Below are 57,671 nucleotides of genomic sequence, written 5' to 3' on the forward strand. Positions count from 1 at the left end.
GCTGGCGCTGATGGGGGGCGAGTGGTCCACGGCGCGCCACCGCGAGCAGCAGACCCTTGCGGCGCGGGCCGCGCTCCGTGCCGAGGTCGAGGGTGGGGCGCGGGACAAGGCGTGCGACTTGGTGGCGCAGGAGCCGCGCGCCTCCGCGGAGGACATGCGCCGCTGCCGCGAGTTCATCGAGTCCCGGCCCGAGGTCGAAGCCCGCTGGGCGGAGTTCTCGAAGTTCCTCGACGACCGGGGAGGCTTCCGGACCTGGAAGATCGCGGAGGTCGGGCTCGTCCCTTCGTGGGAGTGGAGCAAGGAGGTTCCGCTCATCCGGCACGACCAGGAGTGGTTCCTCCGCGCGTTCTATGAAACCTGGCTGGCCCGGCCCCAAGCCCTCGCGTCCATGGAGGAGCTGGGCCGGTTGCAACTGGCGCTCCAGGGCAGCACCCGCTACCTGGGCTGGGATGCACGCGCCGTGGAGACCCTCCGCACCCAGGTGCTTCCCGTGCTGAGTGGACGGCTGGACGCGCAGGAGCCTCGACTGCGCGCCTTGCCGGACATGGACACATGGCTGCTGGGCTCGGTGCGCGAGAAGATCCAGAACCTCCAGGCCCGGCCCGAGGATGGGGTCGAACCCCTGCCTCCGCTGCCGGGCGCGCCGTCACCGGGCGCCGTCGGCGTGGCGAGGATGGGAGACAACGGCACGTTGGACCTGTGGCTGCGCGCCTCGCCCACGTCGGGGGCTTTCGGAGACGTCTACCTCCAACGCGCCTCGTATGATTCGGAGTACGGGGCCTGGCTGAAGCACCTGGGAGGGGCCCCGCGCCCCGGGGAGCTGCGGTTCATTCCCGCGCCCTGAAGCGGGGCACTCGGCGGAGGGCGTCAGTTGCCCACGTAGATGAAGCGCCCCGAGGAGCCCTTGTCGCCAAAGCCCAGGGTGTGGAGGTTCACCGAGCCCCGGCCGCCAAACTGCTTGTAGCCGCCCCCGTAGTTGGAGTGCTCGTAGAGCCGGTATCGCCAGCCGAACGGGATGCAGTAGCGGAGGGCCGAGACCTTGTCCCCGAAGCCCTCGATGGAGGAGAAGTTGGCGTGGTTCTCCTTGCCCGTGTCCGGGTAGTCAATCATCAGTCCGCGGTCGGTGAAGTCCGAGTCGTCATAGAGTTCGACGAAGGCCTTCTGGAGGTCGCTGTCGCAGCCGGGGTTGGGGAAGGTGGGGCGGAACTCCATCATCTTCACCGTGCCGCCGGGCCCGTCGTTGTCGTGCTCGGTACCGTAGACGATGAGCTGGCCGTGGGGGTCCACATAGACGCCGCCGGCTGCGTCCAGGTTGCAATGGCGGTTGGCGCTGGTGTCATGGCCGGGCGAGGGGTAGCCGCAATACAAGTGGCGCCTGGCGGCCTTGGTGAGCACGAGGTTGTCGCCCTCGGCCGTCACGCGGTGCGCGTCCACCCAATCCCTTCCGGTGCCCAAGTCCAGGTGCGTGCCCACCAGGAAGAGTGAGCCGTCGCACTGGGTGACGAGGTTGAGGTTCTGGTAGTTGGCGAACTCGCGGTCGCTGATGGCGGTGCGCAACTCCGACTCGTTCCAGGTGTCCACGAGGGTGAAGGCATTCATGGAGGCGCGCAGGTCCGCCGTCGTCGAGAGGTAGACCTCCAGGTCGTTGGCGTGCTCGCGGCCGATGATGAGCAGGAAGCGCCCATCTGCGAGCCGGGCCACCGAGGCGGTGCCCGCGTCCTCCGTCATGGCGATGCGGCTGGTGGGCAGCAGGACGGGCTGGGCGGGGTCGGCCATGTCATAGAAGATGACGCGGGCCCATCTCCACGACAGAGAAAGCCTTGTCGGTGCCGGACTGTGAGATGGCAAGGTGGCGGCCACTGCCAAAGGGCAGGCGTTGCACGCCCTGCCAGTGGTTGAGTCGCGTTACCGGGTCGCCGAGGGGAAAGAAGCCCATGACATCCCCGTGGTCGCGCAGGCCGTTGATCGCGAAGACCACGTCGGGGACGCATTGGTTGCATGTGGCATCCCCCCACCCACAGACAGCCCCGCGCATGTCGACGGCATGGGCGGGTGTCCCAAGCAGCGCGGCGGTCAGCAATCCAAGACAGCAGGTGGTCCGAAGGAGCCAGGCGCTCATGTACACCTCCCAGTGACATGTCCCGTCGGTCGAGCGCGGTCCCGAAGAACATGAAGCGGGAGCCGAAGCTCGCCCGCTGTGGGGACGGCGGCCTGGAGTCTACCTGCTCTCCGTGACACGCGTCTGTCGATTCTTGACGCAGGCCTTGGCGTTCCAAGTGCCGGAGAGGATGGCCCTTCCTGGCTTTGTCATGGCCGAGAGGAGGGGTGTCACCGATGCGCTGACCGTTCAAGCCCCGGGAGCGGACTGCTCCCGGGGCCACGCAGCGTTCAGACCCGTGTCTTCACGGGTGAATCACGGACCGTCGACGGTGAGGTCGTCGATGGCCAGACCGCAGCTTGAGCCGGTGGACGTGCTCTGCAGCTTGATGAGCGTGCTGGAGGTCGTCGCGGTGAAGACGTACGTGCGCAGGGTCCAACCCGGCAGGGAGTTGGAGACGCTCGCCGTGGACGGGCCGTAGGTGAGCGTCGCGTTGCGCGTTCCCGTGCAACTGGGGGGGAGTGCCACGTAGAAGCGCACCGTGTAGCCATTGCCCGGAACGGTGGCGATGGTCTGCTCGATGCTGCCCGCGCCGTAGCCGTTCAGGTCAACGGACTTGGTCCCGCTGTTCGGCGTCTTGTACGTGCTGTGCATCACCTTGATGCTGCCGCCCACGGTCCAGTTGGTCAGCGTCGTCGCGCTCGAGGTGAGGACCGTGTAGTTGTAGGAGCCTGACGGCGCCGCCTCGAAGCCACTGTTGGTGACCTTGTTGATGCCCTGCTGCACCGCGCCCAGCTCCGGCGCATCGGCCTCCTGCGACTCGGGACCGCCACATCCCGCCAGCACGAGCCCCAGCCCCAGAGCCACGCCCCCTCGAATCCAGTTCATCATGTGCATGTTCACCTTTCGTGTTGAGCCGCGGCGGTCCGGCGTTCCCCAAACGCGCCGGCCCCGCGGTGCCGAGCATCGGCGTTGTGAACATTAACCGCTCGCTGAGTGTGTGAGGAGTCCCGCGCTGAAACAGGCTGGGTTTTTCACGTCGCGAGAAGAAACCGGCCATCCTGGGTTGTGAAACACTCAGGTGGAAGTTCACACCGTCACGGGGTCTTCTCATCGGCGGTCCACGGTCGCCCGCCAGGCAAGCAACTGGCTTGTTTCACCCTGTCGATGAACCGAGCTTCGTCGAGTGGTTCAGTCTCGTGGATGTCGAGGTCGCGCGTTGCAGGCCGTGTGATGGGGGCCGAGGAGTGCGGCTCAAACGACAGCCGCAGGGATGAGGGCGCGCCGTCCTTCCGGCGTTCGCGCGGCGCCGATGGGCAGGTAGCGGCGCGTCCGCTTCGCCCCGGTGACCGCCAACACGTCGTGCTTCGCGCTCCAGGTGCCCTGGTCGTCATCCGACCCGAAGTTCATCGCGCCCGCCTGGCCGGAGGCGCCCGCCGGGGGGGCTTGGTGCAAGCGCCCCCGAACACAGCGGAGTGGGGTGGCCAGGTGATGGCTTCCGACAGGAGGCCTGCCCCGTTCAGCGCCCTGGCGCGCTCAGGGCGATCGTCCCCACGACGCCACTGTCGGACGTGCTGCAGACCAGGGCGTGACGGGTCAGGGCATGGCCACGCGCCCACGACCTTGCCGCGATGCAGACGCCGAGTGCTCCGCTCGCGGCCCCCACATCCCCGAGCGACGTCGCCGGAACCACCTCGCGAACCGACTCCAGGACGGGTGCCAGTCGCACTCGCGCGTGTCCCCACGCGTTGGCTCGCCACGACTCGCCATTCAAATCGACCACCAGGTCGCCAGAGAACGTCCCACCTGTCGTCATGCGTCCGACGGCGGAGCGGACCGTGGCGTCGAGGTGGCCCGCCATCTCCGGGACCGCGCCGGTCCGCCAACGTATTGCATCATCGGGATCAATCACCGTGGAGGGTCTGGCCACTTCGACTCCCACGAGTCGCGCGGCCACGGTCGCGTTCCTTCGCAGGGCGGTCGACTCCTCCTCCACCAGGAGACATGCGGCGGCCTCACCTGGCCGGAGCCCGGTTGGAAGCTCTTCCGAATGCAGCCGGCGTTCATCGGACAGCCATTGGAGGCTGATGGCATCGAGCCAGGAATCCACCGCGATGAGGAGCACGCGGGCGCACCGACGCTCCGACAGGAGTCGCGACGCGCGCTGGAGTCCAAGCGCCGTGGCCGCATGCCCCCCCCAGGATGAACTCGTCGGCCACCGCGCCTCGCGGGAGCCCCGTGAGCTTGCGAAGCAGGTCCCCGCACGAGCGCTGGAGCGCCAAGGCGGTCTCAGGCCCGGGCCAGCCGAAACGCTGCTCTCCGAGCTCCGGAAGGGCCCACACGAGGCCTGTCTCGCCCCAGAATCCGTCTCCGGCTGGCGGAAGCTGGCCAAACCGGATGACGTCCTCCACCGCGACCTGGGCGAGCCGGATCCAGGCGGCGGTCTGGATGAATCCCTCGGTCAAGGGCCACACCGGTGAGCCCATGAGCGGAGCCTCTTCTTCGTCGCCGTAGACACCGGGCCCCTCGATGGGCCGGACCCGGACGATGCCCGCGCGCAACGCCGCGGCTGAGGAGATGACGTCATCCCCGACGGCGGTCACCAGTCCGAGGGAGGAGATCTCCTCCCTGATGGGCGCACCGGTGGCTTCTCGAACGCCCGCGCTGATTCGACGGTCTTCCAGGAGTCAGGGGAGGGGAGTTGCATCCCCTGGAACGGCCTCGCCAGGCGGGGGGGCCAGCGGAGAATCACGCTCCACGGGCAGCCCCACGCGCTCCGCGAGTTCCAGCCAGGCCAGGACCTCCGTGGACACGTGCGCGAACGTCGCCGCGTCGTCGGCGCTCAAGGCGTTCCGGGCCTGCAAGGCCCGGGTGCGAGCCAGGAGTTCCGCGATGGCTGTCGCAAGGGCGCTCTCGAATGCGAGCGGGTCGCGGCGGTCCAGCGCCGTGCAGACCGCGAGGCGGAAGTCATCCGGAGCCAGTGCGGCCCACGCGTCCAGCCACTGCCGGGCCGAACCTTCCGTGGCTGCCACGAAGAACCGGTCCATGAGGAAGCGGATGTAGAAGAAGTCCTCCTCGTACTCCTTGCCCGTCGCGAGCGTCCTCCGAGAGTGCTTCGCCAGCTCCGCTGCGCCAGCGTCATCACGACATGCGATCGCATCAAAGAAGGGCTCGGACCTGGACGTCACCTTCTCCGAGTCAGGTGCGCTCTGGAGGAAGTGCAGGAATGCACGTCCGCTCTTGAAGAGGTTTGGAAAGAAGGTGCTTGGATCCGCCGTACCCAGCAGTCCCGCGATGCCGAGCCGCCGGTACCGGGTCGAAACCCTCAAGGAGTCCTGCTGTCGCGGTGGCGCCAGGAGGACCTGCGGGAGCAGTTCCTCGAGTGCCACTGCGGCGTTCTTTCCAGCGAGCGGTGCGAACGTGGGGCGCATGGGGCCACCTCGGGAGGTCAGGTGGCGGGGACGTCCAGGATGAAGAACGTGATGTTCGTGGGCTTCGGGGTGATCTTCCGCCACGCATCCAGGACGCGCTCGCTCACGACATAGGACTCCGGGGCCTCCTTGATGCGGAAGAGGTCCGGCGCTTGAGCAATCTTCTTCGGATCCAGGACGTACTTCGTGATCCCCACGACCTTCCCGTCCAGGTATTCGATCTTGGAGGCGGAGGTGTCGAGCACATCCACGGTTCCCAGCGGGTTGACGACGAAGTAGTCGGTTGAGGCCAGTCGCTTCTTGTGATTGTAGATGGAGAGCGGCAGGTATTGCACGGGCCCGCGGTTGACCTCCTCCATCCCGTCCTTCAGTCGCTTGCTGACGATGAGCAGGCGTACGGTATTGGGGACGAGGTCCGGGAACTCGATGCCGGGCTCTTCATCCGACATGAAAATCTTCGCGTCTTGGGGATACTCGCCCGCATGGAGCTCGACGCCATCACCCAGCTTCCAGCTCTTGAGGCCCATGTCCTCGGGGAACTTGAGGAGGACGCAGAACTCTGGCCGGGTCTGGGCAAGCGTCTTGAGTAGATAGTATTTCACATCAAGTCCTTGGGCGGACTCTAGAATGAGCTGGACTCATTTTCGATCTGGGAGTGAAGTCTGTTCGCGTGCTTGTCGAGTGACGCGCCTGCTTCAATCTGGCCCCATTCGATGATCTGGTTCATCAGGTGCTCGGAGAGATTTTCGAGTTTCTTCTTGTCCAGCTTCGCGTCCGGAATCTTGTGTCCTTCCGGCTTCGCGCCATCGCAGATCGCCTTGTAGTCCTTGCTGATGCCGGTAAGGGCGTCACGGACAAGGCGGTGCGAGATGTCCGTCGTCTCCCATGAAACCTCCTTGCAGGGCCCTGCAAGGAGACCAGCCCTCTGAGTGTGGGGCGCGAACGGGTGCTCAGTCCATGCTGACGTACAGCTCGCCGTGCTGGGCGACCGAGCCAGGGGCGAGCGACCAGCTGGGGTGCTCGGGCAGCATGTAGAGGGCGCGCCGTCCCTCTGGCGTCCGCGCGGCGCCGATGAGCAGGTAGCGGCGCGTCCGCTTCGCCCCGGTGACCGTCAGCACGTCATGCTTCACGCTCCAGGCGCCCTGGTCGTCATCCGCCCCGAAGTTCATCGCGCCCACCTGGCCGGAAGCGCCCACGAACTTGTACTGGAACGTGTGGTCCTTCCCGAAGGTGAAGTCGATGCCGTAGCTGACCGTGCTCATGGTGGTGGCACCGGTGAAGGTGTTGACGTACTGGGTGGCGCTGTTGCTGGAGTATTGGAAGCGGCCCACCACCTCCGCGTCGTCCACCAGCGGCAGGCCCACGGGGCTTCCGCGCACGCCCTTCAGGGCCTCCTCCACCTTGGCGTACGACGTGTCCCACGAAAACGAGGCGCTCAAGTCCTCGCCGTAGCCGGTGCTCGCGAAGCTCTGGATGAAGACGAGCGGCTCGAAGCGATCATCCGCCTCCACCAGGTACAGGCTGATGAGGAAGGACCGGCCGTTCCCCTTGTGCTTCACCACCTCCGTCGCGAAGAAGGCGCGGGCGCCGTTGGCCATGAAGCGTCGCATCACCCTGGGGTGGGGCGGCACGCCGTTCCAGTCCGCGCCCACGCGCTCGCGCCACAGCCGCACGACCTTGCCCTCACCGTCGTCGAGCCCCGGAACGCTCGGCAGCCGCAGGGCCTCCACACCCAGCGGGTCGCCGTACTTGTTGGGATACGCGATGATGAAGCGCCCGTCCGGCAGGGTCTTCCAGCCCTGGGGCGCGTCGAACGCGAAGCCGCCCGGCTCGCCCTTGCGCCCGGCGTGGGTCCGGGCCTCGGCGCTGGGAGCCGTCCCGGGCACGGTGTCATCCCCCGCGATCAGCCCCAGGGCCAGGAGCCCCAGGGTGCCCGTGCAGCACAGCGCCGAAGCGCCTCCGACCGCGATGAGGATCCAGACGAGGGGGCTCTTGGGACGCGCCATGGGGAAAACCCGGGGTGGAATCGCCGTTCACCCGTAGGTACGCGCACGCGACCGTTTCTTCCCAAGGCTTCCGCCCGGCCCCTGGTGCCGCACTCGGACAGCTGCTCGCGACGCCGCGATGGCTGGACGCAACTCCGTCCTGGACGCTCACCGGTGACTGCCTCGCGGCGGCCCCGCCGGGAGTCTCCCATCCTTGAAAGGGCCCTACTTCTTCGCGGCGGGCTTCGCCTTCGCCTGCTCCGCCTGCTTCTTGAGGGCGAGCAGCGTCCCTCGGGCCCGCTGCGTGGCCTTGCGGCGCAGGCCGGGGTCGTACTCGATGGCCTTGCCCAGGTCCTTCAGCCCTTCCGGCACCTTGCCGCGCCGCAGGAGGATTTCGCCGCGGCCCACCAGCGCGTCCACGTTGGAGCTGTTGAAGCGCAGGGCCTGGTCGTACGCGCCGAAGGCGTCGTCCACCCGGTCCATCGTCATGTAGACGGCGCCCAGCTGCGCGCGGAACACCGTGTCGTGTGGCGCGGCGGCCACCAGGCCTTCGAAGATCTGCAACGCGACCTTCGTGCGGCCGACCTGGAGCATCTGGTGGCCCGTGGCGGCGTACTTGTAGAGCCGCTCGTTCGACAGCCCGAGGAACTGGCCGAGCGTCACCTCTCCCCGGATGAGCTTCTCCGCCAGCGGCGGCGCGTCCTTCGGCCCGTCCGTGGGGGACTCGGCCTTGTTGCTCACGGCCTTGCTGCTTGCGGCCTTGCTGCTCACGGACACCTCACGCCGGGGGCCGGGTGCGAGCGCCCCCCGAACACAGCGGGTTACGGTCAGACGAACAGGTTGCGCTTGACAATATCATTCAAGCGGCCGACGTCGTCGAGCGCGCCGAACATGTTCTTCACGCTGTCGAAGGACTTCTGGATGCCCTCGCGGTGCTCGTCCTTGTTGTACTTGTCCAGGTCGTCGTTGCCCGTGAACGGGTTGAAGCCCAGGGCCTGGGTGTTGCCCAGGGCGTTGAAGGTCTTGGTGACCGCCTCGGTGGCCTTGCTCAGCGCGTTGTCGCGCGTCGTGTCGAAGGTCGCCTTGTTGAACGTGGCCGAGCTCGTCTTGCCGTCCGAGTTGGAGATGGCCTTCTCGCCCAGCGTCATGAAGTCGCCGGTCTTGAACTTGTCCACGGTGCCGTCGTTGCCGGTCACCTCGCGGCCCACGTAGGACCAGGAGGCCGTGGAGTCGCCCATGTTCAGGCGGTCATCAAAGTTCTTGGTGGTGAAGTCCGCGGAGGTCTCCCAGCCGTCCTTCGTGATGGGGCCCACCTTGCCCTTGCCCTTGTCGATGCCGGTGACCTGCACGTGGTCATCGCCGCAGGTGACGTCGAGCTGGCCCGTCACGGTCATGCCGTTGCCGTACGGCACGCAGCCCACGTGGATCTGCGTGCCGTCACCCAGCACGAAGGTGGTGTCGCGCTTGAAGTCGAACTTGCCGCCGTCGCTCTCGTCGACGTGCGGGTCGCCCCAGATGCGGGTGCTCTTGCCGTCCGGGCCGGAGATCTTCCACTCCTGCGTGCCCAGCTGCTCGATCTTGTAGCCGCCCGGCGTGGTGATGACGCCGTTGCTGTCCACCTTGAGCTTGTCCGCGGGGCGCATCTGCGCCTCCCACTTCGGCGCCTCCGAGGGGAAGGCCCCGTTCGTCGCGGCCTGCTGGGCCTCGGACGAAGGCGCCTGGCTGGTCACGAAGGCGCTGCCGTCCGCGGTCTTCGTGGAGGCCGGCTGCGTAGCGGCCTGCTTGAGCTGCGCATCGATGAGCGACAGCGCCTCGTTGGCGGTCGACTCGATGAGCTTGATGTTCTTCGCCAGCTCCGCCTCGCTCAGGCCGGGAGCGTTGGTGGTGCTCTGGAGGACGCGCGGGCTGCTGCCGGTGGAGGTGATGCCAGCCATGTTTTCCCCTCGGGGGATGGGCGCCTGGGGAGGCGCTGGATTTCTCAACCCGGAGTATCCCGCCGTCCCGAGCAGAAGTTGTGCCTGCCCGGTGAATTCCAGCAGGGCGGGACGCGCGGCGCGAGTCCCGGTGGCGGGGCTGGCGCCATCCCCGCGAAACTACTGGTTGTCCAGGGCGATGCGCAGGCCGGTGATGAAGGCGTACTTGATGGCGGTGGCGCTCTGCTTGTCCTTCACCATCTCGTCGGCCTTCTTCAGCCAGGCGTTGATCTCCACGTCGCTGGGGGGGCGGGAGTTGGGCCCCAGGACCTCGCGGTAGGCCTCGATGAGCACGCGGGTCAGCGTGGCGCGGTCCGTCCTGTCCAGGCCGTCACGGGCCTCGCGCATCATGGACGGCAGGGTGTTCTTCACGCCGACGGCGTTCATCTTGTCGTCGTCCACCATCTTCCGGGCCTTCTGGGTCCAGGTCTCCAGTTCGCCGCCGGTGGGGTCGCGGCCGAAGGTGGTCTTGAAGGCGTCCTTCGCCAGGTTGCGCAGGGTGGCGGTGTCCGTCTTGTCCAGGCCGTCGCGCACGTCGCGCATCATGGATGGCAGCGTGGTCATCACGCCGGTGGCGTTCATCTTCTGCCCGTCCACCAGCTTCCTGGCCTCGCCCTCCCAGCGGGACAGCTCGCTGCCGGTGGGGTCGCGACCGAAGGTGGTCTTGAAGGCGTCCTTCGCCAGGCTGCGCAGGGTGGCGGTGTCCGTCTTGTCCAGGCCGTCGCGCACCTCGCGCATCATGGACGGCAGCGTGGTCATCACGCCGGTGGCGTTCATCTTCTGCCCGTCCACCAGCTTCCTGGCCTCGCCCTCCCAGCGGGACAGCTCGCTGGCGTTGGGGTCGCGACCGAAGACGGACTTGAAGGTCTCCTTCGCCAGGCTGCGCAGGGTGGCGGTGTCCGTCTTGTCCAGGCCGTCGCGCACCTCGCGCATCATGGAGGGGAGGTTGAACTTGATGGAGATGGCGTCCATGCCGTTGTCCGCCAGCTTCTGGGCCTCCGCCGCCCACCGGGTGAGCTCGGCTTCACCGGGGGCCCGGCCGAAGATGGTCTTGAAGGTCTCGCCCGCCAGGTTGCGCAGCTCGGATGCGCCAGGCTTCACGGCGGTGCCGGCCTGGATGGCGCGGAGCTTCTCGATGACGGCGTACTTGATCTCCGTCGCGTTCTTGCCCTTGCCGGCCAGCTCCTCCGCGAGCTTGACCATCTCCTTGCGCTCACTGCTCGTGGGAACGCGGCCGATCTGCTTGTAGGCCTCATCCACGTTGGCGGTGAGGGCGGACGGGCTGGGACGGCTGTCAGGCAGCAGCGGGCCCTTGGGTGTGGGGGCCGCCTGCGCCGTGACGTAGCCCGTGCGGGCCACGTCCGTCGCGGGAGCCGCCGCGGTGGGCGCCGCCACCGCCTGCGTGGCGGTCAGCTGCTGGAGGCTTTGTAGGAATTGGAGCTCCGCTTCCTGCCCCGACTTCGCAGTCGTCTGGGTTTGGGAGCTGGAAGGAACAGCGTTGAGCGCGCGCTCGGCAATCTTCACGGAATCTCCTAGGGAACTGCGGGAGTCCTCCCCCGTCTTCGATTATCCAAGGATATCCCGGAAAGTTTCGGTAAATGCCAGCTCCGGAAAAATGCAGGAAGGATGCAATGAAAAGCGATACCGCGCATCCCTCGCGCGGGATTGCCCAACGCAGCGCATCAGCAAGCAGCCCGGGTGTCTGGTTGCTTGTCCAGTGGGCAACCGAATCCGGATGAGAGATTGAACCGGTTCTACGACCGCTGTAGGGGGTTCTTCCTTCGCGAGCCCACCGCTTCGGACATGGCGCCCCGCTCGTGGAGGCAGCGATTGCCGCTGCCCGGTCCGCTCCAGGCGCGCAATCGCTGCCATTCCGGGTCCCCTGATCAAGAGGGGAGCGCCGCAGGTCGCGGCCTGCTTCAGGCGCCACGCGGCGGGAGTCGGTAGGGACGCTCGTCGACGCGACGGCGCTGCTGCCCGGCCCCGTCGTTCATCCAGGCCCGGGTTCGTGCTTGCGCCTTGCGGCATTCCGCCTGACTTCAGGGCGCGGCAGGAGTCTGGGCTGTCGGGCCTGTGGGCTGCGTGGCGGTGCTTCGCCGTCGCGCGAGGAGCCCGCGGACGGAGGCCTGGAGCATCCATCCCAGCGCGACCAGCCCGGAGAGCACACCCACCGCGTCCCCGATGCGCGCGTAGAGCGTGGGCACCCGCCCCACCGGCAGCTCCGCGCGCAGCACCCGCTCCTCCGCCGTGAAGTGGTCCAGCTCGCCATACACGCGCCCGTAGCCGTCCACCGCCACGGAGAGCCCCTGGTTGACCTGCCGCACCATGCTGAAGCCCTGCTCCACCGCGCGGAACACCGCCTGCCGCGTGTGCAGCGGGCTGATGCCCTTCCAATCGCTCGACGGCAGCAGGAGCAGCTCCATCCCTCGCTCCGAGGCGCTGGCGAACACCCCCGGGAAGTCTCCGTCGAAGCAGATGGCGCCTCCCAGGACTCCCACGCCGGAGGCCATGCCCACCGCCGGCTCCGTGCTGCCCGGGACGGAGTGCTCCGCCTCCCAGCCCGGCACCGGCCGGGACTTCACGTAACGCCACGCCACCGCGCCGTCCGGCCCCACGAGGATGAGCTCGTTGCGCAGCATCCGCTGCGCCTCGGGCGTGAGGCTCGCCACCGACATGCCGAGCCACACGCCGTGCTCGCGTGCCAGCGCGCTTCCCTTCGCGATGAGCGCCTCCAGCTCCCTGGCCAGCACCACCGCGTTCCCCTCGGACCAGAGGAGGAGCTTCGCCCCGCTCGCGGCCTCCCGCTCCGACAGGCGCAACAGCTCCTCGTTCACCCCGCGCGAGGCCTCGGCGAAGGCGCGCCAGTCCTCATCGCCAAAGACGTCGCCTTTCATGAGCCGGGACAGCCCCGCCTCGCGGCCCGTGGCCAGCTCCCCCGCCACGGTGATGCCCGCCACCTGGACGGGCCTCCCCACGCTGTCCGCCCCCGCGAGCCGCAGCGCGCCGAAGCCGAGGATGGCCACCACCACCGCCGCGTACACCGCCACCCCGGTCAGGACGCGGCGCCCCGCCTCGCGGTGTTCGAGCGCCCAGTTGGCCACGGTGGCGAACCACACCAGGACGAACGTCAGGCCCCACAACCCCGTCACCGACACGAGCTGCACCAGCACCGGCACCCGGGCCTGGGTGTAGGCCAGCACGCCCCAGGTGCCGAACGGGTTGCCCAGGCTGCTGAAGTACTCCACGCCGGTCATCAACGCCGGCAGGAAGAGCGTCCCCGCGAAGGAGCCCCGGGGCCCCACGATGAGCCGATCCGCCAGGTATCCCCCCGCGACGACCATGGCGCCCCCCAGGGCCATGCCAAAGGCGCTCGCGCCGGAGCCCGGGAACACCCCCAGGTTCGCCACGCCGGCGGCGACGGTGTTGGCCACCAGGAGCCCCACGAAGCCCACCACGGGGCGCTGCCGCCGGGAGAAGAAGAGGAACAGGGCGCCCATCCACCAGCCGGGCAGCACGGCCCACTCCGTGTTCAGCAACAGCAACAATCCGCTCCCCACGCCCAGGGCGAGCCACGGCATGAACATGGGCAGCCGCCGCGCTCCCTCATCCGGATGACCGCTCATCGCGTTCTCCTCTTCTTCGTCGAATCCGTTGTCCGTTCCATCCGCTGGAGGGCCTCACGCGCCTCGTCACACCAGCGCAGGTGCGCCTCCAGCCCGAGCAGCCCCGCGCGAATGGACAGATGCCAGTAGGGCAGCTCCGGGTCGTCTCCCTTGGAATGGCGGACGCTCTCGTCAATGAGGCGCAGCGCCGCCAGCAGTCCCTCCGCTTCGGCGCGGCTGCGCTCCACCTGGGCCAGGGAGTCCGCGGGCCCCACCTGGGCCCCGAAGAAGAGCTTGAGCAGCAGCTCGTTGCGCTCGACGTGGGGGGGCACCGGCCGCCTCAACCACTCCGCGAGCGCCGTCCGTCCCGCCGCCGTCACCCGGTACACCTTCCGGATCCGTCCGCCCCGCGAGGGCTCCTCCGGTTCGAGTTCAACGAGGCGCTCCTCCGCCATCCGCTCCAGCGTCGGGTACAGGTTGCCGTAGCTCTCCTGCCAGAAGTGCCCCACGGAGCGCTCGATGGTGCTTCGCAGGTCGTATCCGCTCATCGGCTCCCGGCACAGCATCCCCAGGATGGCGAACCGACAGGTGCTCTCCCTCGGCATGGCGATCTCCTCCAGGCCGATATATCAGGCTGATATATCGGCGCGCCAGCCCTCCGTGGGCACCACGCCCGGACTGCTGGCGCGCGCATCTGAAGTGAGGGGCGGCCTGGGGGAGAGGACCCAAGGGGCTGCGCGGGCGGGTCCACGGAACCGGGCTCCTCCCAGAATCACCGCGCTGCCGCTTGAGGGCGAAAGCGCGGAACGCTCTGCGGAACCGGGGCAACTTCACTATCGGCTTCGCTACCCGGTGGAGTGCTTCTTCCATGACCTCAAGTGCTTTCGCGCCGCCGCCACCCGGTACGGCAAGACGGCGAGCAGCTACCTCGCCGTCCTGCACGTCGCCTCCATGCTTCTCTGGCTGCGTTAGTCAGGGATAACGCCTAGAACACTTGCAGGCCCACCGCGTAACCGGTGATGGATGCCGGCGAAACCGCGATGTGGTCCTTCGACGCGACCGAGCATCCCGAGTTGACCGGCTTGATCCTCCACAGCAGGCTACCGTCGCCGCTCCAGTTCACGAATGCACCGCAACCGGTGAGCGCATAGGCCGTGCCCAGGGCCGCAGTGTAGCTCGGATGCGAGGCCACCGCCGAAGTGCCGCCGTTGACGACGTTGCCAATCGTGCCGACGCCCGGGATCGAACTGCGAATGCCAATCGCATACGCCTGCGCGGACGCGGGCGAGTGGGTTTCAAGATCCTTCGAGCGCACGCGCCAGGCGCTGTTGCCAGACGGTGCGGAGCCAGTCGCGAGGTTGCCCGCGCCGCTCCAGTTCACCCGGATGCCGCCGCCTGCCAGCACGTAGCCCGCCGGGACGGTCGCGGTGACATCCGGATGGTTGACGGTGGCGCTCGTCGCCGTGGTGACGCTCAGATGGCTGCGCAGTTGCGCCGCGGTCAGACCCGCGACCTTCAGCCCAATGGCCCAGCCGCGCACCCGGACGGGATCGGACTGGACGTGGTCCTTGGTGGAGACCAGCCATGAGGTCAGCCCGGAATCCGGATAGGAGGCCGTCAGCAGGTTGCCCTCCGGGCTCACCTTGCCCTCCGCGCCGCCGCCCACCACCACGAAGTCACCAGGCACGCTCACCGCGAAGTTGGTGTTGTGACTGGCGCTCGTCGGCGAATAGCGCTCGAATACGGCGATGGTGAGCTTGCCGCTGGCATCCGTCCGCCGGAACAACTCCACCACGCCGCCACAGTCGACCCCGACCGCCGCGAAGGCCGAGGACACGTCGGAGACGGTGTATCCGTAGTCCTGTGCCGCCGCCTGCACACCGCACGCGCCCTGGTTGAAGTCCGTGCTCGGGCTCCAGTACAGGTCGTTGGCGCGGGCGAAGACCTGGAACGCCCTCTGCGTGTTCCAGCCCGCCTTGGTGGCCAGCAGGTAGAAGGCCTTGTTGTACACGCCCGACGAGTAGTGCACGTCCAGGCCGTTGTAGTATCCCGAGGCATGGTCAATGGACACTCCGTCCTGCGGCGGATTGGCCATGTAGCGCAGCGCGCCGCTGCTCTTGAAGATGTCGGCGCCGACCAGGAAGTCGTTGCTGCCGCGCATGTAGTACTCCGCCGCTTCGCCCGCGATGTCGGAGTAGGCCTCGTTGATGCCGCCAGACTGGCCGGAATACACCAACCCCGAGTTCTGCTCGGTGAACCCGTGCGACACCTCATGCGAGGCGACGTCCAGACTGACCAGCGGGTAGAACGTCGTGGCCCCATCGCCGAACGTCATCGCCGAGCCGTTCCAGAACGCGTTCTCATAGCGACTGGAGTAGTGCACGCGCATGGTCAACTGGAAGGTCAGCGGAGCCCTGGCGATGTACGCCTGGTACATGTTGAAGATGACGCTGCCAAAGTAGTGCGCGTCGTTGAGCGGCGAGTAGGCGCCGTTGATGTTCCTCACCGTGTTGCGCGGGCACGCGTAGGAGAACGCCGTGGCGCCGGACGTGCCGCCGTTGAGATCCACGGTCTTGACGTTCGCATTGGTCATCGTGCACGTGGTCCCCGACTGGGCGACGTCCAGATAGCCGTAGTGCGTCCCGTAATCGTACGCGCCCGTCTTGAGATTGCCGCCAGGGCCGGTGCCGACCAGCACGTGCTGCAGGTTCTCCCACTGCTTGAGCACGCGGCCATCCTCCGCGTCGACGATCACCATCGGCCGGGTGGGCGCGCCGCCGAAGAAGGTGTCAGCGAAGTAGCTGACGACGTAGCCCTTGTGGGCGCGGCCGTCGTCGTCGATGAAGATCATCAACGGGGCCTTCTCGTCGGTGATGCGCATGACGCCGACGCGGTTGCCCAGGCTGGCGCCCTTGGCGATGTCCAACGCCTGCGCGGCGGTGAGCCGGGGAGCGTCGCCCGAGATTTCCCTCTCCAGCCCGGTGACCTTGCGGCCAAACAGCGCGCGGAGTTCGCCGCTGGCGTCCTCGTTGACGATCACGTGCTCGCCGAAGATGGGCAGGCCCCGGAAGGTCTGCTGGTAGCGGTGGTTGCGCACCCCGTGGTCGCTCACGCTGCGGATCAAACTCAGGCGCGACTCCGCATCCAGGCCGAGGACCTGTGCATGGCGGTCCTGCGTCCGGTCCGCGCCACCCGTGCTTGAGAGGGCCGCGCGTTGCTGGCGGAGCGCACCGACATCTTGCGCATGCAGGTCGACGCGGCTCGCCGCGGAGGCAGTGCCCGCGGAGAGCAACAACGTGGTGGCGACGGCAATGGAGTTCGGGTGGGGGCGTTTCACGTGGGGTGCTCCTGGGGGTTGATGGGGATGAGCCCATGGCGCGGCCGGGGCCATGGTCTTGGCCCAGGACCGCTTTGCTGCTCGCGACAAAAAGTTTTGTTTGCGCAGCCTGATGTATGGCTTCGGATTGAAGAACGACGAATGATTCCAATCGGTCCAGTACGTCGACATCGACAGAGAGGGTGGGCGTAAGCGGAGGCCCCCGTCGAGAGCGCGCGGGACAATCCACCTGGCATGGCTCGTTTCATTGCCCTTGGGCCACCACGGTGCCGGCGGCTACGGCGTAGGCGAAGGTGTTGTCGCCAATCTTGAAGTCGATGCAGGGAGGCTGGGCATGTTGACGCTCGCTGCATGTGCAGCGCGCGACGCCGACCGCCATCTACCCGACGATGATTGCAGCTCGCATGGGTCTCCTGGCGTTGTCGGCTTTTTGGGCATTAGAAGGATAACACGACATTTCTTCCAGGCCAAGATGGGCCCGCACTTCGCGTGAAGAGCGCGTGCCGGGCGGTGCAGGCTGCTGGTCCCTTCCGCATTGGCACGCACTGCTGGGATGGCGCTCCATGCAAACGCAAGCGGCGTCGAAGTCGGGTGGTCCAGGGGCCTCCTCCCCCTGTGGCAGGGAAGTTGTCGCCCCGGCAGAGCGGCCGGGATGATCATGCCCTGGGCGCGAGAGCAGGCACGAAGCCGTGCCGTACACGGATGGATTCAAGTCCCAGAGGGTGAAGCGGATGGTGGGCCCTCGGCGCGGTGAGCCGCAGCGTTGGCCTGCCATGTGGGCGCGTTGCAGCCGCCGTTGTCGCAGTGGCTGCGGGAGGCGAATATGTTGGCGGCGATGACGCCCCCGCCTGCTTCAACTTCAACCCCTGGCTTCTCGTGCGACCCTGCATACCCGGAGCAACAGCGACAGCCCGCCCGTTGATCTCCACCCGGCCAAAGGACTGGATTCAAGGTTCATGGGCGAGATCACAGTGTCACGGTCGAGGCTCTTGTTGGGCCGGATGGCGAGGGGTTGGTTTCTGGTTATGTTTTGAGATGAAGGATGGTGAGGAGATTCTGAAGGAGGCGGGGTTGTTGATCTCGTCGTTGAGGGGTGAAGGCCGGATTCATCCTCAGTTTTACAGCACCTAAAAAATGTCAGGGTAGAGCCTGCGTAGGAGCATGACGCAGCAGCCGAGGACGAGGAAGCCGAAGTGGACATCGTCCCTGCGCTCGTCGCGGACCCGAAGCCTGCGGAGCTGGTTCTTCCAGGCGAGGGTGCGCTCCACGACCCATCGGTAGCGTCCGAGCCGTTCCTTGGACTCGACGCCAGGGCGAGCGATGCGCGGAGTAAGCGGCCCGGGGACGGCCCCTGGCGGGGTGTCACCCCGGCCTGCCATTCCACCCACCGCGCCGGGTCGATGCCGAGGCCCTTCGTCGCCCGAGGAGGGTTGTGAGCCATCCCCTGGAGCTCGCGGCGATGATGACCCAGAGCCCTTCGGCGGAGTCATGGGGAGTGCGGACGATGTGACTGCGTCCTGTCTGCTCTCGCCCCCAGGGCGTGGTCATCCCGGCTGTTCAGCCGAGGCGACAACTTCCCTGACACAGGGGGCTCCCTGACGCCGTCTCCATCATGTCTCCAAGACTGGAGGGGAGTTCGGTAGGCAGGTGGGAATGGACCGCATCGGATTGTCGGCCACCTGCGTCGACTGCATGAGCGCCCGCTGCTTCTGAGCAGGAGGCGCTCTATCAGCTCCATGTGCCAGGGAAGTGCCTGTCCATCCAGCGATTGAACTGCTCCATCGACTCGACGGTCTGCTGCGCTCCTGAAGTAGGGTCGTAGAGCGACAATGATTGCCCTATGGCGAGCCTGTGGGCGAGAGACTTCAGTCTTGCCAGCAGCCAGGACATGGGGGTCGCGCTGTTGTAGCCGTATGCAGCATTGAATTCGAGGTAGAGGTCTTCGTCGACACGGCCCGTCTTCTCCATGTCGCGTCGCTGTTGGGCCAGGGGGCGATGTCCACTCATCCTGCGTCCTCCGTTTCGCGGTTTCGTTCGCGTCTTCACGCTGACACATGCCACTGATGCGCCTCTTCAGGAGGCAAGGCCTGTTCAAACGCCTGCGTCAGGGAGCCTGCTGCGCGAGGGCCTGGAAGGTCTTGCTGTCGGCACGGAAGAAGGCCGTGCCAAGTTTTTCGCTCAGCGCCTCGAAGGCGCGCTGGGCCATGAAGTTGTAGACGGCGGAGCTGCTGGGGGCGCGGTCCGGGTCGTGGACCGGGACGTCCTTGGGCGGCTTGACCTGAAGGCTGAAGCGCACGGGCTGTTCCCCTGGCATGCGCAGGGTCACCGCGAAGTCGAACTGGATGCCCGCGAACTGACGCCCGCTGTGCCCGTGCTTGTAGGTCATCCCAGGCCAGCTGACCGTGTAGTCGATGTCGATCCTCGGGCGCGCCTCGTCGGTGCCCTTCGCCTGCGTGGGCAGCGGGTCCCCGTGCACCAGCGTGAGCAGGCCGTCGGGGAGGACCTGACGGAAGGCATTTCCCAGCGCCTTGACGGTATGGCCTTCGAACCACTCGATGCTCGATGCGCCAAAGTGACCCGAGGGCGGGGTGACGCTCGTGTCTTGTGTCCCCTGGGCCGCCTGCCAGAGCAGACTGTCGGCGCTCTTGAGAGAGGGTGCCAGCTGGCGCCGGAAGCCGACGGGTACCACGGAGGAGTCGGAGGACTCCAGGTGCGTGAGCAGCCTGCTCATGAAGAGGACTGCCTGGGGATTCTGGGGGGAAGCCTCGCTCAGATACCCGGCCCGGGCGGCGGCGAACAACTCCTGGAGCTGGGCCTGGGCTTGCGCGTCCACCCCGGGGGGTGGGTTCCCATTGCGGAAGCGGCGCAGCGCGACGACGGAGTGGGTGGGCAGCTCCCGGAGCTCCGCCTCGGGGAGCAGCCGCGCTCGCACCTCCAAGGCCTCCGTCGAGTCCGGGTAGCGCTGGAGGAAAGCCTTCCACCCGGCGGCGGTGCGTGGGGTGGCCTTGAACGCGGCGCGGCGCATGCGCCCCCGGACCTCTTCCATCCCGGGCAACATGGGACGCAGCGACAGGAAGTACTTCCAGCACTCCTCGGTGTCCTTCGTCTCGCAGTCCAGGAGGCTGCGCTGCATGCCGAGCTGACGCGCCTCCGCGACGTGGTGAGCTTGCCCGGTTTTCGTGGACAGGTGGGTTACGCAGCCAACGGCACCTGTGAGGCGGCCTTCTCGAACTCGACGGGGCTGACGTAGCCGAGCGAGGAGTGCCGCCGCTTGCGGTTGTAGAACACCTCGATGAACTCGAACAAGGCGGACTTCGCGGACTCGCGCGTCAGGAAGTCTACCTCGTGCACCAACTCCGTCTTCAGGGTGGAGAAGAAGCTCTCCGCCACGGCGTTGTCCCAGCAGTTGCCTTTGCGACTCATGCTGCACTGGATGCCGCGGGCGGCGAGGGCTCGCTGGTAGTCTTCACTGGCGTATTGGCTGCCGCGATCCGAGTGGTGCAACAGCCCCTTGGGGGGACGGCGGCCCTTGAGCGCCATGTCGAGGGCCGAGAGCACCAGGTGCCGGTCGATGCATCGGTCCATGGCCCAGCCGATGACGCGCCGACTGAAGAGGTCCAGCACGACGGCCAGGTACAACCAGCCCTCTCGCGTGGGCACGTAGGTGATGTCCGTCACCCAAGCCCGGTCGGGCTTGGATGGATTGAAGTCGCGAGCGAGCACGTTGGGTGCCACCGGCAGGCCGTGCTTGGAGTCCGTGGTGTGCACGAAGCGCCGGCGCCGACGGGCCCGCAGCCCGGCCTCGCGCATCAGCCGGGCCACGCGATGCCGGCCTACGTGCTGCCCCTGCGCCTTCAGCTCGGCGCGCACACGCGGGCTGCCGTAGGTGCGGCGGCTGTCCTGGTGCACCTGCTGGATTCGCTCCGCCAGCGCCGCATTGGCCTTCTGGCGGGCGGACGCCTCCCGCCCCTCCCAGGCGTAGTAGCCCGCTCGCGACACCTCCAGCACACGACACAGCAGGGCTACCGGGTAGCTCGCCTTCTTCTCCTGGATGGCCGCGAACCTCACGTGCTCTCCCTGGCGAAGAAGGCCGCCGCGTTTTTTAGGATTTCACGCTCCATCCGCAGCTGGCGTACCTCGCGGCGCAGCTGGGCGAGTTCTTCCTTCTCACCCGTCGTCAGCGCCCCGGACGGCCCCTGGCCTGCATCGGTTCGTGCCTGCCTCACCCAGGTTTCCAGGGCGCTGCGCGTCAGGTCCAGGTCCTTGGCCACCTGCGCCCGGGACTTGCCCTCCTCCAGCACCTGCTTCACCACCCGGGCCTTGAACTCCGGCGTGTACTTCCTTCGCTCTCGTCTCGGCATCATCGTGGACATCCTTCGGTCACCTCATCTCGGGTGTCCACAAAACCCGGGGAGGCTCAGTTAGAGCTGTGGCGCCTTCCGATCCGGCGCGCAGTGACAGCAGCAGCCCACGTTGAGCATCACCTCGGCCCATGGTGCCTACCAGCCCGGCGCGTAGCGGCAGCCACGGCCCACGTCGAGCACCACCTCGGGGCCGGACTGCTCACCCGATACGCGGTGGCAACCCACGGCCAACGCCGAGCACCACCTCGGAGCCGTGGAATATGCACCTAAACCTCTTCAAACTTCATTCCCGTGGCGTCCAGGCGCTCTAGCGCATCGCGGATTTCCTCACGGACGATTAAGGCGATGTGCCAGCCCCAGGTACGGAACACCTTGGAGTCGCCCACCTTGGAGGGGTCAATGCGCAAGCCCCATATATCCCGGTACTGTCCGACCTTCTCAGGTCGCCCATCCTCTGGCGTCCATATCTGGACCTCTTCGCAAGCCTCGTTGGCAATGCAGCGAATCAACCTGTTGGCCACGAGGACGCAGAACGGCTCGGGTTGGCCCTCAATCCCCACAGGGAAGAGCTGCACGTCCTCGGGAGCGAGCTGAGCGAAAACGGGCACGACCCTGGGATGTACCACCGGGGTCGCGATGCCCCCATAACTAAAGTCCACCGCCCTTCCCGGTCTGGTAACGGGAAGCGTCAAGCGTCCCGGGTCGGGAAGGCGCCTTCCATCCGTGAACGCCCACGGGTCGTCCAACTCCCGGCCCTGAAGATCAGCGAGCATTCCCAGCGACCAACGGCCCTTGACGGACATATCGACAGCAAGCTTGAAGTACCGCTTCGGCATGTTGACCATTCTGGCCCCGCTAGGTGCCCGTCACCAGCCTGTTGAACTTGGTGCCTGGAGTGGCGATTTCCTGCCCCAACTTGCGGAGTTCGGCTGTCAGCGCCTCGCGGCATTGCTGCATGGATCGGCACCCTCTTGTTGCGTCAGTCAGCCGCTCGAAAACTCGCTCGTGATACTCCAAGGGGTGCGGTCCCTTGTGGCCCTTGACGCGAACGATGTTGGACGGGTCGTCCAGCGACATGCCCGCCTTGTCGAAAATCTTCTGAAACTCAGGCGACCACGGGCCGTCATTGTGGGGGGACTTCCACCACTTGTTCGTGGCGATGTGGTGGTCGTGGCCCTCCGCATCCACCGGGGCGGCAGCCGTGCCCCCCAGGGCTCGTGCCGTCATGGCCACCGCATTGGGGGCGAGTGCCACCGTGACGGCCTCGCCCGTCACCGCCACCGCTCCCACTTCGCCCACGGCGCCAAGGCGGATACCCGCGCGGCCCCCGGCCAGTGCCGCCGCCTGGGCGGAACCGGGCAGCGTCGGCACCTTCGAGGCGAAGCCCGCAGCCGTGTTTCCGATGGCCACCGTCGCCAGCAGCGCGAAGGCTCGCGCCGCGTTCCGGCCCATCACCTTGCCGTAGCCCTCACCCGCATCTCGGAGTTCGTCAAACGTGGTGGCCCGGTCCGCCTCTTCCACCAGCCGTTTGAAGCCCGCTATCAGCGTCCAGAAGGTGTCCACCCCAAGGTAGACAATGGCTGTCGCCGTCATCACGGCAGCCAAGCCCTTGGACACGGGCTCTGGCACCGACCAGAGGACCAGATAGAAGGTCATGGTCCACAGCGCTGCCGAGAGCGCCGCATGCGGATCGGCCATCCCTTTGAAGGCATCCAGCATCTCTTCCAGGACAACCCCTTGAGCCATGGCCATGGCCAGCGCATAGCGCCCGTCTCCGGTGACGGTAGGATTCTCCGCCAGCAAATGCAGACAGTCGCCCTTGCGCCCGGTGCGCTCGCACCAACGCAGATATGCCCGCGTCAGCTCCACCTCTGCTAGCGGCATGTCGGAGACCAGTGCAGCCCCCTCCATTGGCGTCATCCGCCGGGTGCGCGGATCGAAGAGGTACGTGCCGCCTCGGGCGTCCACTCCCATCAGGCGCCGCGCGGCCTGCTCGGGATTGGCCGGGAGACTCACGCCCCGCGCCAGCCTCGCCACGGCCGCTTTGAACTCGCGCCGCTCCACCTCCACCGGCCCGGCTTCGTCGCTGTGAGGCGTGAAGACGACTGGCGACCCCTGGCCTGTTTCCAAGCGCACCATGCGCCCTGAGGCACAGCCTGTCAGCCAAACCAGCAGGAGTAGCGCGACAGCGCGATGTACCCTCATCAAGTCCCCCAGCAGGAAAGAGCTTCATCCTCCAGGGCGAGGTAGGGCCACGGCCAGAACCCAGCGGATCGGGCCTCCCCGAGCGCCACCTCATGGCGTGGCATCTGCGAGGTACGCAGCGGCGGCGAGGATTTATGCCGAGCACTACCTCGGGGCCGTGGCGCCTGCCGGTGCGTGGTGGCCGCCAACGTCCGTGCCGAGCGCCAAGGCGGGGCCGTTGAGCTTGCCCGCGCCGAGCACCACCTCGGGCTGTATAGATGACCCGTGAGCTTGCCCGGTTTTCGTGGACAGGTGGGTTACGCAGCCAACGGCACCTGTGAGGCGGCCTTCTCGAACTCGACGGGGCTGACGTAGCCGAGCGAGGAGTGCCGCCGCTTGCGGTTGTAGAACACCTCGATGAACTCGAACAAGGCGGACTTCGCGGACTCGCGCGTCAGGAAGTCTACCTCGTGCACCAACTCCGTCTTCAGGGTGGAGAAGAAGCTCTCCGCCACGGCGTTGTCCCAGCAGTTGCCTTTGCGACTCATGCTGCACTGGATGCCGCGGGCGGCGAGGGCTCGCTGGTAGTCTTCACTGGCGTATTGGCTGCCGCGATCCGAGTGGTGCAACAGCCCCTTGGGGGGACGGCGGCCCTTGAGCGCCATGTCGAGGGCCGAGAGCACCAGGTGCCGGTCGATGCATCGGTCCATGGCCCAGCCGATGACGCGCCGACTGAAGAGGTCCAGCACGACGGCCAGGTACAACCAGCCCTCTCGCGTGGGCACGTAGGTGATGTCCGTCACCCAAGCCCGGTCGGGCTTGGATGGATTGAAGTCGCGAGCGAGCACGTTGGGTGCCACCGGCAGGCCGTGCTTGGAGTCCGTGGTGTGCACGAAGCGCCGGCGCCGACGGGCCCGCAGCCCGGCCTCGCGCATCAGCCGGGCCACGCGATGCCGGCCTACGTGCTGCCCCTGCGCCTTCAGCTCGGCGCGCACACGCGGGCTGCCGTAGGTGCGGCGGCTGTCCTGGTGCACCTGCTGGATTCGCTCCGCCAGCGCCGCATTGGCCTTCTGGCGGGCGGACGCCTCCCGCCCCTCCCAGGCGTAGTAGCCCGCTCGCGACACCTCCAGCACACGACACAGCAGGGCTACCGGGTAGCTCGCCTTCTTCTCCTGGATGGCCGCGAACCTCACGTGCTCTCCCTGGCGAAGAAGGCCGCCGCGTTTTTTAGGATTTCACGCTCCATCCGCAGCTGGCGTACCTCGCGGCGCAGCTGGGCGAGTTCTTCCTTCTCACCCGTCGTCAGCGCCCCGGACGGCCCCTGGCCTGCATCGGTTCGTGCCTGCCTCACCCAGGTTTCCAGGGCGCTGCGCGTCAGGTCCAGGTCCTTGGCCACCTGCGCCCGGGACTTGCCCTCCTCCAGCACCTGCTTCACCACCCGGGCCTTGAACTCCGGCGTGTACTTCCTTCGCTCTCGTCTCGGCATCATCGTGGACATCCTTCGGTCACCTCATCTCGGGTGTCCACAAAACCCGGGGAGGCTCACCGTGCCGAGCAACACCTCGGAGCCGTGGTGTCCTCGCCATATGGAGTGACTGCCAGCCTCCGCGCCGAGCACCACCCGGGCGCCGTGGAGCTTGCCCGGTGCGCAGTAGCGGCCAGAGCCCGTGCCGACCACCACCTCGGGGCTGCGGAGTTTGCCCGGTGCGCGGCGGACACTCGCGCCGAGCGCCACCTCGGCCCCCGTGGTGCCCATCCCGTGCGCAAGGGTGGCCAGACCCAAAGTCCCGGGCCACCTCAGACGCGAAGCGCTGCGCCGGATCGGCCTATAAGGCAGGCCGACAATGCAAAGCTCGCTATGAACACCGCATGCGCAGAGGTTTTTCGGCCCTACTCGGCCAACGGGAAGAGGTGTCCAAGGGGATGAACCACCGTCAGGCGAAGAAGACAGAACACGAGCCCGTTGGCGCACTGGAGAGTTGGAGGCTTCACCTCTCAAAGACGTTCAACTTTGGTCCAATTTCGGTCCCAACTGACCGAATTTGGTCCCTGGAGTCAAACCGCGCCCCCTCTGCTGGAGGGGGCGCGGCTCAAGGCGGTGGGTTACTTCTTGTGGAGGCGGAGGGAATCGAGCCCTCCGCCTTGAAGTCACCGCCCGATGTCTTGATACAGACCGCAACTCAAGCCCTGAGCCCTCAGCGCGCGGCGGCGCGTTGCAGGTGGATCATCGCCTCATCCAGCAGCGCGGCCACGCCCCGCTTCACGACGTGCACCACCTTGTGGTGATGCGCGGGCGGCCCGTGCGTGTAATGGCCAGACACCTTGTGGTGTAGCTCCGTGGCACCCCACACCAACACCAGGTCCGCCCACTCCAGGTCGCTCCGCGCCCGGTCCGACGTGCGCCGCTCCGTGCCGTCCACCATGCGCAGGTCGATGTGGCCGCCCAGCTTCGACTCCAATTCCTCTCGCACCGCGGGCGAGCCACCCACCACCACCACGCGGTTCACGTTCTGGTCGCGGCAGACCTCCAGGAACGCCACCTCCGCGCGCCGGTTCGCGGACCCGCCGCACCGCGCGCAGTGGCTCCGGGGCTCCACGCGCAGGGGCTCCCGGCCGCTCGCCGTCGCCACCTGGAGGCAGGCGGGATCCGCGCACACCTGGAAGAAGCGCTCGGTCAGCACCTTGGCCGCTCGCAGCAGCTTGGGCTCGCTCATGCGGGCCTTGCCCGGCCGCGTGAGCCCCGCCTCCTCCAGCACGCCGCGCGCCCGCACGCGGGCGTCCATCAGCGTGACGCCCCGCTCGGCCAACCACCCGTCGATGTCCCGGTCCGCGCTCATCGCTTCGCCACCTGTTCAGACGTAGCGGCGAACAGGTCCGTCTGCATCGGGGCGGGCGCGGAAGGCTGTCCCAGGCCGAGCGCCTCGCGCACCGGCCCGAAGCTCCTCCGGTGGATGGGTAGCACCCCCAGGGCTTGAATCGCCGCGACGTGCTGCGCGGTGGGGTAGCCCTTGTGCGCCGCCAGCCCATAGCCCGGGTAGCGCGTGTCCAGCTCCGCCATCAGCCGGTCGCGCGTCGTCTTCGCCAGCACCGACGCCGCCGCGATGCTCAGCGACAGCGAGTCGCCCTTGATGATGCCCCGCTGCGGCGACGGGCACTGGGGGATCGTGCGCGCGTCCACCAGCACGTAGTCCGGCGTCAGCCCCAGCCCCTCCACCGCGCGGCGCATGGCCAGCAGGCCCGCGTGGTAGATGTTGAGCCGATCAATCTCCTCCACCTCCGCCTGGCCCACCGCCCACGCCACCACGTCGCGCTTGAGGGCCTCCGCCAGCGCCTCGCGCTTGTCCGGATCCAGAATCTTCTTCGAGTCATCCAGCCCCCGCAGCCGGTAGCCCCGGGGCAGGATGGCCGCGGCGGCGACGACGGGGCCCGCGAGCGGCGCCATGCCCGCCTCGTCCACGCCCGCCACCTTCAGCAGCCCCTGCTCCCACAGCTCCGTCTCGAACTTGAGCAGGTGGCGCAGCCGCTGGCCCTCCGCCCGGTTCTTCTCCTGGCGCGAGCGCAGCCGGCGCGCCAGGCCCTGCGCGCCCTGGCGGGGGTCGGCTTCCAGCGCCTCCAGCAGGCCCTGGGGGATGGGCTGCGCCTGGGTGACGAACCGCCCCGTCAGCTCGGTGACCGAGCACTGGAGCAGCACTTCCACACTGTCTGCGGACATGGGGGACCTTCAAGGGGAGCTGCGGTAATGCCTACCCGGCGGGTAGCGCGGTTGCACGGCTTACTGGAGCGGGGGAACACCAGTGCCGCGACAACACGTCCAGCACCCCGACGTCCGGCTCACCGAGCGGGCGGCCTGGAGGAAGGGGAGCCTGTCCAAAGCGGGGGCGCGCATGCGGGTTTGACGCATGGCGTAAGCCGTACCGCACGCGGGCAGGTCAGCACAACCGCCCCACGGCCCCAGACGGCGGATTTCCGCGCCGTCCGGGCCCTGCCTGACAGGTGTGGACGTCAGTCCTGCAATTCGAGGGTCAGCTCGGCGGGAACAGGCGTGCAGTGACATGCGTCACACGTCCACTCCACGCGCTGCGCGGCCGTGACGTGCGAGCCCGCGGTGGCCATCACCCGGATGGGGCTGGGCGCGAGGTGCTCGTTGATGGCCGTGGTGAGGCCCCGGTCATCCGTCACGCCGGTGATGCTGACGTTGCTCTCCAGGTTGGTGGCCGTCACGGTGGCCCCCTGGATGCGCGCGCCATCCGACGACACCACCTGCACCCGCAGCGACATGGGCTCCGCGCACGAGTCCTCGTGGCGATTGGCGCTCGGGGCTTCGTCACAGCCCGTCACCACCAGCGCGCTCGCGAGGAGCCCCCACCATCCATACGTCCGAATCCGCTTCCCCATCCCCACGCCCCCAACCCGTCCCATGCACGCAATCTGGTACCGGGGGACGGGTGCCGCAACGCGAGAATCATGCGGCGGGCATCACCTTCGCATGGGCAAAACGGGCGGCCTCCGTGTCCGGATAGCGGTGCAGGATGTACCGGTAGATTTCCTCCGCGCGCACCGCGTTTCCCATCTTCTCCCCCTGCACGCGCGCCAGCAGCACCAGGGCGCGGGGCGCGGTGGGGTCCTCTGGCGCCGCGTCCGCCGCGGCCTCCAACGCTTCGACCGACAGTGGGAAGTTTCCTTCCACTGCCGCGGCCTGTCCGACGAACAGGTGCTGCGTGGGCGAAACATTCAGACGGGGCAGAACGCGCAGGGCCGTGTACAGGGCGAGCGCCTGCGGCACGTCGCGCGCCTCCACCGCCTGCGTGAACGTGGCCAGCCGCGACGCCACCTCCTGCGCGGACAGCGCCGCGTCCGCGGGCTCGGGGGCCCCCGGTTCGCCGCCGCGCAGGGGCTGGGGAGCGCGCTCCGGGACGGCGTGGGCGAGCACCGGCTCCATGAACTCGCGCGTGGGCAGGTAGCCCAGCGCATCGCCGTACACGTACAGCACGAGCCCCAGCACGTTCGCGGCGGCGAAGGGGGCAATCAACGTGGCGGCCTCCGCGAACCACCGCGACAGGAAGAAGACCTGGAACTCCAGGATGGCGTCCGCCTGCCGGTGGATCGCCGCGTGGACGATGGCCAGCATCACGAACACGCCCATCACGGTGGCCGCGGCGCGCCCCAGGGCCCGGATGCACGCGAGCGCTCGCAGGGGGTGGAGGGCGCCGAGGATGGACTGGCCCATGGAGGCCAGCAGCCACGCCCACGGCAGCCACAGGACGCCCAGCAGCGCCAGGCCCCAGGTGAGCGGGTCCGCCAGCGCGGCGGGGGACAGCACGGTCTCCAGGGGCGCGCCCACCACGAGGAGGAGGAAGGGGTCCGCGGACGGAGGGGCCAGGAACAGGGCGCGCGCTATCGCGGGCAGGAAGACGCCGACGGTGACGCACAGACCGCGCAGGCCCGGCCACAGGTTGTCCCGGACGATGTCGCTGAAGTCAGGGGACTCCGGATCCGCGTCGCCCCGGGCCGCGCCGCGCACGAGCGCGAAGAAGGTGGTCCAGAAGACGCCCAGCGCCAGGGTCAGCGGCAGCACCTGGAAGAGGCGGATGCCCGCGCCCAGCGAGCGCAGCACGGCCAGCATCAGGCTGACGGCGACGAGCGTCTGCAGGCCCGGGCCCGTGAGCGGGTAGCGCAGGGCGTCCTTCAGGCGCTGCCGGAAGTCGGAGTCCGAGCGGTGGCGCAGGAGCACGTTCGCGGTGCCCCCACAGCGTCCGCAGGCGAAGTACTCCACCGTCCCCATGCGCCGGGTCTCCACGCAGGAGGGGCACAGCAGGGACTCGCACTGCTCGCATCGCCAGCCGGCGACGGCGGCGGGGTGGGACGGGCACCGGGTGGAGGCAGGGGCGGCCATGGTGCCGCGGAAGCCTACTATGCCGGGCCGGGCGTCTCGTCCCAGGGCGCGCCGAGCCAGGCCTGGAACGCGGCCTTCTGGGCGTCGGTGGGGCGCTCCACGCGCTGGAGCCACACGGCGTCCGCGGGCTTCTGGCCCAGCACCACGGGGACCTCCAGCAGCCGGTCGCGGCGGAACAGCGTCACCTTCACCGTGTCACCGGGGCGCTTGTCCTCGCAGCGCGCAATCAGGCCCGCGCCGTCCGCGCGCCAGCCGTCCAGCGCCACCACCTCGTCGTCCGGGTAGAGGCCCGCCTCCAGCGCGGGCGTGCCCTCCGGCACGGTGGACAGCGTGGAGGCGCCGCGCAGGGTGACGCCCAGCCAGCCCTTCGGCCGGGGCTCCTGCTTGAGGCGCGGCGGCGTGCCGCCCTTGTCGTTGGGGGCCTCGCGCACGCGGAAGGACACCTCCAGCCCGACGTGCGCGAAGACGCTGTAGTCCAGGTCCTCCGTGGAGCGCACCGCCCGGTCGAAGAAGGGCGTCAGGTCCACGCCCGCCACCGCGCTGGCCGCCTTCTCCACGCCGTCCTCCGGCACGCCGGAGCCGTCGCCGTGGTGTCGCCACAGCCAGCGCATGACGTCATCCAGGCTCTTCGCGTCCCGCGTGGCGCGGCGCACCTCCATGTCCAGCAGCGCGCAGACGACCTCGCCCTTCAGGTAGTAGGAGACGGCGCTGTTGGGGGAGTGCTCGTCGGGGCGGTAGTGCTTCACCCAACTGACGAGCGACGCCTCCGTGAGCGTCTGCACGCGCCGGCCCGGCGTGGAGTGCAGCAGGCTGAACGTCTCCCCCAGGCGGGCCAGGTAGCGCGGCGCGGACATCAGCCCGGCGCGGCGCACGAAGAGGTTGTCGTAGTAGGCGGTGCCGCCCTCGAAGGCCCACAGGAGCGTGGTGTAGTTCTCCTGCGAGTAGTCGAACGGCACCAGCGCGCGGGGCTTCACGCGCTTGATGTTCCACAGGTGGAAGTACTCGTGCGCCACCAGCGTGAGGAAGTCCTCCCAGCCCCGGTGCGAAGCCAGGCCCGTGCGCGGGAAGAGCAGCGCGGTGGAGGCCTGGTGCTCCAGCCCGCCCCGGCCCTTGTCGGTGAGGTAGACGAGGAACAGGTAGCGCTTGAGCGGGAGCCCGTCATACATGCGCGCCTGCGCTTCGCAGATGCGCTGCATGTCCGCGCACAGCCGCTCCGCGTCCGGCACGCCGTCGCCCCACACCACGACTTCATGGGGCACGCCCGCGGCGGTGAAGGTGAGCGGCGTGTGCGGCCCCACTTCAAACGGGCTGTCCACCAGCGTGTCGTAGTCCTCCGCGTGGAACGTGCCGGCTTCGGAGTCCAGGGCGCAGAAGGTGCGCCAGCCCGGGGGCGCGTCCACGGTGACGCGGTGGGGCAGCTCCCGCGTGGCCTCCGTGTAGAGGAACACGGTGGCGCCGTTGAAGTAGCCGTGGCTGCCGTCCAGGTGGCTGGTGCGCACGGTGAGCTCGTTCGCGTAGACGCGGTAGCGCAGGGTGACGGCGTGGCCGCGCGCCTCCACGCGCCAGGTGCGCTTGTCCACGCGGCGCACCGGCAGGGGCTGGCCGTCCTCGCCGGTGGCGGTGACGTCCTGCACCTGGCGGGCGTACTCGCGCACCAGGTAGCTGCCCGGTGTCCACACCGGCATCACCGCGTCGAGCGTGTCGGGTCCGGCGGGGAAGGAGGCCTCCACCTCGAACAGGTGCGCATGCGGACGGGGCATGGCGACGCGGTAGTGGACGGCTTGCGACATGGCCGGGGTGCCTTTCTCGCGGGGGACTTCGGGTGGGGTTACTTCGCGCGGACGAGCACGGCGCCGAAGAAGCCGTCGGTGCCGTGGAGGTGCGGGGCCAGGCGCATGAAGGGGCCGGCGCTCACCTTCTTGCCCAGCTCCGCGCCCAGGATTTCGGCCACGGGGCGCACGGTGAACTCCGGGTGCCGGGACAGGAAGTCCTGCACCACGTCCTCGTTCTCCTCGCGCAGCACGCTGCACGTCCCGTAGATGAGCCGGCCGCCGGGCTTCACCAGGGTGGAGAAGCGCTCGAGCAGGGCCTTCTGCCGGGCGACGTGCATCTCCAGGGACTCCGGCGTGAGGCGGTAGCGGGCGTCCGGCTTGCGGCGGAAGGTGCCGGTGCCGCTGCACGGCGCGTCCACCAGCACGCGGTCCGCCTGGCCCTTGAGGGGCTCCAGCGCGGCCTCCGCCTCCGGCCCTTCGGGCGGGATGATCTGCGTGCGCACGTTGTGCACACCGGCACGGCGCGCGCGCTTGCGCAGGTCCTCCATGCGGCCCTCGTCCACGTCGAGCGCGTGCAGGTCACCGCGGTTCTTCATCTGCGCGGCCAGCTGGAGCGTCTTGCCGCCGGCGCCCGCGCACGCGTCCACGACGCGGGTGGGCGGCGCGTCCACGAGCATGCCGAGCAGCTGGCTGCCCTCGTCCTGGATTTCGAGCCAGCCGTCCTTGAAGTTCTGGAGCGAGAAGATGTTGAGGCGCGTCTCCAGCGTGATGCCCAGCGGGGACAGCGGCGTGGGCTTCGTGGACTCCACGTCCTCGGCGGCCAGGCGCTCCTGGAGCACGTCGCGGTCGCCCTTGAGCGAGTTGACGCGGGCGTTGAGCGGGGCGCGCTCGTTCATCGCCTCGGCGGCGCGGCTGGCGTCCTTGCCGAAGACGGCGCGGAACTTCTCCGCGAGGAAGTCCGGCAGCGACGCGGCGATGGGGAAGCGCTGCGCGTCGGGCAGGCCGTCCAGTTCGGCGGCGGCGTCCGGGAGCCGATCAAGCACGGAGAGGTCCGTGCCGGACAGGCCGCTGGTGCGCGAGACGTAGTTGGGGTCCTCGCCGTGGAGGATGCGGGACGTGGCCAGCCGCATGACGTCCTGGCGGGTGCCGTCCAGGGTCTCGAAGTTGTGGTGGGAGCGCTCCAGCAGGAAGTCCACGGTGCGCTGGCGGCGCAGCAGCGCGTAGACGCGCTCGGCCACGGCGCGGCGCTCCGTGGAGTACAGGAGCGTCTTGCGGCGCAGGACGAACTCCAGGGCGCGGTCGGACAGCCGGCCCTCGCGGCGCACGCCGCCGTAGGCCTCCAGACAGGCCTGGAGGACCAGGTCTTCGCGCAGGGGGCGGTTGGGGTTGGGACGGGCGCGCTCGTGCTGGGCGCGGCTCATCTTGGGTTTGTCGGGGCGTCCGCCGGCTTCCTTGCGCTTCGGGGCGCCGGGGCGCCGGGGCGGGTGGAGCCCACCGCCACCCTTGGGCTTCGAGGCGGTAGCACGGGAGGGTGCCGGGCCGTCGGGGCGGGACGAGCGGGGCCCGCCGGACTTCGGGGCTGAACTGCGGGAGGGTCCCGGGCCGCCGGGGCGGGACGAGCGGGGCCCGCCGGACTTCGAGGCGGCACCGCGGGAAGGTCCAGGCTTGCGAGTCGTGGCCATGTGCCATGGGCCTTTGCATCCCCCGGGCCGGCTTGACAAGCAGGGAACGCAAAAGACGCCCCCGGAAGGCCCCCAGGGGACCGGCCGGCGGGCGTCCAGGCGTCAGGGGGAAGGGGGCGGGAGACCGGAAAAGGGCCTCCCCGGACCGGGTTTCCGCCCCGGGGCGTGGGCGAGGGCCCCTTGTCCCCGGGGAGAGCCGTTCCGGAAGCGGGCACGAGGCCCGCCCCCGGGGCTCCCGGGTCAGCGGCTCCGGCGGCGGCGGATGAGGCCCGCGAGGAGGAGCGCGGCGGCGGGGAGCAGGACGCCCGGACCGGCGGCGCAGCCTCCACCCCCTTCGGAGTCCTCCCCGGGGGTGATGCCCGGCGTCGACGGCGTCGAGGGCAGACCCGGGCGCGGGTTGGTGGGGGTGCCCGGGTCGGCTCCGGTGTCCGTGCCGGGGTCTTCCTCGCCGGTGCCCGGGTCGGTGGTGCCGCTGCCCGTCACGGTGACGACGGTGGTGGCGGTCAGGGGCGCGGCGCCCTGGGACGTGGCGGTCGCCCTGGCGGTGTAGGTGCCGGGCTGCGTGTAGACGTGCTCCACCTGGGCGCCCTGGGCGGTGACGCCGTCGCCGAAGTCCCAGGTGACGGAGGTGCCCGCCTGGGAGGCCGTCGCGACGAACGAGGCCGTGTGGGGGGCGGCGCCGCTGGCGCTGCCGACGGTGACGTTGAGCGTGCCCTGGGGCGGCGGGGGAGGGGCGGGCAGCTCCTTGGTGAGGGAGAAGGAGTCGAGGGTGCCGCCGTTCGTCTTCACGAGCTTCGCGGTGAGGGTGCCCTCCACGACCTCCACGTCGAGGAAGCCATGGGCCGCGTCATCGCGCATGACGCTCCAGGACGGGCGGGAGGTGGCGAACTTGCGCAGGGTGGCGCCGCCGCCGCCGACGACGAGGTAGGGGACGCCGCGCTCCGACTTGCCGGACTCGGCGTCGCCGAGCATGGGCTTGCTGCGCTCGTAGTTGTGGTCATGGCCGGTGAGCACCAGGTCCACGCCGTACTTCTCGAACAGGGGGCCGAACTGGCGGCGCATGGTGAGCTGCGAGCCGTGCTCGCCGCTGGACCACGACGGGTGGTGGAAGAAGACGACCTTCCACGGCTGGGTGGTGGCGGCGAGGTCCTTCTCCACGAAGGCCTTCTGCGCGGCGAGCGTGCACTTGGACGCGGACGCGAGCCCCACGGCGCAGTTGGAGTCGATGGACACGAAGTGCACGTGGCCCCAGTCGAACGAGTAGTAGCGCTCCGAGCCCTCTGCGTTGTTGGTGGGCAGGTAGAGGTTGTCCAGGTAGGGCTGGGCCTCGTTGGTCACGTACTCGTGATTGCCCGGCGTCGCGAACATGGGCACCTGCGCGAGCAGGGCGGCCATGGGGGTGAAGAGGTTCGTCTGGAATTCGGTCTCCGTCCCGGACGCGTAGGCATTGTCACCCAGCGCGACGAAGAGCTCCGGCTTGTTGGTGAGCATGGAGGCGGCGACCTTCCGCTGGTCGCTGCCGCCCGTGCCGAAGTCGCCCACGGCGGCGAAGTGCACGCGCCGGGTGCCGGGGACGGGCGCGGTGACGAACGTCTTGGCCGGGGTCGTCTCACCGCACGCGTCCACGGAGTACGTATAGGTGGTGGCGGGGGTGAGGCCGGTGAGGACCACGGCGTGGATGCGGGACGTGGCTGTCGAGCGTGCCGCCGCGCTGGTGTTGCCCACGCCATAGCGGACCTGGGCCGCCGAGCAGTTCGAGGCCAGCCGGAACGCCACGGTGGCGGTGTCGGGGCCCACGCGCTGCAGGTAGGGATCACGCGGCAGGGCGAGCGCGGTGCCCGAGGCAAAGCCCATCACGAGCAGGGCAGCCAGGGGGGCGAGCGACAGAGACTTCGTCCGGTCCATGCATCCTCCGGCCCGAGGCATTCGGGACCGGAGCCCAACCGTTCATGGCCGAACGTTCATCCGAAAAACGTTCCTGAAGGAGGAGACAGGCGGACGAGCGATGCGTGAGGCCGATGGCTGTTTGAACAGGCATTCGACGGAATGGGCGACGTGGGGTGGCGGGATGCGGCAGGCAGGCGGGCTTGCGGAGCCCGGATGCTGCATTACCCCTGAGTGCATGACCGGAATCGCGAACCAGACCCGCGAGTACACCCTCCCCGAAGGGTGCCCCGTGTGCGAGGCGGACCTGCCGGTGCGCGTGACGGCACGCGGCCCGAGCGCGGTCTGTACGCGCTGCGGCTGGATGGGCCGCCCGTTCATCACGGTGACGCACCAGGGCCTGCGCGTGTCGTACGGCGACGGCGCGCGGGCCTGAAGACCGCTCAAGCTCCGCACCGTCAGGCCCCCTCGCGAAGACTGGTTGCTACCGGGGCTGAGCCCCCGCCTGATCCGCCGCGGGCTTCACACCCGCTTCGGGGTTCACCTTCGCGAGCACGCCCTCGTCCACCTCCACCTTCGTCTGGGCACGCAGTTTCTCGACAAGCGTGTCCAGGGCCTTCGCCCGTCGCTCCGCTCCCAGACGCTGGAGGATGCGAGGCTTTGCCTGTTCAAACGTCTGTTCATTCCCCAGCTGACGCGCCTGCAACATCAGCAGGTGGACGCCCGCGTCGGATTCGATGGGCGCCGTCAGTTGCCCCACCGTCTTCAGGCCCCAGGCGGACTCCGCGAGGGCCTCGCCCCCCGCCACCGTCAATTCCTCTCGGGTCCGGAATCCCAGGTCTCCACCCTGTGCCTGCGTCGCCGTGTCCTGTGAGTGGGCGCGGACCGCCGTGTCGAAGGCTCGCAGCACATCCCCGCCCCGCTGTGCCTCCGCCGCCAGCTTCACGGCCTGGGTGAGCGCCTTCTGGCGCTCCGGGCTGCCCTTGGGCGCCTTCAACAACAACTGGCTCACCCGCACCCGCTCCGGCTTCACGAACTCCGAAAGGTGGGCGTCGTAGTAGGCCCGCGCGTCCGCGTCGCTCACCGCCGCATCCGCGGCTTCGGTCTGGGCTTTGACAAGGTGTTGCACCATCACCTTCTCAAGCATCGAGCGGACCTCCGGGTCCGACTCCAGCCCGCGCCGCCGCGCCTCCTGGACAAGCAATTCAAAGCGAACAAGGTTGTCTAGGAATTCCTTCTTCTTCTCAGGGGTGTCGTAACGGGCCCTGACGAAGGCGGGCTGTTCCGCCAGCTTCGCCTCCAGCTCCGCCTGGGTGATTTTCGCATCCCCCACATGCGCCACCACCGGTCCCTCGACGGAGGGTGTCGCGGCGGACTTCTCCTTGCCACAACCACTCACTCCCAGTGACAGCCCCACCACGGCCATCCCCACCCACCGGAAATTCCAAACCATCGAACGCTCCACGGTCAAACGACTCCCAGGGCGCATGCGCGGGCCCCACGCCATTGAATGTCAGGCTGTCCGTTATCCTACAGGTGCTTGAGATCAATGTCCGAACTGGAGTATTTCCTGGCCCATTGGGAAGCGGGCTCGGGACGGTATGGGACACCAGCAGGGCGCAGTTTCGTGGATCGCCGTCTCTTCCCTGTTCCTGGCCTCGGCTTGCGGGCCGTCAGGCCCCGCCCCGGTCCCCCCGGCTGCTGCTCCTTCCATCGTGGCCCGCTTTGACGGCGGGGTGGTCACCGAGGAAGAAGTCCTGCGTGAGAGCCAGCGTCTGCCCCCCGACCTCCGCAAGCGTTTCGAGCAGGGGCCGGGACGTCAGGAGTTCATCCGCTCCCTGGTTGATAAGCGACTGCTCTTCCAGGAGGCCGCCCGTCGGGGGTTCACCCAGGACCCTGACATCCGGCGTCAGGTGCGTGAGCTGGAGGAGCGGCTGAGCATCCAGGCCCTCCTGGCCGAGGAGCAGAAGGCCGCCCCGGCGCCCACGGAGGCAGAGGCCCGGGCCTTCTATCAGGGTCACCTGGAGCGCTTCGCCGAACCCGAGCGGCTGCGGATGGCCCGTGCCTGGGTGTCGGTGCCCGCGGGGAGCCCGCGTCCTGTCTGGGAGCAGGCCCGCCAGCGCGCGGAGGGGCTGCGCAAGCGGTTGGTCGCCGGCGAGCCCGTGGCGAAGGTCGCCGCCGCCGGCGACGGCCCCGAACGCTCCCGGGGCGGTGAATGGGGCCTGCTGTCGCGCGGCGAATTCGGGAGCGCGGACGTGGAGAAGGCGGCGCTGGCGCTGACGCGTCCCGGGGCGGTGTCTCCGGTGGTGCAGGACGCGACGGGCGTGGGCGTGCTGGTGCTCCAGGAGCGCCGGTCCGCGCGGGTGCCGCCCTTCGAGGAAGTGCGGGAAGCCGTGTTGGGTCAGATGGCTCCGGTCGCCCAGCGGCGGGTGTTCGAACAGACCCTGGCGCGCCTCCGGGCCGCGTCCTCCGTCAAGGTGTCGGATGGCGGCGCGGCGGTGGAAGACACGGTCTTGAAGGACTGACGGGTTCGTGGCGGCGGGTGGGGGCGGGGTGGGTTGCCGGTCAGCATTCGGTCTTCGTTGGGAATGAGGGGGAGCGGTGCTCCTTGAAAACTTGAAGCGGTGCCTGTCGCTGCTCGCGCTGGTGGCAGGGCTCATCGCGGCGGGAAACGCCCAGGCGCAGACGCGCGTGGCCGCCGTGTTCCCGCTGATGCCGCTGCGGCCCGGCGCGAGCGCCCTGGACCTGGGATTCACCACCACCGGCGGGGCCGTCACGCAGTTGCGCGTGGCGGTGAAGGCGACGTCCGTCTCCCAGGGCGTCCTGGTGGACGTGCAGGATGTCGTGGTGGAACAGGACCTGGCGGGCGCGGTGCCCTTCCACGTCCGGGTGCCGCTGCGGCGCGCGTTGCCCCCCGATGCCGTGGTGACCGTGGACGCCGCTCCCGCCAGCGGTGGGGGCGATGTCCAGCACGCGAGCTTCGACCTCGCGAGCGCCCCCCCGGTGCTGCCGGCCGGAGCGGTGCGGGTGAACGCGAGCGGGGACCTGTCCCACCTCGTGGTGCGGGTGACGGTGCAGGGACCCGTGTCGCACGCGGAGCTGACGCTCGTGGGGGCCTCGGTGGAGGCGCTGCGCCGGGTGCACGGCAGCCTCAGTGACGCGGAGGCCGTGGCCTTCGCCAGCGTGCGCCGCCAGGTGGCCCGGCCCCAGGCGCAGGGCTCGAGCCAGGTGGAGTTCGTCGTTCCCCTGTCGGGCGATCTCCAGGTCCCGGCCGACGGCGTCGTCGTGGCCGACGTCGCGGTGCATGATCCGTATGGGCGGGTGGTCAACGGATCCGCCGTGGAGTTCACCAGCGGGCGCGCGTTCGATCCGCTCGTGTCACTCTCCGTCAGCCCCTCGCCGCTGCTGCTGTCCGGCGGGTATGGCTCCACCGCGACCGTGCAGGTGACGGGGCACTTCGCGCTCGCGGGCGACGTGAACCTGAGCGGGGCGCTCCAGGGCGTCGTCTACGCGTCGTCCAATCCCTCCGTGTTCGGGGTGTCCGAGGACGGCCGCGTCCAGGCCCGCACGGATGGCACCGCCCAGCTCACCGCGACGTTCGGCGGGTTGAGCGCCACGACCCAGGTGCTGGTGGACGCGGGCGCGGACCTCGCCAGCGTGCAGGTGCTTCCCGTCAGCCCGCAGGTCGCCCGGGTGGGGGGCACGACGTCGCTGCGCCTGGAGGGCGTGCTCACCGGGACGCCCGCGCGGCGCGTGGACCTTTCCTCCGGAGCGCTGGGGACGAAGTGGACGTCGGAGGCACCGGACATCGCGACGGTGGACGGCAACGGAAGGGTGACCGGTCTGCGCCCCGGCGTGGCACGCATCCGTTCGACCCACGAGTCGTTCCAGGCCACCGCCGACGTCGTCGTCAATGACGGCGCACCGTCGGTGCGGCTCGCGGCGCCGTCGACGGTGACGGCGGGCACCGCGTTCGACCTGGATGCCGTGGCCACCGACGACCTCGGCGTGGCGTACGTCGAGTTCCGGATCAACGGCGTGCCCGCGGGCCGGGACCCGGAGGCCCCGTACACGCTGCGCATCCAGGCGCCTCCGTATGGAGGCGCGACGCTCAACGTGTCCGCGGCGGTGGTGGACAGCGGCGGGCAGCAGGTGGTGGGCCCCGACGTGAACGTGCGGGTGGCGGGCACGCCCCCCGCCAGCAAGCAGCCGGTCCTCATCGAACTGCCCACGCCCGGCGCCATGCTGGTGCAGGGCCTTCCCCAGGTGCTGCGCGTCACCAGTGGCGAGTGGACCGGCGGCGGCCTGTCCACCGAGGACTTCCAGGTGGTGCGCTACTACCTGGACGACGCCTTCGCGGGCGCGGTGGACCTTCCGCGTGTGGAGGTGCGCGAGCACCCTGAAACCCACGCGGCCGTTCCCGTGCCCCTGTGGGAGCTGACCTTCACGCCACGCCAGGGAACGGCGGGCACCAGCATGGCGCTGCGCGTGGAGGCGCTGGACCATGCGGGGGCGCTGGTGCGCTCGGAGACGCTCCTGCTGCGCGTCGTCGCGGACGCGCCGCCCCTGCTCACCGTGAAGCAGCCGCGCGGCGCCGCCGCCGACGCCGTGGTGGGCGTCCCGTTCCTCGTGAGCGGGACGGTGGGCGATGACAGCCTGGCCTTCGGTACGCAGGTGGCCCTGCGGGTGGGCGGGACGACCGTGCAGTCGGTGCGGCTGACGCGTGGAGGGACGGGGGGCACCGCGGCGGGAAGCGAACCCTTCGCGCTGTCCTGGACGCCGACCTCCGGCGACCTGGGGCGCGCGCGCCAGGTGGAGATCGTGGCCACCGACAGCGCCAACCAGTCGTCCCGCTACACCCTCACCGCCCACGTCAAGGCCGACGCGCCTCCCAGGGACTTCAGCATCCTCACGCCCGCCGCGCAGTCCACCCTGGTGGGCGGCAGCCGCGTGTCGCTGAGCGCCCGGGTCACGGACGAGAAACCAGACGCGGTGCAGGTGCGGTGGTTCGTGGCGGGTGCCGCGGTGGGGCAGTCGACGCAGGCGCCCTACACCCTTGGGTACACGCTGCCCACCGTGACGCAGTCGACCCCGCTCAAGATCTCCGCCGAGGCGCGCGATGCCGCGGGGCTCACCACGCTGACGCAGACGGAGGTGTTCGTCGTCCCGGACGCGGTGCCGCCCTCGGTGTCCTTCGTGGTGCCCAAGGAGCCAGCGGAGGTGACGGACACGCAGGACCTGCTCGTCACCGTCGCGGGGCTGGACGACGTGGACGTGGGGAAGGTGGAGATCCTCCTGGATGAGGTCCGCCTCCTGCTGGACGCGTCGCCGGGAGAGAACGGCGGCGTGCGGGGCTCCTTCGTCACCCATGTCGTGGTGCCGTCATCGAAGCTCGGGCCCGCGGGCAGCACGCATGTGCTGAGCGCGCGCGCCTGGGACACGTCGGGCAATGCGGGCGCCGCGCCCAAGGTGGTGGTCCACACGAAGGCGGACGGGGTGCCCCTGGTGTCCTTCCCCCTGCTCACGCCCTCGAGGGCCACCATCGGGACGAAGGTGGACGTGGCCGTGGAGGCCCGCGACGACGTGGCGGTGAAGGCCGTGGAGCTGTTCCTGGACGGCCAGAGCCAGGGGCGTGATCTGGTGCCCCCCTACCACTTCTCCTTCCTGGTCCAGGGGCCCGAGCGCGTCGCGGTGCTGGAGGCACGGGCGTCGGACGACACGCACGTCTCGTCGGTGCAGATGGACCTGACCGTCGCGAAGGACCTCCAGCCGCCGATGCTCACCTTCCGGACGCCGCCGCCCGGTTCGCCGGTGTTCGCGGGCCGCACGCTCGATGTGGCGGTCGCCGCGTCGGACGACGTCGGGGTGACGCAGGTGGCGTTGGTTTCACCCGGCCCTCGCAAGGTGCTCACCACCAGTGACGCCGAGGGGCAGTTGATCCGGGTGTTCCACGGGACGGTGACCGTGGGGCCGGAGCTGGAGGGGCAGACGCTCACGCTCCAGGCCGAGGCGACGGACTCCTCCAACCTCACCACGGTGCGCACGCTGGAGGTGGCGGTGGTGAAGGACCAGGACCCCGTGGTCGCCCTCGTCGCACCGGCCGCGGGCACCCCCTACAAGGAGGGCGAGGACGTGCGGCTGGTGGCCACCGTGGGCGACGACGACGGCGTGGTGGGCCTCGTGGGCCTGTCGGGCGGCGTCCGCCAGGGCACGCTGCCCCTGTCGGGACCGCCGCTGCTCCTCTCCGGCCAGCAGACCCTCGTCGTGCAGGCCCCCATCGTCAGCAAGGGCGCTCCGCCCAGCGTGGGCATCGAGGCGCGGGACACCGGGGGGCACACGGGCAAGGCCGAGGTGCACCTGGACGTGCGCGAGGACACATCCGCTCCATCCGCCGTGCTGGTCGCTCCGCTGCCGTCCCCGTCGGCCACCGTCACCGTGAAGCAGGGCGGAGCGCTGGGCCTGCGGGTGGACGTGGGCGACGACGTGCGCGTGGCGCGGGTCGAGGTCGAGCTGCGGCGCGGTGGCACCCCGGTGGTGCTGCCGGAGGGGGCTGCGCTGCTCACCTCCAAGGATGGACGCTACGAAGAAACGCGGACGCCGAACCCGCTGTCTCCCGGGGAGATCCTCGTCAGCCGGCGCTTCCTGGCCAGCTTCGAGGGCACGCTCAGCCTGAAGGACCTGCCCTCGCACGACGGCTACGTGCTGGTGGCGAAGGCAGTGGATCCGGCCGGCAACGCCACGTCCACCGCGCCGCTGACGTTCAACATCGTCGAGGCCCAGGATCTGGAGGCGCCGCGCCTCTTCCTGGCGCTGGAGGGAACGCCCTCCTCGAAGACCTGCGTGGCGGGCTCCCAGGTCACGCTGCGGGCGCAGGCGGATGACGACGGCATGCTGGCGTCGCTCGCGGTGAAGGCGGATGGCCAGGCGCTCACGGTCGCCCCCTTCGGGCCGGTGGCGAAGCTCCTGCGCACCTGGCCACTGACGCTGCCCGCGCTGGGCTCCTTCGGTTCGCGGACCTATGCCTTCACGGCCCAGGTGACGGACACCGCCGGGCGCACCACCCACGCCACGCTGGCGTGCGAACTGGTGGCCGACGCGCCTCCGGTGGTGCGCTGGGCACTGCCCGCCACGGACGCGGCGTTGCTGGAAGAGGGGACTCAGGCGCTCCGGGTGGAGGTGGAGGAGGACACGGGCCTCGCGGCCGGCTGGCTGGTGGGGTCGACGGGCGCTCCCACGGGCTTCAGCGGCAACGGCCACTTCCTGCTGCCCACTCCGAACGCGGCTGGCGGCACGCGGGGCTCCGCCGTGAAGCTGGAGTTCGGGCAGGAGCAGTCCTTCGTGCTCCAGGCCGGAGCGACGGCGCTGGAGGTCCACGCTCCGGCGACCGGGCTGCTCGGCGCGTCACCGCGGCGGCTCGTCCTGTCCCTGGAACCCGCGGCGGCCGAGGGGCTGCGCGCGGAGCTGCGCTATCGCTACACCGTGAGGCCGGGCCTGGAGGACGACGCCCAGCTGCTGGCCTTCCTGGCCGCGAATCCGGGCGGCCGGAGGCAGGTGGACCTGGGCACCGCGCCGCGCTGCGGAGACGTGCCGGGAGGGCCCCACTGCGTGGACCTGCTGTTCCCCTCGGCGCTGGACATGGAGGAGGTCCGGGTGCTGCTGCTGCCCGCCCAGGGGGGCGACGCGGTGTCGGCCATCTCGGAGGTGGGCGTGCGCTACGAGGGCGCCTTCGCCCAGGTCCGTGCGGTGGCCCGGGGACAGCGGCTGACGGTGCAGCCCTGGCAGATGGCGGTGACGCCCGGCAAGGTCTTCACGGCGCAGGGGACGTACCGGCTGCCGGAGGGCTGGAGCCCGGAGCCGGTCCGGCTCACCGTGGCGGTGCGCGACCTGGCGGGCGCGCTGACGGTGCAGGGGCGACAGTTCAGGGCCGCGCCGGACACGCTCGGGCCCACGGTGAGCATCTCGCAGCCCCTCAGTGGCGCGTTCCGCGTGGAGAAGGAGTCGTTCAACGTCCAGGTTGAAGCCTCGGACAACGTGGATGTGCGCCGCGTGGAACTGCTCGTGGACGGCGTCAGCCGTGGTACGCGCGCGGGTGCGCGGCTGGGCACCGTGAGCTTCCCCCTGAGCATCCCGGCGGCGACGGCCGGGGCGCCGTTGCAACTGGTGGCGGTGGCCGAGGACCGCTCCGGCAATGCGTCCGTGTCACCGGTCGTCTACCTGGAGATCCGCAAGGACTCGGCGCCGACCGTGGCCCTGTCCCACCTGGAGTACGCGCTGCCCAACGGCCCTCCCACGGGAGGCAACCGTGTTTCGGAGACGGAGCTCCAGAGCGGCTACGTGCGGGTGCTGGAGGGGGTCGTGCACTCGGTGAAGTTGCAGGCCGAGGACGATGTCGGACTGTCGAAGGTGGAGGCCTGGTACGACGACGTGCTGCTCGCGTCGGACACGCCGGGCACGGTGGCCAGGAGCCTGAGCCGCACGGTGTCCTTCACGCCGCTGCGCAAGGCCGGCGGCGCGCCCGCGCTGCTGCGGGTGACCGTCACCGATACGAAGAACGTCTCCCAGACCGTGCGGGTCCTGGTGGAGCCGCGGGCGCCGCGGGCACCCGCCATCGCCATCGCCACGCCGACGCCCGGGATGACGCTGACCGAGGGCAGCATCTCGATGGTGCTCTCCGCGGTGGCGGGGGACGACACGGGCGTGGACCGCGTGGAGTTCTTCGTCAACGGCCAGTCCGCGCTGACGGTGTCCCGTTCCCAGGCGCGCCCCATTGATGCGGAGCCGGCGGACGGCTCCCCGGGAAGCCTTCCCCGGGCGGATGAGCCGGCGCTGCGGGATGCGGCGGGGAGGCTGCCCGTGCCGTTCAATGATGTCTCCCTGCTCAAGGAGTTCCAGGGACGCGTGTGGCTGCCGCCCGGGCTCGTGAAGCGGGATCCGGCGCACCCGACGAAGCTGGTGATCCGCGCCGTGGCCCGGGACCTGGAGAACCACACCACCGGGGTGGAGCACACCGTGGACGTGGTGGAGGACGCCTCCGCGCCGGAAGCCATCGTCCTGCGCCCGTCGCTCGGCCAGGATGTGGTGGAGGGCAGCCCCGTCGTCATCGAGGCGATGGGCATCGACAACGTCTTCGTCGAGGCGGTGGAGATCCTCGCGGGCCCCCACCTTGGCCAGCTTCGGACCCTGCGCCGCGCGGGCGGCTTCTCTCCCGGGGACTCCGTCTTCCAGGAGAGCTACGGCGTCTCCAGTCCCGTGGTGCGCGCGGAGTTCACCGCGCCCCGCCTGAGCGAAATGGGGGCTGGGGACTCGGCGCCGTACTTCGTCGTCGTGAAGGTGTGGGATTCGGCGGGCAACGTCAGCGCGCAGGCGTTGCAGTTGATTGACATCGTGAGGGATCAGCCCCCCGCGGTATCGCTCATCTCTCCGGGAGATGGCACGTCGGTGGTGGAGCAGACCCCGGTGACGGTGACGGTGTCGGCCGAGGATGACGTGGCGGTCACCAGCGTGGGGGTGCTCGTCAACGGGGTGCCCCAGGGACTCATCCTGCGTGCGCCCCCGTACGTGTTCAGCGTTCCCGTTCCCGTGGGCGCCCCGACGGTGTCATTCCAGGCGGTGGCCCGGGACTCCTTCAACCACGAGGTGCGCAGCCAGGTGGTGGTGGTGTCGGTGAAGCAGGATGCGCCGCCCACGGTGGCCATCGCCGAACCGCAGAACGCCACCCACGTCACGGAAGGCCGCGACTTCGCCTTCCTGGTGGCCGCTCAGGACGACGTGGGCATCCGGTCCGTGGAGGCCACGGTGGAGGGCGGGTTGGGCGGCACGCTGCGCTTCGTCAGCACCAGCGCGCCCCACCGCTTCCGGGTGCCGCTGCCGCCCGGGTCCGCGGGCCGGACGCTCACCCTGCGCGCCAGCGCCAGGGATACCGCCCAGAAGCAGGCCCTGGCGCCGGTGGTGACGGTGCAGGTGCAGGCTGACACGACACCGCCCACGGTGAGCTTCCGCACGCCGGCGAACAACTCGGAGATCACCGCCGGGCAGGCGCTGCGCGTGGAGGCGGACGCGGACGACAACGTCGCCGTGGTGCGCATGGACTTCCGCATCAACCACACGCCGTACGCGACGATGCCCGCGGCGCCCTTCGCCTTCACCTACCGGGTGCCCGCGAACCTCGCGACCACGAACCTGCTCATCGAGGCCATCGCCACCGACACGTCCGGTCTCCAGAGCATCGTGGCGTCGCGCACGGTCGCGGTGAAGGAGGACGCACTTCCCGAGGTCGCGATGCTGCCCGTGGGGCGGTTGGTGGTGGGCCGGCCCACGCCGCTGTCGGCGACCGCGTCGGACGACGTCGCCATCGCCAGCGTCGGCTTCCATGCCTCGCACGCCGGTGGCGCCGAGATGGAGGTGGGCCGACGCGAGCAACTGCCCTTCCAGGTCCTCTACACGCCGCAGCCGGAGGAGGTCGGCAAGACGGTGGTGTTCCGCGCCCGGGCCCTGGACCTCGCGGGCCAGGCGCGTTGGAGTCCGGCCGTCTCCGGCGTGGTGGAGAGGGATCAGGAGCCGGCGGTGGCCATCCTCCAGCCCCTGGACGGAAGCGCCATCTTCGAAGGCACGCCGGTGCGCTTCGACGTGGATGCGCAGGATGTGGAGGCGCCGGTCCAGTCGGTGCACTTCTTCGTGGACGGCCGCAAGGTGGCCACGTCGAGCGCGCCCGCGGGCTACGCCGGCAAGCCCACGGTGTTCTCCGCCACCTTCCAGCCGGACGTGGGCAGCGGCAACCGCCTCCTGGTGCTCACGGCGGTGGCGGTGGACTCGGCGGGCCAGGAGACGACGTCGGTGCCGGTGACGGTGGGCACGGTGCGCGACACCGTCCCCCCCGACGTGGAGCTGGTGGACCCGCCCGGGCATGACGTGGTGACGGAGGGCGAACCGCTGGTGCTGTCGGCGGCGGCCGAGGACAACGCGGCGAGCGGGAACAACGCGGCGGTGCAGCGGGTGGACTTCCTCCTGGACGGGGGCGTCATCGACTCCGACTCGACCCCGCAGCCGGGGCCGGCCAACCGGCCGCTGTACCAGGTGTCGTGGACGCCGCCGATGGGCGCCGCAGGCGAGCTGCGGCAGTTCCATGCGGCCGCGACGGACCCGTCCGGCAACCGGGGTGTGTCACTTCCGGAGTCCGTGGAGATTGGCATGGCGCCTTCGGGCCGCTTCGTGCCGTTCCCGGGCGACATCACCCAGACGTTGCTGCGCCGTGGGCCGGGGCGTGTGGTCCTCCTGGGGAAGACCGGGGGCACGCCGAAGCACCAGGTGGTGCTCACGCGCATCGACCAGGGAAGCACCACCGGGCTGGGAGCCGTGGACGTGGATGGCCCTCCCCGCGCGGCGGCCTTCGCGGGCACCCACGCGGTCGTGGCGACGTCCGCCGCGCCGGCCGCGGGCGGCACGCCCGCCTTTCCGCCGCAGCTCACGGTGCTGGCCGTTCCCGCCGGGGGCATGCCCCTGAGGCTGGGGTCCGTCGACCTGCCGGGACAGGACATCCACGGCGCCGCCGCCGTGGGCCAGTTGGCCTTCGTGGCCAATGGCGCCGCGGGCGTGGCGGTGGTGGACCTGGGGGACCCCGAGGCTCCGGTCCGCTTGAACACGCGCTCCGTGGTGGGCACGGCCTACGACGTCGCGGTGCAGGGGGACCTGCTGCTGGTGGCGGCCGGAACCGGCGGACTGCGGGTGCACGACCTGCGCAGTCCGACCCTGGCCCCGCGAGGCCAGGTGGCCTTGCCGGGTGAGGCCGTGCGGGTCGTGACCCAGGGCCACCTGGCGTACGTGGCATGCCGCGACGCCGCCGCCACGCTGGCGGTGGTGGATGTATCGAACCCCGAGGAGCCGCTGATCCAGGCGCTGGTGCCGCACCGTTCAGCGCGCCAGGACCTGGTGGCCACGGGCCTGTCGGACGTGGTGGTGGAGGGCAACCTGGCGGTGGTGGTGGCCTCGCTCGTGAAGGGGCTGCAGCAGACCCCGGTGAAGGGCCTGCTGACCGCCTCGCTGCTGGACACGGATGGCGCCGTGACGCCCTTCGTGCGGGCCAACCTGCCGCGCGCGGGCGGGGTGACGCTGGCGTCGGGCACGCCGGTGGCGCTCTACGGGGACGAAGGCGGCGCCGTCTTCACGCTGCCACGCTTCGCCGTCACGGGCGTGACGCCGTGGGACGGATCCCCGGATGTGGCCGTGGACTCCGCGGTGGCGCTGGAGTTCTCCGCGCCTCCCGACGGGGCGGAGGTCACCGCCGAGACGGTGATGCTGCGCGAAGGGGACCCCGTGCTGGGTCGCCGGGTGACGGCGACGCTGACGGCCTCCGGCCGGACGGTGACGCTCACGCCGGACGAGGACCTGACGGTGTCCACGCCGTACTTCGTCGTGGTGACGTCCTCGCTGCGCGACATCGCGGGCAAGGCGCTCGCGAAGCCTTTCATCGCCGGCTTCCGGACCCGTGCCACCGCCCACGAGGCGCCACGGATCACGACGTTGGTGCCGGCCGCGGGCCCCCTCGAGGGCGGCACGCGGGTGACGGTGACGGGCCAGCATTTCGTCGCGGGCGCCCAGGTGTACTTCGCCGGCGGGGAGGGGCAGGGGGTGGAGGTGGCGGCGGATGGGATGAGCCTCCGCGTGACCACGCCAGCGCGCCAGGAGGGCCCGGCGGTGGTGACGGTGGTGAACCCGGATGGCGGCGAGGGGACGCTCTACGGCGGCTTCCTGTACCTGCCCATGCTGCAGGTCTCCTTCGTCGCCCCGGCGTCGGGGCCCCTGCTGGGCGGCACGCGGGTGGAGGTGTCCGGCGCGGGCTTCCAGCGGGGTGCCACGGTGACGTTCAACGGCGCTCCGGCCCTGAACGTGCGCGTGCTGGCGCCGGGACGGCTGGAGGCGACGACGCCCCCGGGCGCCTTCGGCCCGGCCGACGTGGTGGTGGTGAACCCGGACACGCAGCAGGCCTTCGCGGCGGAGGCCTTCCTCTACAGCCGGCTGGCCGTGTCGCGCGTCATCGGGCGCTACAACCCCACGCCCGACGTCCCCTCCCAGCCCGACGGCGTCCTGGCCAGGGGCACTCCGGTGGCGGTCGCGTTGCAGGCGAAGACCGCGTGGGTGTTGTCCGAGGCGAGCGTGAACACGCAGGCCCTGAGCGCCACGCACATGATGGAAACCAGCCTGCCAGGCGGCCTGGGCGCGGTGGATGTGTCGGTGCCAGAGGATGCCTTCGTGCTGGGCGGCATTCCCATCCTGCCGCCCTACATGCCGGCGGCGCTGGCGGTGCGCGGCAACCGCGCCTACGTGGTGGCCAACGCGCCGACGCTTCCCTTCGTGGACGTGGTCGGCGAGGGCGGCCCCTCGCTGCTGGTGTTCGACGTGTCCCAGCGCACCGCGCCCCAGTCCAAGGGGGCCGTGCCGTTCCCGGGAACGGGGCGGTCCATCGCGCTGGTGGGGGACCTGGCGCTGGTCGCGGCGGGAGACGCGGGGCTGCTGACGTTCTCGCTGACGGACCCGGACCGGCCCCTGCTGCTCGGGGCCCGGACGCAGTTCCTGATGGGGGGCAGCACGGCGGCGGTGAGCGTCGAGCAGGTGACGGCGTCAGGCAGTCTGGCGCTGGCGCAGGTGAAGCGCGGCACGGCCATCAGCACGTTGCTGCTGGACCTGACCCTGCCCGGGTTCCCAGCTGTGGGCGAGCTGCCCGGTGAGTTCGGCGCCATGCCCCTGCGCGATACGCAGGCGCTCTCCGCGTGGCGCACGCTGCGTACGGCGTCGCTGGTGCCGGCGTCGCGGCCGTACCTCCAGGCGGTCGTGCCCGCGCTGATGCGCGGGGGCCTCTTCGCCTCCGGTGCGCTGGGCCCCCAGGTGGCGGTGGCGGTGACGTCCCCCATCGGGCAATCCGGAAGCCCCGCCTCGCTCCAGTTCGTGGAGGCGTCGGACCTGTCCGCGCCCCGTGGCATTGATGCCATCGACCTGTACCCCGCGACCCAGCTGTCCGGCGTGGACCTCGAAGGGGATGTCGCGGTGGTGTCCATCTCCGGCACGATGCAGGGACGGGCGACGGACGGCCTTGCCGTGGTGCGGATGCCGTTCCCGGTGGTGGTGGCGTCCCATCCTGTCGCCGGTGAAGTGGCGGCGCGCCCCGCCGAAGCGGTGCGCCTGACGTTCAACGTGCCCGTGGAGAAGGGGCCCTCCTTCGACGCGCGGCTGGTCCAGCTCGACGGCTCCGCGACCGGCCTCTTCGTTGCGTCCACCGCGACGGTGTTCAACGAGGAGCTGACGGTCGACCCCGCCACCTCCCTGGAGATGTCGAAGCGCTACCGGCTGAGCGTGAAGGGCCTGCGCGATGCGGACACCCACGCGGTGATGCCCGGCACGTTCACGCTGGAGTTTGGCACGGCGAAGGTGGCCAGCCCCGTTCCGCTCCAGGTGACATCGGTGTCCCCGCGTCAGGGCCCCGTGGCGGGTGGCACGGCGGTGACGATCGAAGGCAATGGGTTCAGGGGGACCGGACAGGGCCTGCCGCACGTGCTGATCAACGGGCAGACGGTGGAGGCCGCTCAGGCCAGTGACTCGCAGGTGACGCTCATCATGCCCCCTGGCGTGGAGGGCGCGGCGACGCTGGAGATCCGCAACACCGGGTCGGGGACCCGCTTCGTGCTCCCGGGGGCGTTCGTCTACACGGGCGACCTGGAGCTGCTGTCGCTGGCGCCGCCGCGAGGCCCCACCGCGGGCGGGACGCGCCTGGTGCTGTCCGGACACGGCTTCTCGCCCACGGGCACGGTGAAGGTCTGCTTCAGGACGCAGACGGACTGCGTGAATGCCCGGGTGCTGGGACTCAACCAGTTGGAGGTCACGACCCCCAACGGCGCGCGAGGCGTGGTGGATGTGACGGTGGTGAACCCGGACGGGACCACGGCCACGCTCCCCAACGGCTTCACCTTCGATCAGCCCACCGGCGCCTCGGTGGCGCTGAAGGGCACGCTGCGCGACTCGGTGGTCATCGGCTCCTACGCCTACGTGGTGGGCAGCACGGGCCTCACCGTGGTGGACATGTCCGGCCTCTACACCCGGGGGCCCCTGGCGGGCGGGGGCGTCCCCATCCCGCCGGATCGCCAGGGCGGGCTGGTGGACGCGGATGGGATGAACGGCGACGATCGCATCGTCGGCTCGGTGGCGGCGGGGGACCTGTGGGCCGTGTCCTATCCGGCCTCCGGCGGCGACCGCATCTTCGCGAGCGGTGTCCTGTCCAAGGATGGGAACGACCAGCCCACCGCGGGCGCGGTCCACGAGTTCGACGTCTCCAATCCCTTCCAGCCGAAGCTCGTGTCCACGCGGAGCATCCCGGGCGACGGCGCCTACGGGGTGGATGCGCGGGGCGACCGGCTGCTGGCCGCGGCGGCGACCCAGGGCTTCCACACCTTCGACATCTCCCATCAGCCCTTCCCAATCCGGAAGGATCCGTCGGACCCGGGCGCGCAGGCGCTGTCCGTCGAAGGCGGGCAGGCGGCGGTGGGCGTGGGCACGCGGACGGCCTCGGGCACGGTCCAGGACGGCCGGCTGCGGATGCTGTCGGTGGAGGGCCCGGTCACGGTGCGGGGGGAGCTGGGCGTGAACGTGCAGCGGGTGCGCCTGCGCGGCACGCTGGCGGCGGTGGCCGCGGGGGCCGAGGGGCTCGTGCTGGTCGACGTGAGCGATCCGGCGCACCTGGTGCGGCTGGGCGACATCGACGTGAAGGGCTTCGCCACGGATGTGCGGCTGGCCGGCGATCTGGCCTACGTGTCCGCCGGGGCGGCGGGCGTGGCGGTGGTGGACATCAGCAATCCCCTGTCACCCCAATTGCGCCATCACGTCACGGGGGCCCAACCCGGCAGCACGTACGCCGCGGTGTTGACGCCGGGTGGACGGGTGGTGAGCCTGCGCCAGCGCAACGATTCCGGCGCGTGGTCGGTGGACTTCGGTCCCGGCACGGACCTGTCCGTCGTCAGCGCGAGCGTGGCGCAGGGGGACGTGGTGCCGGTGGACCTGCCCTCCCTCACGGTGGTGTTCTCCTCGACGGTGGACCCGACGTCCGCCCGGGATGCGTTCCAGTTGACGGCGAACGGCCAGGTGGTGGCCGGGACCCTGCAAGCAGGAGACGCGCAGCAGGCGCTCAGCACGGTGGTGTTCCCGCTCACGGCGCCGCTGCCCGCGGACGCCGCGATGCGCCTGAGCGTCGCCCAGACGCTGGAGAGCCGCGATGGCCGGTCGCTCGCCGCGCCGCTGCAGGTGGACTTCCGGACGGCCCTGTCGGCCGGCGCGGCCCCCAGCATCTCCCAGCTCGTGCCCCGCGTCGGGCCCGTGTCGGGAGGCGGCGTGCTGCAGGTGCTGGGCTCCGACTTCGACGCCTCCTGCGAGGTGTCCATCGGCGGCAAGCCCGCGACGGTGCTGACGCGCTCCTCGACGCGGCTCGACGTGCGAGCGCCGGCCGGTGCTCCGGGGCTCGCGGACGTGGTGGTGCTCAACACGGACACCGGCCTGGGCGCCCGCCGTCCGGGCGGCTACTTCTACACGCTGCCCCTCCAGGCCTTCGCCGCGACGCCGCGCTTCCTGAACCCGCGCGGTGGCAGCACGGTGGAGGTGGTGGGCGAGGGCTTCCTGCCGGACTGGGCGGACTCGCTGGGCGTGTCCACGCAGGTGCGGGTGCGCGGCATTCCCGCCACGCAGGTGGAGGTGCTGTCGCTCACGAAGCTGCGCGCGCTGGCGCCTCCGGGCTCCTTCGGTGACGCGCCGGTGATGGTGGTGTCCTCGGATGGCGTGGAGCGCAGCGTGGCGCCCAGCCCTGCGGGCTACGGCCTGCCGTTCCTGGGGCAGGAGCCCGCGTTGGCGGTGCGGCCCCATGCGCTTTCGCGCAGCCCCCTGTCGCCCTTCTACGTCTATGCGGCGGCGGGGGCGGCGGCCAGCGGCAACATGTTCCCGCAGACCTACCTGGGCGCGCTGACGGGGGGCGGCACGGTGCCGCAGACCTACCGCGCGGTGGCCTATGACGTGCAACTCGCGGGGCGCCCGCGCGCAGCGGGCAATCAGATCGTCAAGGCGGACGACGCCAGCGTGGACCTGGTGATGGCGGTGCTCAACCACTACCTGCCCGCCAGCACACCGCTGCCCGACATCGAGCTGATGCCCGACTCGCTGGACCTGGCGCTGTCCGGAACGCGGCTGTACGTGGCCAGCGGCTTGAGCGGCCTCGCGGTGCTGGATGGAACGGGCACGCTGGAGACGAACGCCAGCGGTGGACTGGAGACGCTCGGGCTGCTCGGCCGGGCGAAGCTGGGGGGGGCGACGGGGCTGCTCTCCACGCGCGTGGTGCCCACCCCGGTGGGCGCCTGGGTGCTGAGCAACGGGTTGATGGAGCCGCCGGGCGGGTCGGCCGGGACGTGCCAGCCGGTGCGCGACCAGATCGGCACTGATGGAAAGGTCTTCCTGGTGGACGCACGGGCGCCGGGCGATCCGGTGCTCGTGACGCAGGCGGGAGGCGAGGGCTTCGAGCCCTATGGCGCCACCGTGGCCGACGGGCGTCTGTTCGTCGTGACGGGACACCACCAAGGCGTGCGCTACACCCGGTGCAGCCCGGATCAGCCGCTGCCGCCCCTGCCGGAGGTCTCCCTCAAGGGAGGCGCCCGCGGTGGACAGCGCACGCTCTACAAGCCCGACGCGGCGACGCCGAAGGGCTCGCTGCTCGTGTACTCCTCGGCGGGCGCGGACGCGGTGGTGGAAGGGACGCTGCTGGAGGAGGGCAACCTCACGGACGTGGTGGTCCGGGACGGCGTGGCCATCCTCGCTTCGGCCGAGTTCGGCCTGACGTTCGTGGACGTGACGAACCCCCAGGCCCCGTCGGTCATCACCCGCATCGCCTTCAACGAGGAGATGTCCAACACGCCGGGTGAGCCGCAGCGCCTGCGCCTCGTCGGGGACGTGCTGTTCGTGGCGGCGAACCAGGGCGGCGTCGTGCTGGTGGACGTCTCCGACCTGCGCCACCCGGTGCTGCTGAGCGGCGGCAACACGGAGGCGGCGATGGACGTGCTGCCCGTGGGCGACCGGCTGATGCTGGCGGGCCGCACGGCCGTGAGCGAGCTGGAGACGCCGTTCATGCTGGTGACGGGCACCTCGCCGGCACGCGGCGAACGCGTGCCGCCGGGGCTGGCGGAGCTGGTGGTCCGCATGAACCGGCCCGTGTCGCCCGGCAGCGTCACCGCCGACTCCGTGCGCCTGCGGGATCCGCAGGGCCTGCCGGTGCCGCTGACGCTGTCGGTGAGGAACATCCCCGGACAGCTCGACTTCGCCATCGTCGCGGTGCCGCAGCAGGCGCTGCTGGCCGAGTCGCTCTATTCGCTGGAAGTGGAGACCTCCGTCACGGATCAGCGCGGCGGCGCGCTGCTGTTGCCGCTGCGCACCTCCTTCCGGACCGCGAAGAGCGGAGCGCGCGCTCCGGTCATCACGTCCTTCACCCCGTCCACGGTCTCCACGGACGGGGGCGGGACGGTGACGGTGCACGGCCACGGCCTCACGGGCGTGAACCGGGTGGTGCTGGGGGCCGGGCAGGAAGGCACCGCGCTCCACTCGGTGGATGACGAGACCTTGACCTTCACCCTGCCGACGCTGTCCGCAGGGCCGGTGGACGTGCGGCTCGTCGACGTGGGCGGCCCCGAGGCCCTCTTCCCCGCGGGCCTGCTCGCGCTGGAGCCGCTGGCCGGGAAGACGGTGACGCTCAGCCCGAACCATGGGCCCGTGGAGGGTGGGACGCGCGTGCGTGTGAGCGTGGCCGCCAGGTCCATGGCGCCGGGAACGACGGTCCGGGTGGGCACGCAGGACGGCACGGACGTGGATGTCATCGACCTGTCGACGCTGGAGTTCACCACGCCCATGACGGATGGCGCGGGACTGGTCGCCGTGGCGCTGTCGCGTCCGGAGGACAAGGACACCGAAGGCAACGTCATCCCGGTCCAGGTGGGCACCTTCTCGTACGACCTGCCGATTGGCGTGACGATGCGCCTGCCCGGATTCCCTCCGCTGGAGGCGTCCGACATCAAGCTGGTGGGAGACCGGCTCTACGTCGGTGTGTCCACGCCTTCGCGGTCGGGCCTGGAGGTCTTCGACGTCCGGCTGGAGGAGCGTCCCCTGCGGCTGGGCGGCCTGAGCACCCTGTCGCCCGTGCGGGGCCTGGACGTGGACGGGGCGCTGGCGCTGCTGGCCAATGACGTGGCGGGCCTCGCGGCGGTGGACGTGTCGCGTCCGGAGACGCCGTTCCTCGTGCGCCGGGTGTCCACGGAGGGCGCGGCCACCGGGGTCCGGCTGGAGGCCCAGAGGGCCTTCGTCACCACGGTGAATCACACCGGGGCCCCCGGCTCCGTGCAGGTGTTCGACGCCGGCTCGCCCGCGCTGGACCTCGTGCGGACGGTCCCCCTGGTGTCGGATGCGCTGGCCCTGGACCTGGGGCCGGAGCGCATCTACCTGCTCACGTCGGACGTGGTGGGCACGCAGGGCAACGGCCTTGTCCTGTCCATCCATGATCGCGACGGTTCACGCCTGGGCCAGCTCGCCGTGGACAGCGCGCTCACGCAGTTCGAGGATCTGGTGCGCAGCCGCGTGGTGGTGCGGGCACGACGGGCCTACGTGACGGCGGGGCGACGGCTGCACGTGTTCGACCTGTCGAACGAAGCCGCTCCGGTCCGGGTGCAGTCCACCGACCTGGGCGTGGAGCTGGCGGGGCTGGGCTGGGTGGGTGGCACGCTGTTCGTGTCCACGGACAGCGCGACCACCACCGTGCAGACGGTGCCGCCCGTGGAGCTGCTGCCGGTGGGCATGACGCCCGCCGCGGGCACGCTGTCCGCGCCGCCGACGTCGGTGCGGGTGGACTTCACCCTGCCGGTGAAGGAGCCCATCAGCGCGCAGGCATTCGAGGTGACCGTCACGCGCGCGGGGACGAGCGCGCCGGTGCCTGGGGCGCGTGCGGTGGAGTACGCCGTGCGCGGCTCCTCCGTCGTCTTCACGCCGACGCCGCCGTTCCAGTTCCAGGACGGCGACGACGTGTCGGTGTACGTGGATGGCCTCGTGTCCCTCGGGCTCGCGCCGCAGGCGGCCGCCTTCCAGGGGACGTTCACGGTGGTGGGCCAGCAGGCGCTCCAGCCGCGCATCGTGTCGCTGTCCCCGGCGTCGGGCCGGGCGGACCAGACGACGGCGGTGGTCCTCACCGGCAGCGGCTTCCGCGCGGGAGATGTCGTGCGCGTGGGCGGGCGGCCCGTCACGGTGACGGAGACGACCGAGAACACCCTCACGCTCCTGATTCCTCCGGCGCCGCTGGACCTCTCCGGTCTGCCGGTGGCGGGCGCGGCGTCGGTGGAGGTGGTGGACCCGAGCGGCCTGTTCGCCCTGCGGCTGGGCGGCTTCGTGTACCGCGATGAGCTGAAGCTGGTCAGCCTGACGCCGGACCGCGCGCCCCAGCAGGGCGGGGTGAAGGTGCGGCTGGCCGGCCGTGGCTTCGCGCCGGGCATGAAGGTGGCGTTCGGGGGCACGAACTCCTTCGACGTTCGCGTGCTCGGCACGCAGGTGGCGGAGGCCGTGGCGCCCTCCCAGGGGCCGGGGATGGCGGATGTGTCGGTGACGTTGGGCAGCGACGTGTCCGTGCTGCCGTCTTCGTTCCTGTATGGGGCGGGCGCGGTGTCGCGGTTGACGACGCCCCCGGTGCGCCACGTGGTGGTGGAAGGCGGCGTGGCCTACGCGGCGCTGGGCGCCACCGTGGACATCTTCGGTGCCAACGGCGACCTGCTGGCCGCCGGCCGGAAGACGGCGGGCGGAGGGCTGCTGCTGGCCAGCCTCAGTGAACCCACCCATGTCACCTCCCTCAAGGAGCTCTCCTTCGCGGGGCAGGGCGGCAGCCGCCGCGTGCTCAAGCGGGGCAACACCGTCTTCGTCGCCGCCGGTTCGGGCGGTGTTCGACGGGTGAACGTCACCACGCCGGATGAAGCGTCGGAGCTCCCGGCCCTCGCGGGGAACGCGGCGGACATCGCGTTGAGCGGGCCCCTGCTGTTCGTGGGTGATAGCGAAGGCGTCAAGGTGTTCGACGTGTCCAACGACGCGGCGCAGCCGCTGCGCGTCGGCGCGCGCGCCATCGCTGGAGGCGTGAGCGCGCTGGCGTTGCATGGCGGCCACCTGCTGGTGTCCAGCGCGGCGACCAGCGCGCCGACGTTCCGTGTGCTGGACGCGCGGACCGGAGACCTGGCGGAGCGGGGCGCGGTGGGCCTGATGGCGCCGGCGGTGCACATCACGGCGGAGGGCACGCGGGCGTTCCTGTCGCTCGGCGCGGCGAAGCAGGTGGCCCTCTATGAACTGGCGGATCCGACCCATCCCACGCCCGTGGGCGCGATGGTGCTGGAAGCTCCGTCGGGCGGCACCTGGGTGTCCGCCGAGCAGACGCGCGTGGCCGCGGGCATGGCCTACGTCGCCGCGGGCGGCGGCAAGGTGCAGCGCTTCTCCGTGCGCGAGGGCGAGGCGCCGGTGAAGCTGGGGCAGGCCTCGGTGGTGGGGGATGCCCGGACGCTGGCGTTCATGGGCCACCACCTGCTGGTGGGCACGCTGGTGCTGGACGACGCGGGCAACGCGGTGGAGCTGCCGCTGAGCGACCCGGCCCAGGCGATGCTGCCGCTGGCGGGCGCGCTGGCCTCGGTGGAGCTGGACACGCTGGAGATTCGTGGCACCCAGCCGGCGGAAGGCGAACTCGTCGCCGCGGGTGTGGCGCCGCGGGTGCTGTTGACCTCGCTGCCAGACGTGTCGAGCGCCAGTCAGGTGACGCTGGTGCGCGTGGACGACGGCGAGCCGGTGCCGGTCTCGCGCTCGGTGCTGGCCGACGCGCAGGGCGGCCAGGTGGTGCTGACGCCCGCGTCGCCGCTCGCGCAGGACACCCGGTACGAGCTGCGCGTGGGCGCGCAGTTGAAGGACCTCCGGGGCGCCACGCTGGGCGCCGAGGCCCGGGTGCGCTTCCGCACCAGCCGCGATGCGTCCCAGGAGCGGCCGGAGGTGGCCTCGGTGTCGCCGGCCTACGGCCTGGAGGCGGGTGGCAACGAGGTGGACGTGGTGGGGACGGGCTTCCTGCGCGACTGCGTCGTGAAGTTCGGGGGGGCCACCGCGCTCGTGTCGCAGGTCGCGCCGGATGGCCGCCGCGTGCGGGTGACGGTGCCTCCGGGGACGGCGGGGGCCGCCGCGGTCGAGGTCATCAACCCGGGCGGCCTGTCGCACCTGCGACTGGGCGCCTACCGGTACCTGTCGCTGCCCGCGCTGGCGGAGGTCACCCCGGCGCGCGCGCCGTTCGACAGCCGGCAGGTGGTGACGCTCAAGGGCCAGGGGCTCTTCCCGGGCTCGCAGGTGACGTTCGGTTCGGTGCCCGCGCGCTCGGTGACGTTCAACGAGTCCGGGGCGCTCCAGGTGGAGGTTCCGGACGGGGTGACGGGCCGCGTGGACCTCACCGTCCTCACGCCGGGCGTGCCACCCCAGCAGGCCACGCTCGCCGGAGGCTTCACCTTCACGCTGGCGAAGCGCGCCCAGTTGGAGGGCCTCGGGCGGGTGGTGGCCCGCGAAGCCCACCGGCTGTTCGTGGCCCGCGACGGGGCACTCACCGCGATGGACTTCTCCTCACCGGCCTCCCCGACGCAGGTGGGGACGGTGGACGGCGTGCAGGAGCCGGTGGACATCGCCCTTCATGGGAACAACCTGTTCCTCGCGGGCCGGGGCGAGGTCGTCCGCTACGAGCTGACGCCGCAGGCGTGCGCGGCGGTCCCGATGGCGACGTGCAACCCCGTGGAGAGGAGTCGCGTGAAGCTCGCGCCGACGTCCGGGGTGGACCTGCGCGCCGTGGCGGCGGGGGACTCGGGGGCCTACGTGGCGGTGGCGGGCGGCAACGAACTGGCGCTGCTGGCGCCGGTGAACGGAGTGTACGCGGTGGTGGCGCGGACCCTGCTCGACACGGGCACGGTGCTGGACCTGGACATGGTGCAGGGCGCGTTGCTGGTGCTGGTGGCGGACGGTGCTTCGGGCACGCGTCTGGAGGTGCGCGGCACGGAGAACGCCAGCCTCCCGCTCATCAGCGAGGTGCGTGGGCTGGGGATGACGTCCGGCGGTTCCGGGGCCCTGGCCCATGAGGGAACGCGCGTGGCGGCGTCCGCGGGCAACCGCCTGTACCTCTTCGACGTGACGGCGCTGGACGCACCGGACCTCATGGCGTCCGCGTTGGATCCGAGCGCGGGCACGTCGGACACGCTGGCCCTCGCGGGCCCCTGGCTGCTGGCGGGCAATGGGGGCCGGGCCTCGTGGGTGGACACCACGCAGGGGCTCCAGGAGCGCACGTTCGCGGAGGGCCTGGGCAACGTGTCGGGTGTGGCCGTGCTCAACGGCGTGGCCGTGGCGGCGACGGCCTCGGGCTCC

General features: G+C 70.2%; 32 protein-coding genes and 1 pseudogene (2 of these 33 only partly in view). 4 read left to right on the forward strand and 29 right to left on the reverse strand.

Translation table 11 applies throughout. The features are described 5' to 3' along the window. Positions 1-844, forward strand: the 3' portion of a protein-coding gene (locus OV207_RS22715) for a hypothetical protein (RefSeq protein WP_267557190.1). Its footprint begins 290 nt before the window's first position; only the last 844 of its 1,134 coding nucleotides appear in the window; its start codon lies beyond the left edge, outside the window; its stop codon occupies positions 842-844. 23 nt (positions 845-867) lie between these two features. Here OV207_RS22715 and OV207_RS22720 read toward each other — a convergent pair whose 3' ends face one another. The 28 genes and pseudogenes from OV207_RS22720 to OV207_RS22855 form a co-directional block, all read right to left on the reverse strand. After that, positions 868-1,776, reverse strand: a complete 909-nt coding sequence (locus OV207_RS22720; RefSeq protein WP_267557191.1) for a hypothetical protein — start codon at positions 1,774-1,776, stop codon at positions 868-870. Between the two features lies 1 nt (position 1,777). Beyond that, entirely contained in the window at positions 1,778-2,119 is a 342-nt protein-coding gene (locus tag OV207_RS22725; RefSeq protein WP_267557192.1) for a hypothetical protein, read from the reverse strand. Between the two features lie 294 nt (positions 2,120-2,413). Then, the gene (locus OV207_RS22730; protein ID WP_193428183.1) at positions 2,414-2,965 is read right to left on the reverse strand and encodes a DUF642 domain-containing protein; all 552 of its coding nucleotides are present in this window, start codon (positions 2,963-2,965) and stop codon (positions 2,414-2,416) included. A gap of 387 nt (positions 2,966-3,352) precedes the next feature. Then, positions 3,353-3,553, reverse strand: a complete 201-nt coding sequence (locus OV207_RS22735; protein WP_267557193.1) for a hypothetical protein — start codon at positions 3,551-3,553, stop codon at positions 3,353-3,355. A gap of 64 nt (positions 3,554-3,617) precedes the next feature. Then, entirely contained in the window at positions 3,618-4,223 is a 606-nt protein-coding gene (locus OV207_RS22740; RefSeq protein ID WP_267557194.1) for a hypothetical protein, read from the reverse strand. Between the two features lie 562 nt (positions 4,224-4,785). Then, positions 4,786-5,427, reverse strand: a complete 642-nt coding sequence (locus tag OV207_RS22745; RefSeq protein WP_267557195.1) for an Imm49 family immunity protein — start codon at positions 5,425-5,427, stop codon at positions 4,786-4,788. A gap of 119 nt (positions 5,428-5,546) precedes the next feature. Then, positions 5,547-6,131 carry an imm11 family protein gene (locus OV207_RS22750; RefSeq protein ID WP_267557196.1) on the reverse strand — a complete coding sequence of 195 codons (585 nt, stop codon included), beginning with the start codon at positions 6,129-6,131 and terminating at the stop codon, positions 5,547-5,549. A gap of 348 nt (positions 6,132-6,479) precedes the next feature. Next, on the reverse strand, positions 6,480-7,535 hold the full coding sequence (locus OV207_RS22755) for a hypothetical protein (protein ID WP_267557197.1): 1,056 nt from the start codon (positions 7,533-7,535) through the stop codon (positions 6,480-6,482). 204 nt (positions 7,536-7,739) lie between these two features. Beyond that, complete coding sequence (locus OV207_RS22760) at positions 7,740-8,285, reverse strand: BTAD domain-containing putative transcriptional regulator (protein ID WP_267557198.1); 546 nt, start codon at positions 8,283-8,285, stop codon at positions 7,740-7,742. A gap of 56 nt (positions 8,286-8,341) precedes the next feature. Beyond that, the gene (locus OV207_RS22765; RefSeq protein WP_193428178.1) at positions 8,342-9,448 is read right to left on the reverse strand and encodes a DUF1521 domain-containing protein; all 1,107 of its coding nucleotides are present in this window, start codon (positions 9,446-9,448) and stop codon (positions 8,342-8,344) included. Between the two features lie 159 nt (positions 9,449-9,607). Continuing rightward, positions 9,608-11,011 carry a hypothetical protein gene (locus OV207_RS22770; RefSeq protein WP_267557199.1) on the reverse strand — a complete coding sequence of 468 codons (1,404 nt, stop codon included), beginning with the start codon at positions 11,009-11,011 and terminating at the stop codon, positions 9,608-9,610. Positions 11,012-11,526: 515 nt separating this feature from the next. Beyond that, positions 11,527-13,110 carry a nitrilase-related carbon-nitrogen hydrolase gene (locus tag OV207_RS22775; protein ID WP_267557200.1) on the reverse strand — a complete coding sequence of 528 codons (1,584 nt, stop codon included), beginning with the start codon at positions 13,108-13,110 and terminating at the stop codon, positions 11,527-11,529. Then, a complete protein-coding gene (locus OV207_RS22780) occupies positions 13,107-13,694 on the reverse strand; it encodes a PadR family transcriptional regulator (RefSeq protein WP_267557201.1) in 588 nt (195 codons plus the stop codon). Before OV207_RS22780 ends, OV207_RS22775 begins: the two co-directional genes overlap by 4 nt. Before the next feature lie 380 nt (positions 13,695-14,074). Then, positions 14,075-16,426, reverse strand: a complete 2,352-nt coding sequence (locus OV207_RS37680) for a M4 family metallopeptidase (protein WP_324291555.1) — start codon at positions 16,424-16,426, stop codon at positions 14,075-14,077. A 1,127-nt stretch (positions 16,427-17,553) separates the two neighbouring features. Further along, positions 17,554-17,760: pseudogene (locus OV207_RS22790) on the reverse strand (transposase); the annotation flags it as partial. Positions 17,761-18,154: 394 nt separating this feature from the next. Continuing rightward, positions 18,155-18,394 carry a hypothetical protein gene (locus tag OV207_RS22795; RefSeq protein ID WP_267557202.1) on the reverse strand — a complete coding sequence of 80 codons (240 nt, stop codon included), beginning with the start codon at positions 18,392-18,394 and terminating at the stop codon, positions 18,155-18,157. Positions 18,395-18,530: 136 nt separating this feature from the next. Next, positions 18,531-19,559, reverse strand: coding sequence for a hypothetical protein (locus tag OV207_RS22800; RefSeq protein ID WP_267557204.1), 1,029 nt, complete (start codon positions 19,557-19,559; stop codon positions 18,531-18,533). A gap of 59 nt (positions 19,560-19,618) precedes the next feature. Continuing rightward, positions 19,619-20,787 (reverse strand): IS3 family transposase gene (locus OV207_RS22805; RefSeq protein WP_267552771.1). Its coding sequence is split into 2 segments (ribosomal slippage): positions 19,619-20,532 and positions 20,532-20,787, totalling 1,170 coding nucleotides; the frame shifts between segments, so codons are not numbered across the junction. A gap of 269 nt (positions 20,788-21,056) precedes the next feature. Beyond that, a complete protein-coding gene (locus OV207_RS22810; protein ID WP_120565888.1) occupies positions 21,057-21,626 on the reverse strand; it encodes a hypothetical protein in 570 nt (189 codons plus the stop codon). 19 nt (positions 21,627-21,645) lie between these two features. Further along, a complete protein-coding gene (locus OV207_RS22815) occupies positions 21,646-22,929 on the reverse strand; it encodes an AHH domain-containing protein (RefSeq protein WP_324291556.1) in 1,284 nt (427 codons plus the stop codon). Between the two features lie 362 nt (positions 22,930-23,291). Beyond that, positions 23,292-24,460, reverse strand: a protein-coding gene (locus OV207_RS22820; protein ID WP_267552771.1) for an IS3 family transposase whose coding sequence is annotated in 2 segments (ribosomal slippage) — positions 23,292-24,205 and positions 24,205-24,460 — 1,170 coding nt in all. Because the reading frame shifts where the segments join, the coding sequence is not laid out codon by codon here. 709 nt (positions 24,461-25,169) lie between these two features. Further along, positions 25,170-25,811 carry a hypothetical protein gene (locus OV207_RS22825; RefSeq protein WP_267557208.1) on the reverse strand — a complete coding sequence of 214 codons (642 nt, stop codon included), beginning with the start codon at positions 25,809-25,811 and terminating at the stop codon, positions 25,170-25,172. Then, the gene (locus OV207_RS22830; RefSeq protein ID WP_267557209.1) at positions 25,808-26,686 is read right to left on the reverse strand and encodes a ribonuclease HII; all 879 of its coding nucleotides are present in this window, start codon (positions 26,684-26,686) and stop codon (positions 25,808-25,810) included. The genes OV207_RS22825 and OV207_RS22830 overlap by 4 nt, the downstream gene beginning before the upstream one ends. A gap of 290 nt (positions 26,687-26,976) precedes the next feature. Then, complete coding sequence (locus OV207_RS22835; RefSeq protein ID WP_267557210.1) at positions 26,977-27,369, reverse strand: carboxypeptidase-like regulatory domain-containing protein; 393 nt, start codon at positions 27,367-27,369, stop codon at positions 26,977-26,979. 67 nt (positions 27,370-27,436) lie between these two features. Continuing rightward, complete coding sequence (locus tag OV207_RS22840; RefSeq protein ID WP_267557211.1) at positions 27,437-28,867, reverse strand: B-box zinc finger protein; 1,431 nt, start codon at positions 28,865-28,867, stop codon at positions 27,437-27,439. A 17-nt stretch (positions 28,868-28,884) separates the two neighbouring features. After that, positions 28,885-30,657 carry a M61 family metallopeptidase gene (locus OV207_RS22845; protein ID WP_267557212.1) on the reverse strand — a complete coding sequence of 591 codons (1,773 nt, stop codon included), beginning with the start codon at positions 30,655-30,657 and terminating at the stop codon, positions 28,885-28,887. Between the two features lie 38 nt (positions 30,658-30,695). Next, positions 30,696-32,060 carry an RsmB/NOP family class I SAM-dependent RNA methyltransferase gene (locus OV207_RS22850; protein WP_193430789.1) on the reverse strand — a complete coding sequence of 455 codons (1,365 nt, stop codon included), beginning with the start codon at positions 32,058-32,060 and terminating at the stop codon, positions 30,696-30,698. Positions 32,061-32,561: 501 nt separating this feature from the next. Further along, positions 32,562-34,226: a metallophosphoesterase gene (locus OV207_RS22855; protein WP_267557214.1), complete on the reverse strand. Its 1,665-nt coding sequence runs from the start codon at positions 34,224-34,226 to the stop codon at positions 32,562-32,564. Between the two features lie 217 nt (positions 34,227-34,443). Here OV207_RS22855 and OV207_RS22860 point away from each other — a divergent pair, with 217 nt between their 5' ends. Then, positions 34,444-34,641, forward strand: coding sequence for a hypothetical protein (locus tag OV207_RS22860; RefSeq protein WP_267557215.1), 198 nt, complete (start codon positions 34,444-34,446; stop codon positions 34,639-34,641). 48 nt (positions 34,642-34,689) lie between these two features. Here the strand turns inward: OV207_RS22860 and OV207_RS22865 are convergent, their stop codons facing one another. Then, the gene (locus OV207_RS22865; protein WP_267557216.1) at positions 34,690-35,658 is read right to left on the reverse strand and encodes a peptidylprolyl isomerase; all 969 of its coding nucleotides are present in this window, start codon (positions 35,656-35,658) and stop codon (positions 34,690-34,692) included. Positions 35,659-35,920: 262 nt separating this feature from the next. Between OV207_RS22865 and OV207_RS22870 the strand changes: the two genes are divergently transcribed. Continuing rightward, positions 35,921-36,730, forward strand: coding sequence for a peptidylprolyl isomerase (locus tag OV207_RS22870; protein ID WP_267557217.1), 810 nt, complete (start codon positions 35,921-35,923; stop codon positions 36,728-36,730). 76 nt (positions 36,731-36,806) lie between these two features. Continuing rightward, positions 36,807-57,671 carry the 5' portion of an Ig-like domain-containing protein gene (locus OV207_RS37685; protein ID WP_324291557.1) on the forward strand. It continues 11,943 nt past the right edge of the window, so the window shows 20,865 of its 32,808 coding nt (coding positions 1-20,865); the start codon lies at positions 36,807-36,809; the stop codon falls past the right edge of the window.

Source organism: Corallococcus sp. BB11-1, from assembly GCF_026626625.1.
Taxonomy (GTDB): Bacteria; Myxococcota; Myxococcia; order Myxococcales; family Myxococcaceae; genus Corallococcus; species Corallococcus soli.

Bases quoted from the DNA above. Each gene is read 5' to 3' on its own strand.
- OV207_RS22720 (WP_267557191.1), bottom strand. From the start codon at position 1,776: ATGGCCGACCCCGCCCAGCCCGTCCTGCTGCCCACCAGCCGCATCGCC.
- OV207_RS22725 (WP_267557192.1), bottom strand. From the start codon at position 2,119: ATGAGCGCCTGGCTCCTTCGGACCACCTGCTGTCTTGGATTGCTGACC.
- OV207_RS22755 (WP_267557197.1), bottom strand. From the start codon at position 7,535: ATGGCGCGTCCCAAGAGCCCCCTCGTCTGGATCCTCATCGCGGTCGGA.
- OV207_RS22765 (WP_193428178.1), bottom strand. From the start codon at position 9,448: ATGGCTGGCATCACCTCCACCGGCAGCAGCCCGCGCGTCCTCCAGAGC.
- OV207_RS22775 (WP_267557200.1), bottom strand. From the start codon at position 13,110: ATGAGCGGTCATCCGGATGAGGGAGCGCGGCGGCTGCCCATGTTCATG.
- OV207_RS22780 (WP_267557201.1), bottom strand. From the start codon at position 13,694: ATGCCGAGGGAGAGCACCTGTCGGTTCGCCATCCTGGGGATGCTGTGC.
- OV207_RS22795 (WP_267557202.1), bottom strand. From the start codon at position 18,394: ATGGAGAAGACGGGCCGTGTCGACGAAGACCTCTACCTCGAATTCAAT.
- OV207_RS22800 (WP_267557204.1), bottom strand. From the start codon at position 19,559: ATGCAGCGCAGCCTCCTGGACTGCGAGACGAAGGACACCGAGGAGTGC.
- OV207_RS22810 (WP_120565888.1), bottom strand. From the start codon at position 21,626: ATGCCGAAGCGGTACTTCAAGCTTGCTGTCGATATGTCCGTCAAGGGC.
- OV207_RS22815 (WP_324291556.1), bottom strand. From the start codon at position 22,929: ATGGTGCGCTTGGAAACAGGCCAGGGGTCGCCAGTCGTCTTCACGCCT.
- OV207_RS22825 (WP_267557208.1), bottom strand. From the start codon at position 25,811: ATGAGCGCGGACCGGGACATCGACGGGTGGTTGGCCGAGCGGGGCGTC.
- OV207_RS22830 (WP_267557209.1), bottom strand. From the start codon at position 26,686: ATGTCCGCAGACAGTGTGGAAGTGCTGCTCCAGTGCTCGGTCACCGAG.
- OV207_RS22835 (WP_267557210.1), bottom strand. From the start codon at position 27,369: ATGGGGAAGCGGATTCGGACGTATGGATGGTGGGGGCTCCTCGCGAGC.
- OV207_RS22840 (WP_267557211.1), bottom strand. From the start codon at position 28,867: ATGGCCGCCCCTGCCTCCACCCGGTGCCCGTCCCACCCCGCCGCCGTC.
- OV207_RS22845 (WP_267557212.1), bottom strand. From the start codon at position 30,657: ATGTCGCAAGCCGTCCACTACCGCGTCGCCATGCCCCGTCCGCATGCG.
- OV207_RS22850 (WP_193430789.1), bottom strand. From the start codon at position 32,060: ATGAGCCGCGCCCAGCACGAGCGCGCCCGTCCCAACCCCAACCGCCCC.
- OV207_RS22855 (WP_267557214.1), bottom strand. From the start codon at position 34,226: ATGGACCGGACGAAGTCTCTGTCGCTCGCCCCCCTGGCTGCCCTGCTC.
- OV207_RS22860 (WP_267557215.1), top strand. From the start codon at position 34,444: ATGACCGGAATCGCGAACCAGACCCGCGAGTACACCCTCCCCGAAGGG.
- OV207_RS22865 (WP_267557216.1), bottom strand. From the start codon at position 35,658: ATGGTTTGGAATTTCCGGTGGGTGGGGATGGCCGTGGTGGGGCTGTCA.